The organism is Streptomyces sp. XY006 (assembly GCF_002237655.1).
GTDB lineage: Bacteria > Actinomycetota > Actinomycetes > Streptomycetales > Streptomycetaceae > Streptomyces > Streptomyces levis.
Genome location: NZ_NOKT01000029.1, coordinates 1 through 57,151, shown reverse-complemented (window position 1 = coordinate 57,151; position 57,151 = coordinate 1). Strand labels below are relative to the sequence as shown.

Below are 57,151 nucleotides of genomic sequence, written 5' to 3'. Positions count from 1 at the left end.
CCGAGCGGCTTCCTGCTGACCACCGTCGAGCAGGCCGCGGGCTGGGTGCGCAAGGCGTCGGTCTTCCCCGCCACGTTCGGCCTCGCCTGTTGCGCCATCGAGATGATGACCACCGGCGCCGGCCGCTACGACCTGGCGCGCTTCGGCATGGAGGTCTTCCGGGGCTCGCCGCGCCAGGCGGACCTGATGATCGTCGCCGGCCGGGTCAGCCAGAAGATGGCGCCGGTGCTGCGGCAGGTCTACGACCAGATGCCGAACCCCAAGTGGGTGATCTCCATGGGGGTCTGTGCCTCCTCCGGCGGCATGTTCAACAACTACGCGATCGTCCAGGGCGTCGACCACATCGTGCCGGTCGACATCTACCTCCCCGGCTGCCCGCCACGGCCGGAGATGCTCATGGACGCCATCCTCAAGCTCCACCAGAAGATCCAGTCCTCCAAGCTCGGCGTGAACGCCGAGGAGGCGGCCCGCGAGGCGGAGGAGGCGGCGCTCAAGGCCCTGCCCACGATCGAGATGAAGGGGCTGCTGCGATGAGCGACGCGAACGGCAACGGTGTCAATCCCGAGAAGGACCTCTCCGCGGAGAACCTCCCGGGCCAGCGCGGCCAGGGCGGCGAGGAGATCCGCGTCCAGCGCGGCATGTTCGGCGCGAACAACGGCGGCGACACCTCCGGCTACGGCGGCCTGGTCCGCTCGGTCCGGCTCCCGGGACCGGCGACCCGCCCCTACGGCGGCTGGTTCGACGAGGTCGCCGACGAACTGGAGGGGGCTCTGGAGGAGCAGGGCCTGCTCCCGGACAACGCCATCGAGAAGACGGTCGTCGACCGCGACGAGCTGACCTTCCACATCGAGCGCGAGCACCTCGTCCGCGTCGCCCGCACCCTGCGCGACGACCCGGCCCTGCGCTTCGAGCTGTGCACCGGCGTCAGCGGCGTGCACTACCCGCACGACAAGGGCCGCGAGCTGCACGCCGTCTACCACCTGCGCTCGATCACCCACAACCGGGTGATCCGCCTGGAGGTCAGCGCCCCCGACGGCGACCCGCACATCCCGTCCCTGTTCGAGGTCTATCCGACCAACGACTGGCACGAGCGCGAGACCTACGACTTCTTCGGGATCGTCTTCGACGGCCACCCGGCCCTGACGCGGATCATGATGCCGGACGACTGGCAGGGCTTCCCGCAGCGCAAGGACTACCCCCTCGGCGGCATCCCCGTCGAGTACAAGGGCGCCCAGATCCCGGCTCCGGACCAGCGGAGGTCGTACTCATGAGCACTTCGCACGCCTCCCCTCGGGAGACCACCGAAGGCACCGTCTACACGGTCACCGGCGGCGACTGGGACGAGGTCGTCCAGTCCGCGGCCCGCGCCGACGACGAGCGCATCGTCGTCAACATGGGCCCGCAGCACCCGTCCACGCACGGCGTGCTCCGCCTGATCCTGGAGATCGAGGGCGAGACCGTCACCGAGGCCCGCTGCGGAATCGGTTATCTGCACACCGGCATCGAGAAGAACCTCGAGTACCGCACGTGGACGCAGGGCACCACGTTCGTGACGCGCATGGACTACCTGACGCCGTTCTTCAACGAGACGGCGTACTGCCTCGGCGTCGAGAAGCTGCTCGGCATCGAGGACCAGATCCCCGACCGCGCCTCCATCATCCGCGTGCTCCTGATGGAGCTGAACCGCCTGTCCTCGCACCTGGTGTGCATCGCCACCGGCGGCATGGAACTCGGCGCCACGACGATCATGATCTACGGATTCCGTGATCGTGAACTCATTCTCGACATCTACGAGCTGATCACCGGCCTGCGGATGAACCACGCGTACATCCGCCCCGGCGGCCTCGCCCAGGACCTGCCGCCCGGCGCCGTGGACCAGATCCGCGAGTTCGTGAAGAAGATGAAGAAGAACCTCCCGGAGTACGACAAGCTCGCCACCGGGAACCCCATCTTCAAGGCCCGCATGCAGGACATCGGCTACCTCGACCTGGCCGGCTGCATGGCCCTCGGCGCCACGGGTCCGATCCTGCGCTCCACCGGCCTGCCGCACGACCTGCGCAAGGCCCAGCCGTACTGCGGCTACGAGACGTACGACTTCGACGTCCCGACCGCCGACACCTGCGACGCCTACGGCCGCTTCCTGATCCGCCTGGAGGAGATGCGCCAGTCGCTGAGGATCGTCGAGCAGTGCCTGGACCGGCTGCAGCCCGGCCCGGTCATGGTCGCCGACAAGAAGATCGCCTGGCCCGCCCAGCTCGCCCTGGGCCCCGACGGGCTCGGCAACTCCCTCGACCACATCAAGAAGATCATGGGCACCTCCATGGAGGCCCTGATCCACCACTTCAAGCTGGTCACCGAGGGCTTCCGCGTCCCGCCGGGACAGGCCTACGCGGCGGTCGAGTCGCCCAAGGGCGAGCTCGGGGTGCACGTCGTCTCCGACGGCGGCACCCGCCCCTACCGGGTCCACTTCCGCGACCCGTCCTTCACCAACCTTCAGGCGATGGCGGCGATGTGCGAAGGCGGCCAGGTCGCCGACGTCATCGTCGCCGTCGCGTCCATCGACCCCGTGATGGGAGGCGTCGACCGGTGACCACCTCTTCTTCCGAGCGGGGCGTCAGCCTGGGCATGCCCGAACTGCCCGCACCCGCCTACCCGGACGACGTCCGGGCCCGGCTGGAGACCGACGCGCGCGAGATCATCGCCCGCTACCCGGACTCCCGCTCCGCCCTCCTGCCGCTGCTGCACCTCGTGCAGTCGGAGGAGGGCCACGTCACGCGCACCGGCATGCGGTTCTGCGCGGACGTGCTCGGCCTGACCACGGCCGAGGTCACCGCCGTCGCGACCTTCTACACCATGTACCGGCGCCGTCCCAGCGGGGACTACCAGGTCGGGGTGTGCACCAACACCCTGTGCGCCGTCATGGGCGGGGACGCCATCTTCGAGGAGCTCCAGGAGCACCTCGGCGTCGGCAACGGCGAGACCACCGACGACGGCAAGGTCACGCTGGAGCACATCGAGTGCAACGCGGCCTGCGACTTCGCGCCGGTCGTGATGGTCAACTGGGAGTTCTTCGACAACCAGACCCCCTCCAGCGCCAAGCGTCTCGTCGACGACCTGCGCGCGGGCCGCCCGGTCACGCCCACGCGCGGGGCGCCGCTGTGCACCTTCAAGGACACCGCCCGGATCCTGGCCGGCTTCCCCGACGAGCGGGACGGCGCCGTGGAGTCCGGGGGCAGCGCCGGACCGGCCTCCCTGGTCGGCCTCAAGCTCGCCAAGGGCGAGGCGTCCGCCGCGCGCGTGGTGCACCCGCGCGGCGAGGCGGCCCGCACCGGGGCACCGCACGACCCGTCACCGACGGAGCACTTGAGCTCGCACGACGCGCCGCAGGACACGTCGGCCTCCGACCCGGCCCACCCGGCCGGGCCCGCAGCCGAGGAGGGGGAGTGATGACCTTGGCACCCGAGCTGAAAGACATGAGCCCCGAGAAGCTGCTCGCACCGGTGCTGTCGGCCTTCTGGGACGAGGACGAGTCCTGGACGCTGGACGTGTACCGGCGGCACGACGGATACGAGGGGCTGCGTAAGGCGCTCGCCATGTCGCCGGACGACGTGATCGCCTACGTCAAGGAGTCCGGTCTGCGCGGACGCGGCGGCGCGGGATTCCCCACCGGGATGAAGTGGCAGTTCATTCCCCAGGGGGACGGCAAGCCGCACTATCTCGTTGTCAACGCCGACGAGTCGGAGCCCGGGACGTGCAAGGACATCCCGCTCCTCTTCGCGAACCCGCACAGCCTCATCGAGGGCATGATCATCGCGTGCTACGCCATCAGGTCCTCGCACGCCTTCATCTATCTCCGTGGTGAAGTCGTCCCCGTGCTGCGGCGGTTGCACTCGGCCGTACGCGAGGCGTACGCGGCGGGCTTCCTCGGCGAGAACATCCTGGACAGCGGACTCGACCTCGACATCACCGTGCACGCCGGGGCGGGCGCGTACATCTGCGGTGAGGAGACCGCACTGCTCGACTCGCTCGAAGGCCGCCGGGGTCAACCGCGGCTCCGTCCCCCCTTCCCCGCCGTCGCGGGCCTCTACGCGTGCCCGACTGTGGTGAACAACGTCGAATCGATCGCGTCGGTTCCCGCGATCATGAACCGGGGCAAGGACTGGTTCCGGTCGATGGGCAGCGAGAAGTCGCCCGGCTTCACCCTGTACTCCCTCTCCGGCCACGTCGCCAGCCCCGGTCAGTACGAGGCGCCGCTCGGGATCACGCTCCGCCAGCTCCTCGACATGAGCGGCGGCATGCGCCCCGGGCACCGCCTGAAGTTCTGGACGCCGGGCGGCTCCTCGACCCCGATGTTCACCGACGAGCACCTCGACGTCCCCCTTGACTACGAAGGAGTGGGCGCCGCGGGTTCCATGCTCGGCACGAAAGCCCTCCAGTGCTTCGACGAGACGACCTGCGTGGTCCGTGCCGTCACGCGCTGGACCGAGTTCTACGCCCACGAGTCCTGCGGCAAGTGCACGCCCTGCCGTGAGGGGACCTACTGGCTCGTGCAGCTGCTGCGCGACATCGAGGCCGGCAAGGGACAGATGTCCGACCTCGACAAGCTGAACGACATCGCCGACAACATCAACGGCAAGTCCTTCTGCGCCCTCGGCGACGGCGCCGCCTCGCCGATCTTCTCCTCGCTCAAGTACTTCCGCGAGGAGTACGAGCAGCACATCACGGGCCGGGGCTGCCCCTTCGACCCGGCCAAGTCGACGGCCTGGGCCGACCGCACGGAGGTGAACGCATGACCGTGACCACCAGCTCTCCCTCCGGCGGGGGAGAGGCGGCGGTCCCGCCGGAGAACCTCGTGTCGCTGACGATCGACGGCGCCGAGATCAGCGTGCCCAAGGGCACCCTGGTCATCCGGGCCGCCGAACAGCTCGGCATCGAGATCCCCCGGTTCTGCGACCACCCCCTCCTGGACCCGGCCGGCGCCTGCCGCCAGTGCATCGTCGAGGTCGAGGGCCAGCGCAAGCCGATGGCCTCCTGCACCATCACCTGCACCGACGGCATGGTCGTCAAGACCCAGCTCAGCTCCCCGGTCGCGGAGAAGGCCCAGAAGGGTGTGATGGAGCTCCTGCTCATCAACCACCCGCTGGACTGCCCGGTCTGCGACAAGGGCGGCGAGTGCCCGCTGCAGAACCAGGCCATGTCGCACGGTGACGCCGAGTCCCGCTTCGACGGCCGCAAGCGGACCTACGAGAAGCCCGTCCCGATCTCCACGCAGGTGCTGCTCGACCGCGAGCGGTGCGTGCTGTGCGCCCGCTGCACCCGGTTCTCCAACCAGGTCGCGGGCGACCCGATGATCGAGCTGATCGAGCGGGGCGCGCTCCAGCAGGTCGGCACCGGCGAGGGCGACCCGTTCGAGTCGTACTTCTCCGGCAACACCATCCAGATCTGCCCCGTGGGAGCGCTGACCTCGGCGGCGTACCGATTCCGCTCCCGCCCCTTCGACCTGGTCTCCTCCCCGTCGGTGTGCGAGCACTGCTCCGGCGGCTGCGCCACGCGCACCGACCACCGGCGCGGCAAGGTCATGCGGCGGCTCGCGGCGAACGACCCCGAGGTCAACGAGGAGTGGATCTGCGACAAGGGGCGGTTCGCCTTCCGGTACGCCCAGCAGCGTGACCGGCTGCAGACGCCCCTGGTGCGCAACGCCGAGGGCGAGCTGGAACCGGCCTCCTGGCCGGAGGCCGTGCAGATCGCGGCCCAGGGGCTGCTCGCCTCCCGGGGCCGCACCGGCGTCCTGACCGGCGGCCGCCTCACCGTCGAGGACGCCTACGCGTACAGCAAGTTCGCGCGCGTGGCGCTCGACACCAACGACATCGACTTCCGCGCGCGCGTGCACAGCAGTGAGGAGGCCGACTTCCTCGCCGCGCAGATCGCCGGGCGCGGCCGGGACCTCGACGGCACGGGCGTCACCTACACCGCGCTGGAGAAGGCCCCGGCGGTCCTGCTGGTCGGCTTCGAGGCGGAGGAGGAGGCGCCCGGCGTCTTCCTGCGGCTGCGCAAGGCCTGGCGCAAGCACGGGCAGAAGACCTTCTCGCTCGCCACGCACACCACGCGCGGCCTGGAGAAGGCCGGCGGCACCCTGCTCCCGGCGGCGCCCGGCACCGAGACCGAGTGGCTGGACGCGCTCGCGAGCGGTGTCGGCCTGGCGGACGAGGGTGCCCGCGCCGCCGAGGCGCTGCGCGCCGAGGGCGCGGTGATCGTCGTCGGCGAGCGGCTGGCCGCGGTGGCCGGCGGTCTGACGGCCGCCGTGCGCACCGCCGCCGCGACCGGAGCCCGGCTGGTGTGGATCCCGCGCCGGGCCGGGGAGCGCGGCGCGGTCGAGGCGGGCGCGCTGCCCTCGCTGCTGCCGGGCGGGCGCCCGGCCACCGACCCGCGCGCGCGGGACGAGGTCGCCGCCGTCTGGGGCGTCGCCGGCCTGCCGCACCGCTACGGCCGCGACACCGGCGAGATCGTCGAGGCCGCCGCGACCGGAGAGCTCCAGGCCCTCCTCGTGGCGGGCGTGGAGATCGCCGACCTGCCCGACCCGGCACGCGCGCGTGCCGCGCTCGACGAGGTGGGCTTCCTGGTCTCGCTGGAGCTGCGGCCCAGCGAGGTCTCCCGCAAGGCCGACGTGGTCCTGCCGGTCGCCGCGGTCGCCGAGAAGGCCGGCACCTTCCTCAACTGGGAAGGCCGGGTCCGCTTCTTCGAGGCCGCGCTCAAGCCCGACCAGATGACCCGCACCCTCGCGCCCACCGACGCGCGCGTGCTGCAGATGCTCGCCGACGCCATGGACGTCCACCTCGGACTGCCCGATCTGCGCACCGTGCGCGCGGAGATCGACCGGCTCGGCCCCTGGGACGGCCCGCGGGCCACCGAGCCCCTGGAGAGGGCGGGCGCGCTGCCCCGCCCGGCCGCCGGGGAGGCCGTGCTCGCCGGGCACCGGCTCCTGCTCGACCAGGGCGTGCTGCAGCAGGGCGACGAGGCCCTGGCCGGAACGCGGCACGCCGCACGCGCGCGCGTGTCGGCCGCCACGGCCGCCGAGGCGGGCGTCAAGGACGGCGACCTCCTGTCGGTCACCGGCCCCGAGGGCGCCGTCGCATTCCCGCTGCAGATCAGCGACATGCCCGACCGGGTGGTGTGGCTCCCGCTGAACTCCGCCGGCGGCGGCGTCGCCTCCGACACCGGGGCGCGGCCCGGCTCCCTCGTCCGCATCGGCCCGGCGACCCTCGCCGGCGAGGCCCCCAAGGAGGTGGAGGCATGAGCCCGTCGTACTTCGCCGCTGAAGACCTCTCGATGTTCGGCACCGACCCCTGGTGGCTGGTCGTCATCAAGGCGGTGTTCTGCTTCGCCTTCCTGATGGTGACCGTGCTGGTCTCCATCGTCATGGAGCGCAAGGTCGTCGCCTGGATGCAGCTGCGCATCGGCCCCAACCGGCACGGCCCCTGGGGCATGCTCCAGTCGCTCGCCGACGGCATCAAGCTGATGCTGAAGGAAGACGTGATCGTCAAGCGGGCGGACAAGGCGGTGTACGTCCTCGCGCCGGTCATCGCGGCCATCCCGGCCTTCATGGCGATCGCGGTGATCCCCTTCGGCCCGGCCGGCAACGAGATCTCGATCTTCGGCCAGCGCACCACGATGCAGCTCACCGACCTGCCGATCGCGATGCTCTACATCCTCGCGGTCGCCTCGGTCGGCATCTACGGCATCGTCCTGGCGGGCTGGAGCTCCGGCTCGACCTACCCGCTGCTGGGCGGCCTGCGCTCCTGCGCGCAGATGATCTCCTACGAGATCGCGATGGGCGCCGCCTTCGCCTCCGTGTTCCTCTACTCGGGGTCGATGTCGACGTCGACGATCGTCGAGGGGCAGACCGACCGCTGGTACGTCCTGCTGCTGCCGGTCTCCTTCATCCTCTACATCGTCACCATGGTCGGCGAGACCAACCGCGCCCCCTTCGACATGCCGGAGTCCGAGGGCGACCTGGTCGGCGGCTTCAACACCGAGTACTCGTCGATCAAGTTCGCGATGTTCATGCTCGCCGAGTACGTCAACATGGTCACCGTCTCGGCCGTCGCCACCACGCTCTTCCTCGGCGGCTGGCGGGCCCCCTGGCCCATCAGCACCTTCTGGGAGGGCGCCAACCACGGCTGGTGGCCGCTGCTGTGGTTCACCGTCAAGGTCCAGCTGCTGCTGTTCATGTTCATCTGGATCCGCGGCACCCTCCCGCGCGTCCGCTACGACCAGCTGATGAAGCTCGGCTGGAAGGTCCTCATCCCGGTCTCGCTGGTCTGGCTGATGCTCGTCGCCAGTGTCCGGGCCCTGCGCAACGAGGGCTACGACTTCGCCGACATCGCCCTCTACGTCGGCGGCGCCGTCCTCGCCCTGCTGCTGCTCTCCTTCGTGGCCGACATGTTCCGCGAGAAGACCAAGCAGGCCGAGCAGCCGGCCGAGGCCCCGGCCGCCTTCGACCCGATGGCGGGCGGATTCCCCGTACCGCCCCTGCCCGGACAGGAACTTCCGCCGGTTCCGCGACGGCCCTCGCGCCGTGAGCGGGAGTTGATTGTCAGTGGTGGGCCCGATACTCACAGTGACGGATCTCTGGGCGGATCTACGGATGGAAAGGAGGCGTCCGATGGCTGAGGAAATCGAGCGTTCGCAGGCCGAGGAACCGAAGGACACCAAGCCCGGTTTCATGAACCCGGTGGCCGGCTTCGGCGTGACCTTCAAGGCCATGTTCAAGAAGCGGCTGACCGAGCAGTACCCCGAGCAGCCGAAGACCACGGCCCCGCGCTTCCACGGACGGCACCAGCTCAACCGCCATCCGGACGGCCTGGAGAAGTGCGTCGGCTGTGAACTGTGCGCCTGGGCCTGCCCCGCCGACGCGATCTACGTCGAGGGCGCGGACAACACGGACGAGGAGCGCTACTCGCCCGGCGAGCGGTACGGCCGCGTCTACCAGATCAACTACGCCCGCTGCATCCTGTGCGGCCTGTGCATCGAGGCCTGCCCCACGCGCGCGCTGACCATGACCAACGAGTTCGAGCTGGCCGACTCCAGCCGCGCCAACCTCATCTACACCAAGGAGCAGCTGCTCGCGGGCCTGGAGGAGGGCATGGTCGACACCCCCCACGCCATCTACCCGGGCACGGACGAACAGGACTACTACCGCGGCCTGGTGACGGAGGCCGCGCCCGGCACCGAGCGGCAGGTCGCCCACTCCAAGGGCGAAGTCGTGCAGGAGGCCGACTCGACCTTCGGCGGGACGGAACCGGCGTCGGAGAAGGTGATCGGCCGATGACCGCCCAGCTCGCCGCCTACTCCACCTCCACCGGAGAGGCCGTCCAGTTCTGGATCCTCGGCACGGTCGCGGTGATCGGCGCCCTGTGCACCATCCTGATGAGGCGGGCCGTGCACAGCGCGCTCTGTCTCGCCGGGACCATGATCATCCTGGCGGTGTTCTACCTCGCCAACGGCGCCTACTTCCTGGGCGTCGTGCAGATCGTCGTCTACACCGGCGCGATCATGATGCTGTTCCTGTTCGTGGTGATGCTCGTCGGCGTCACCGCGGCGGACTCCCTGAAGGAGACCATCAAGGGCCAGCGCTGGCTGGCCCTGCTGTGCGGACTCGGGTTCGGCGTGCTGCTGATCGGCGGGATCGGCAACGCCTCCCTGACGGAGTTCAACGGCATCGGCCAGGCGAACGCCGGGGGCAACGTGGAGGGCATCGCCGCCCTCATCTTCACCAAGTACGTCTTCGCGTTCGAGATCACCGGCGCCCTGCTCATCACGGCCGCCGTCGGCGCCATGGTGCTCACCCACCGCGAGCGCACCGAGCGGGCCAAGACGCAGCGGGAGCTCGCCGTGGAGCGCGTCCGGTCGGGCAAGCAGCTGCCGCCCCTGCCGGCACCGGGTGTGTACGCCCGGCACAACGCGGTCGACATCGCGGGTCTGCTGCCCGACGGCACCCCCTCCGACCTCACCGTCAGCAAGACGCTGCGCGAGCGCGGCCAGATCCGGGACGTGTCGCAGGAGGCGCTCAACGACCTCAAGGCCCTGGAGCAGCGGGCCGAGGAGCGCCTGGAGCGGAAGGCCGTCGAACCGGCCACGTTCAAGCGGCCCGAGGAGGCATCGAAGTGAACCCGGTCAACTACCTCTATCTCGCGGCCCTGCTGTTCACGATCGGCGCCACCGGCGTGCTGATCAGGCGCAACGCGATCGTGGTGTTCATGTGCATCGAGCTCATGCTCAACGCCTGCAACCTCGCGTTCGTCGCCTTCTCCCGGATGCACGGCAACCTCGACGGCCAGATCATCGCCTTCTTCACGATGGTCGTCGCCGCCGCGGAGGTCGTGGTGGGGCTCGCGATCATCGTGTCCCTGTTCCGTGCCCGCCACTCGGCCTCGGTCGACGACGCCAGCCTGATGAAGCTGTAAGGGGTCGGGAGAATCGTGGAGAACCTGATTGCGCTGCTGGTGGCGGCGCCCCTGCTCGGAGCGGCGGTCCTGCTGTGCGGCGGACGCCGGCTGGACGCCGTCGGCCACTGGCTCGGCACGCTGCTCGCGGCCGTCTCCTTCGTGCTCGGCCTGGTGCTGTTCAGCGACATGCTCGCCCGGGACGCCGAGAACCGCGTCATGAGCCAGCACCTGTTCAGCTGGATCCCGGTCGAGGGCTTCCAGGCGGACGTCGCCTTCCAGCTCGACCAGCTGTCCATGACGTTCGTCCTGCTGATCACGGGCGTCGGATCGCTGATCCACCTGTACTCCGTCGGGTACATGGAGCACGACGAGCGGCGCCGCCGCTTCTTCGGCTATCTGAACCTGTTCCTCGCGGCGATGCTGATCCTCGTCCTCGCCGACAACTACCTGCTGCTGTACGTCGGCTGGGAGGGCGTCGGTCTCGCCTCCTACCTGCTGATCGGCTTCTGGCAGCACAAGCCCAGCGCCGCCACGGCCGCGAAGAAGGCCTTCCTGGTCAACCGCGTCGGCGACATGGGCCTGTCCATCGCGATCATGCTGATGTTCCTGTGGTTCGGCACCTTCGCCTTCGGGCCGGTGCTCGGCGACCACGGGGAGGCCGGACTCGCCGGTGCCGCCGGTGAGGACAAGCTGACCGCGATCGCCCTGATGCTGCTGCTCGCCGCCTGCGGCAAGTCCGCCCAGGTGCCGCTGCAGTCCTGGCTCGGGGACGCCATGGAGGGCCCGACCCCGGTCTCGGCCCTCATCCACGCCGCGACGATGGTGACGGCGGGCGTCTACCTGATCGTCCGCTCCGCGGCCGTCTTCAACGGCGCCCCGGACGCACAGCTGGTAGTCACGATCGTCGGCGCGGTCACGCTCCTGTTCGGTGCGATCGTCGGTTGCGCGAAGGACGACATCAAGAAGGCCCTGGCCGGCTCGACCATGTCGCAGATCGGCTACATGATCCTCGCCGCGGGCCTCGGCCCCATCGGCTACGTCTTCGCGATCATGCACCTGGTGACGCACGGCTTCTTCAAGGCCGGTCTCTTCCTCGGCGCCGGTTCGGTCATGCACGGCATGAACGACGAGGTCGACATGAGGAGGTACGGCGGCCTGCGGAAGTACATGCCGGTCACGTTCATCACCTTCGGCCTCGGCTATCTGGCGATCATCGGCTTCCCGGGCCTGTCCGGCTTCTTCTCCAAGGACAAGATCATCGAGGCCGCGTTCGCCAAGGGCGGCACCGAGGGCTGGATCCTCGGCGCCTGCGCCCTGCTCGGCGCGGCCATCACCGCGTTCTACATGACGCGCGTGATGCTGATGACGTTCTTCGGCGAGGAGCGCTGGCGCCACGCCCCGACGCCGTCCCCGGCCGAGCCGGACGTGGAACCCGCGGCCGAGACGGGCGGCGAGTACACCCCGCCGCACCCGCACGAGTCGCCCAGGATCATGACGATCCCCATGATCGTGCTGGCCGTCGGCTCGGTGTTCGGCGGTGCGTTCTTCAGCATCGGCGACCGGTTCGTGCACTGGCTGGAGCCGATCACCGGACACGACCACGGCAACCCGCCGGTCAGCGCCCTCACGGTCACGCTGTCCACGGTCGCCGTGATGGTCATCGGCGTGGCCCTCGCCTGGGCGCAGTACGGCCGCCGCCCGGTCCCGGCCGTCGCCCCGCGCGGCTCGCTGCTCACCCGGGCCGCCCGCCGCGACCTGCTTCAGGACGACTTCAACCACGTCGTCCTGGTCCGCGGCGGCGAGCACCTCACGCGGTCCCTGGTCTACGTCGACCACACCCTGGTCGACGGCGTCGTCAACGGCACGGCGGCCTCGGTCGGCGGCCTCTCCGGGCGGATGCGCAAGCTGCAGAACGGCTTCGCCCGCTCCTACGCGGTCTCGATGTTCGGCGGCGCGGCGGTCATCGTCGCCGCGACCCTGCTGATGAGGGCGGTCTGATACCGATGTCCTTTCCTCTGCTGACAGCGACAGCGGCGCTCCCGGCGATCGGGGCGATCGCCACGGCCGCCGTCCCGGCCGCGAAGCGCACCGCCGCCAAGTGGCTGGCGCTGCTCTTCTCGCTCGCCACGCTCGTCCTGGCGATCGTCGTCCTGGTCCGCTTCGACCCGGGCGGCGACCGCTACCAGCTCACCGAGTCCCACGCCTGGATCGCCGACTTCGGCGTCCGCTACGAACTGGGCGTGGACGGCATCGGCGTGGCGCTCATCGCGCTGACCGCCCTGCTCATCCCCTTCATCATCCTCGCGGGCTGGCACGACGCCGACCCCCTGGAGACCGGCAGCAGCCGGTGGCGGCCGACGCAGGGCTTCTTCGCCCTGATCCTGGCCGTCGAGGCGATGGTGATCCTCTCCTTCGAGGCCACCGACGTCTTCCTCTTCTACATCTTCTTCGAAGCCATGCTCATCCCGATGTACTTCCTCATCGGCGGCTTCGGGGACCGTGCCCACGAGCACGGCGAGAAGGCGGCGGCGACACAACGCTCGTACGCCGCGGTGAAGTTCCTCCTTTACAACCTGGCCGGCGGTCTGATCATGCTGGCCGCGGTGATCGGCCTGTACGTGGTCGCCGGGAACTTCTCGCTGCAGGAGATCGCCGAGGCCCGGGCCAACGGCACGCTCGACATGGCGACCGGCACCGAGCGCTGGCTGTTCCTCGGCTTCTTCTTCGCCTTCGCGGTGAAGGCGCCGCTGTGGCCGCTGCACACCTGGCTGCCCAACGCCATGCAGGAGTCGACGGCCCCGGTCGCGGTCCTCATCACGGCGGTCGTCGACAAGGTCGGCACCTTCGCGATGCTCCGCTTCTGCCTCCAGCTCTTCCCGGAGGCCAGCAAGTGGGCCACACCCGCGATCCTCGTCCTGGCGCTGATCAGCATCATCTACGGGGCGCTGCTCGCGGTCGGCCAGCGGGACATCAAGCGGCTGGTGGCCTACGCGTCGATCTCCCACTTCGGCTTCATCATCATGGGCATCTTCGCGATGACCAGCCAGGGCCAGTCCGGCGCGACGCTGTACATGATCAACCACGGCATCTCGACGGCCGCGCTGATGCTGGTCGCGGGCTTCCTGATCTCCCGGCGCGGCTCGCGGCTCATCGCCGACTACGGCGGCGTGCAGAAGGTCGCTCCGGTGCTCGCCGGCACGTTCCTGATCGGCAGCCTCGCGACGCTGTCGCTGCCGGGCCTGGCGCCGTTCGTCAGTGAGTTCCTGGTCCTGGTCGGCACGTTCACGCGCTATCCGGTGATCGGCATCATTGCCACCTTCGGCATCGTCCTCGCCGCGCTCTACACCCTCGTCCTCTACCAGCGGACGATGACGGGCCCGGTGAAACCGGAGGTCAGCGCCATGCCCGACCTGAGGGTGCGGGAGCTCGTGGTGGTCGCCCCGCTGGTCGGGCTGCTGATCTTCCTGGGCGTCTACCCGAAGCCCGTCACGGACATCGTCAACCCCGCGGTGGAGCAGACCATGTCCGACGTTCAGAAGAAGGACCCCCAGCCCGAGGTGGAGGCGGCCAAGTGAGCGCATCAGCCGTCCACAGCCTGTGGACAATCGCGGCCGACCCGATCACCAAGATCGACGCGCCGAAGTTCGAGTACGGACAACTGGCGCCCACCCTGATCGTCGTGGGAGCGGCGATCGTCGGGATCCTGGTCGAGGCGTTCGTCCCGCGCAAATCCCGCTATTACGTCCAGATGTTCGTCTCCGTCGTGGCCCTCGCGGCCGCCTTCGCCGCGGTCGTCGCCCTGGCGGCCGACGGCTACGGCACGACCAAGGCGCGCATCGCGGCGATGGGCGCGATCGCCGTCGACGGACCCGCCCTGTTCCTGCAGGGCACGATCCTGCTGGCGGCCCTGGTCGGGCTGTTCACCTTCGCCGAGCGGCGTCTGGACCCGGTGGCGCACGGCAACCGGGTGGACTCCTTCGCCGCGCAGGCCGCGTCCGTGCCGGGCAGCGAGAGCGAGAAGGCCGCGGTCAAGGCCGGGTTCACCACCACCGAGGTGTTCCCGCTGCTGATGTTCGCCGTGGCCGGCATGCTGATCTTCCCGGCGGCCAACGACCTGCTGACGCTGTTCGTGGCCCTGGAGGTCTTCTCCCTGCCGCTGTACCTGCTGTGCGCCCTGGCCCGCCGCAAGCGGCTCATGTCGCAGGAGGCTGCGGTCAAGTACTTCCTGCTCGGCGCGTTCGCCTCCGCGTTCACCCTGTTCGGCATCGCGCTGCTCTACGGCTACGCGGGCTCGATGTCGTACGCGACGATCGCGCAGGTCGTCGACGGCACCGTCCAGGACGTCAACCCGGCGCTCGCCGACACCATGGGCAACGACGCGCTGCTGCTGGTCGGCGCCGCGCTGCTGGTGATGGGCCTGCTGTTCAAGGTGGGCGCGGTGCCCTTCCACATGTGGACACCGGACGTCTACCAGGGCGCGCCGACCCCGGTGACCGGCTTCATGGCGGCGGCGACCAAGGTGGCGGCCTTCGGCGCGCTCCTGCGGGTGCTGTACGTCGTACTGCCCGGCCTGCGCTGGGACTGGCGGCCGGTGATGTGGGCCGTGGCGATCGTCACCATGCTGGGCGGAGCGATCGTCGCGATCACGCAGACCGACATCAAGCGCCTGCTGGCGTACTCGTCGATCGCACACGCCGGGTTCATCCTCGCGGGTGTCATCGCGACCACGCCGGACGGCGTCTCGTCCGTCCTGTTCTACCTGGCCGCGTACTCGTTCGTGACGATCGGCGCCTTCGCGGTGGTCACGCTGGTGCGCGACGCGGGCGGTGAGGCGACGCACCTGTCCAAGTGGGCGGGGCTGGGTCGGCGTTCGCCGCTGGTGGCGGCTGTGTTCGCGGTGTTCCTGCTGGCCTTCGCCGGCATTCCGCTGACGTCCGGCTTCTCCGGGAAGTTCGCCGTGTTCAAGGCGGCGGCGGAGGGCGGGGCCGCCCCGCTCGTCGTCATCGGTGTGATCTCCTCGGCGATCGCGGCGTTCTTCTACATCCGGGTCATCGTGCTGATGTTCTTCAGCGAGCCGCGGCCCGAGGGTCCGACGGTGGCCGTGCCGTCGCCGCTGACCATGACGGCGATCGGCGTCGGTGTGGCGGTCACGCTGGTGCTCGGTGTGGCCCCGCAGTACTTCCTGGACCTGGCGGGACAGGCGGGCGTGTTCGTCCGCTGAGCGTCTCCGTGAGCATGGGGCCCGGCTTCCGCGGGGAGCCGGGCTCCTTCGCGTGCCTGGGGCAGGCCCCTTCGCGTGTCCGGGGCGGGCCCTTTCGCGCGTGTCCGGGGTGAGCCCTCTCCGCATATTCGAACGGGAGTGTGGGTCGCTGTCTCCATCGGGCGGGACCTGTGGACAACTCCGGGACTGTCGGTACGGGCGCCTATGGTGGACGCAGTGGTCGAGGCGCGACGCACGGGGGACGCAACGATGGGCGCGACGGGCGGGACGGGTGTGATGACGGAACGGGACACGGTGACCGGTGCCGATGCCGGGACGGGCGGCGGGTCCGCCACCGGCGACGGTCCGGCCGGGCCGCTCGGTGCCGACGCGAGCGAGGCGCTGACCGCCCTGCACCGGGTCTTCGGCTACGGCGCCTTCCGCGGCGAGCAGGAAGCGGTCATCGAGCACGTGGTCGCCGGCGGCGACGCCGTCGTGCTCATGCCCACCGGCGGCGGCAAGTCGCTGTGCTACCAGATCCCGTCCCTGGTCAGGCCGGGCACGGGCGTGGTCGTCTCGCCGCTCATCGCCCTGATGCAGGACCAGGTGGACGCGCTGCGGGCCCTGGGCGTGCGGGCCGGGTTCATGAACTCCACGCAGGACTTCGACGAGCGCCGGATGGTGGAGGCCGAGTTCCTCGCCGGCGAGCTGGACCTGCTGTATCTGGCGCCGGAGCGGCTGCGGCTGGAGAGCACCCTCGATCTGCTCTCCCGCGGCAAGATCTCCCTCTTCGCCATCGACGAGGCGCACTGCGTCTCCCAGTGGGGCCACGACTTCCGGCCCGACTACCTGGCGCTGTCGCTGCTCGGCGAGCGCTGGCCTGACGTACCACGGATCGCGCTCACGGCCACGGCCACGCGGGCCACCCACCGGGAGATCACCGAGCGGCTGAACATGCCGTCGGCCCGCCACTTCGTGGCCAGCTTCGACCGGCCCAACATCCAGTACCGGATCGTGCCCAAGGCCGACCCGAAGAAGCAGCTGCTGGCGTTCCTGCGCGAGGAGCACGCGGGCGACGCGGGCATCGTCTACTGCCTGTCACGCAACTCGGTGGAGAAGACCGCCGAGTTCCTCAGCCGCAACGGCATCGAGGCCGTGCCCTACCACGCGGGCCTGGACGCGGGGACGCGCGCGGCCCACCAGTCCCGCTTCCTGCGTGAGGACGGCCTGGTCGTGGTGGCGACCATCGCCTTCGGCATGGGCATCGACAAGCCGGACGTCCGTTTCGTCGCCCACCTCGACTTGCCCAAGTCGGTCGAGGGCTACTACCAGGAGACGGGCCGGGCCGGCCGCGACGGACTGCCGTCGACGGCGTGGATGGCCTACGGGCTCAACGACGTCATCCAGCAGCGCAAGCTGATCCAGTCCGGCGAGGGCGACGAGGCCTTCCGGCGGCGGGCCCAGGCCCACCTCGACTCGATGCTGGCGCTGTGCGAGACGGCCCAGTGCCGCCGGAGCCAGCTCCTGGCCTACTTCGGCCAGGACCCGGACCCGGCCGGCTGCGGCAACTGCGACACGTGCCTGGCCCCGCCGGAGACCTGGGACGGCACGGTCGCCGCCCAGAAGGTGCTCTCGACGGTGGTGCGGCTGCAGCGGGAGCGGGGGCAGAAGTTCGGCGCAGTGCAGATCGTCGACATCCTGCTGGGCAAGCGCACCGCCAAGGTCATCCAGTTCGACCACGACCAGCTGTCGGTGTTCGGCATCGGGGAAGACCTCACCGAGGGCGAATGGCGGGGCGTGATACGGCAGTTGCTCGCCCAGGGACTGCTCGCGGTGGAGGGCGACTACGGCACGCTGGTGCTGACCGAGGCCAGCGGGGCGGTGCTGCGGCGGGAGCGGGAGGTGCCGCTGCGCAAGGAGCCGAAGAAGCCGGTGTCCTCCCGGTCGGGGTCCTCCTCCACTGGCTCCGGGCGGGGCGATCGCAAGGGCAAGGCCGTCGCCGCCGAGCTGCCCGAGGAACTGCTGCCGGCGTTCGAGGCCCTGCGCGCCTGGCGGGCCGAGCAGGCGCGTGAGCAGGGCGTCCCGGCGTACGTCATCTTCCACGACGCGACGCTGCGGGAGATCGCCCTGGCGTGGCCGGCGTCGGTGCGGGAGCTCGGCGGGATCAGCGGGGTGGGCGAGAAGAAGCTCGCGACCTACGGCGAAGGGGTGCTCGGGGTGCTCGCGTCGCTGAGCGCGCCGCCCGGAGCGGCCCCGGCGACCGACGCGCCCTCGCCGGCCCCGTCTCGGGCCTCCGGCCCGGGCAACGAGGAGCCGGACGACTGGCCCGAGATGGACGCGGAGCCGGAGCCCGAGGACTGGATATAGGACGACGGGCCAGGGCCAGGGCCGGGGGCCGTCGTCCGGCTCGACCTCGGCTGGACCGGTGTGGCTCATGACTCCGGCCGGACCGTCATAGTGCGCGGGACGCGTATGCCCTGACGTCGGCGTCGGAGTCCGTCGTTGCCGTGGCCAGGGCCGCTCGCGCCTCCGTCGAGGACCGGTGCCGGGTCAAGGCCAGGACGGCGGCCTTGCGGACATCGGCGTTGGAGTCCGCGAGGGTCTTGGCCAGCGCGGGGACGGCGACGTCGGGCTCGGCGACGGACAGGGCCGTCGCCGCACCGGCCCGCACCTGCCAGGCCGGCTCCGCCAGGGCGGCGACGGCGCGTGCGGTCAGGGGCGCCGGGCAACCGGTCGTGCCCAGTGCTCCGTAAGCCGCCGCTCGCACCAGGGCGTCGGGGTCGTCGAGCAGCCCGGTGAGCGCCTGGGCGACCGGGTCGGACCCGACGGCGTCGCCCTCGCCCGGCAGTGCCGCGGCGGACAGCCGTTCCGCCCCCACGGTGGCCAGGCCCTTGGCGATCGCCACCCGGACCTCACGGGACGGGTCGGTGGCCGCCGCGCCCGCCAGTGCGTCGGCGGCGTCGACCGACACCAGGGCGCGCACGGCCTCGATCCGGACGGACAGGTCCGAGTCGCTCAGGGAGGCCGCGAACAGGCCGCTGTCCCCGAGGCGCAGGGCGCGCAGGACGTCCAGCGCGGCGGCGCGGACCACCGGGTCCGGCTCGTCCAGGGCGGCGGCGAGGCCGTCGCGCAGGCCGGGCTCGGGCGGGAGCGTCTCGACGAGCTCCCGCAGGGACGCGGCCGCGGCGGCACGGACCTCGGCGGCGGTGTCCCGCAGGGCCGCGGCGAGGGCGGGACCCGTCCCCGGCGGCAGGGTCTCGGTGAGCACGGCGACCGCCTCGCGCCGGACGGCGGGCGCGGGGTCGGTCAGGTAGGGCCGGAGGGCGTCGAGCTCGGGCTCCTCGTCGGCGAGGGCGACGAGTTCGAGGAGGCGGGCGGAGGACCGCTCACCCGCGGGGGCGGTGGGTGAGAGGGGCGCGGTGGCGGCCGGCTCCGGCTCCGCGCCGGTGGCGGCCCCGGCCAGGGCCGCCACCGGCGCCACATCGCGCGACCCCGCCGTCGCGACGTCCTCGGCGTGCACCTCGCCGATGTACCGGGACGCGCCGCCGACCGGATCGAAACCGTCGACCGGAACGAGATAGGGAGCCACGGGACGAGCCGTGAACTCCATCGCACCAGAGGGGGACTTGTGCAGATCGAGGTGGTGGAACCAGGACGCGTCGTCGCGCCGGGGGTGGTCGAGCCGGTCGTGGTAGAGACCCCAGCGGGACTCCGTGCGGGCCAGGGAGGAGCGCGCGGCCATCTCCGCGCAGTCGCGGATGAAGGTGACCTCGGCGCAGCGCATCAGCTCGTGCGGGGTGCGGGCGCCCATCTCCGCGATGTCGTCCCGCATCCGCTCGAACGCCTCCAGGGCCAGCGACAGCCGGGCACCGGACTTGGGCGGGGCGACGTAGTCGTTCACGAAACGGCGCAGCTTGTACTCGACCTGGGGCTGGGGCGGGCCGTCGGGGTTGCGCAGCGGGCGGTAGATCAACTCGTGCGCCTCGCGCAACTGGTCGGCCGGCAGCGTTCCCTCGTAGGCGGTGTACTGCGCCGCGTCCGCGCCCGCCAGGTCGCCGAAGACGAACGCGCCGATCATGTAGTTGTGCGGCACGCACGCGAGGTCGCCGGCCGCGTACAGGCGGGGCACGGTGGTGCGGGCGTGGTCGTCCACACGGACACCGGAGGCGGAGTGGCCGCCGCACAGGCCGATCTCGGAGATGTGCATCTCGACGTCGTGCGTGCGGTAGTCGTGGCCGCGGCCGGAGTGGAAGGTGCCGCGGGTGGGGCGTTCGGTGGAGTGCAGGATCGTCTCCAGCGCCGAGACGGACTCCTCCGGGAGGTGGCTCAGCTTGAGGTAGACCGGGCCCCGGTCGGACGCCACCTCCGCCGCGAACTCGGCCATCATCTGGCCCGACCAGTAGTCGGAGTCGACGAAGCGCTCGCCGTGCCGGTTGACCTGGTAGCCGCCGAAGGGGTTGGCGACATAGGCGCAGGCCGGACCGTTGTAGTCCTTGATCAGCGGGTTGATCTGGAAGCACTCGATGCCGGTGAGCTCGGCCCCGGCGTGGTAGGCCATGGCGTAGCCGTCGCCGGCGTTGGTGGGGTTCTCGTAGGTGCCGTAGAGGTAGCCGGAGGCGGGCAGGCCCAGGCGGCCGCAGGCACCGGTGGCGAGGATGACCGCGCCCGCGCGGACCTGGACGAACCGCCCGGTGCGGGTGTTGAAGCCGGCCGCCCCGACGGCGCGTCCCTGCGCTGTGAGGACACGCACCGGCATCACCCGGTTCTCGATGCGGATGCGCTCCCGCATCTCCCGCCGCCGCAGCTGCCGGTAGAGGACCTTCTTGACGTCCTTGCCCTCCGGCATGGGCAGGACGTAGGAGCCGGAGCGGTGCACCTGGCGGACCGCGTAGTCGCCGTGCTCGTCCTTCTCGAACTTCACGCCGTAGGACTCCAGCCGCTGCACCATCGCGAAGCCGCGGGTGGCGGTCTGGCGGACGGTGGACTGGTCGACGATGCCGTCGTTGGCACGGGTGATCTCGGCGACGTAGTCGTCGGGTTCGGCGCGGCCCGGGACGACCGCGTTGTTGACGCCGTCCATGCCCATGGCGAGCGCGCCGGAGTGACGGACGTGCGCCTTCTCCAGCAGCAGCACGTTCGCCCCGTGCTCGGCGGCGGTCAGGGCCGCCATGGTGCCGGCGGTGCCGCCGCCGACGACGAGGACGTCGCAGGTCAGTTCCTCGGCGTCGGCGAGGGCCGGGACGGCGAGGGACGGGACGGCGCGGGGGGTGTCCGCGGGGGAGTTCACGGAGGTGGTGGTCACCGGGGTGCCTTTCACGTGCCGAGCGAGGTGAGGACGTCGCGCCGCAGGGCCAGGCGCGCGGGGTCGTCGTGCGCGCCCCGGTCGCGCGGGCGGGGCACGTCCCGGACGGCGGCGACACCGCCCGCGGCGAGCAGGGCCACGCGGTCGCCGAGGAACAGCGCCTCGTCCACGTCGTGGGTGACGAAGACGACGGTGGCGCCCGTGCCCCGGAGCACCTCCACCAGGAGGTCCTGCATGCCGGCGCGGGTCTGCGCGTCGAGCGCTCCGAACGGCTCGTCCATCAGCACGGCGCGGGGGCGTGCGGCCAGGGCGCGGGCCAGCTGGGCGCGCTGGCGCTGTCCGCCGGAGACCCGGTGCGGCAACTGCCCCGCCTGCGCGCCGAGTCCGACCCGCTCCAGCCAGGCGTGGGCCTGGGCCCGGCGTTCGGCGCGGGACACGCCCCGGACGGCGAGGGGCAGTTCGACGTTGGCGCGCAGCGTGCGCCAGGGGAGCAGGGCGTCTTCCTGGAAGATCAGGGCGCGGTCGGCGGCGGGGCCGGACAGCGGCCGGCCGTCCTGGGTGATCTCTCCGGCCAGCGGCGCCAGCAGCCCGGCCAGGGTGCGCAGCAGGGTCGACTTGCCGCAGCCGGAGGGGCCGACGACGGTGAGGATCTCGCCGGGCGCGACATCGAGGTCGACGCCGTCCAGGGCGGGTGCGCCGGGGCGGCCGAGCCGGGCGCCGGCGAGGGCGAGCCGGGTGCCGCGTCCCGTCGTCCCCGCGGTGGGGGCGTCCGGCTCGGGCGACGTGCCCGGGACGGTCCCCGGCTCCGGGGAAACGCCCGGGACGGTCTCAGACGAGGTGCTCATCGCGTGCCTCCTCGGATCGGGCCCCGGCGGGCCGGACGGCGGGCGCGGGCGGCGCGGGCTGCCCGGACCCGGCGGGCCGTGCGGGCCGGGGCGCCCGGGCAGCGGGGTCGTAGGCGGTGCGGGGCAGCCAGCGGGTGAGGCGGCGGCCCAGCAGTTCCACGGCCGTGGAGGTGAGCCAGCCGAGCACGCCGATGGTGGCCATGCCGACGAAGACACCCGGGTAGTCGACGACGGTGTAGTCCTGCCAGGTGCGGTAGCCGACGCCGTACTGGCCGGAGATCATCTCGGCGGAGATCACACAGATCCACGAGACGCCGATGCCGACGGACAGACCGCCGAAGACCCCGGGCAGGGCACCCGGCAGGACGACCGAGCCGAGGATCCGCCACCGTCCGCCGCCCATGGTGAGCACCGCCTCCTCCCACACGGGGGTCAGCGCGCGCACGGCGTGCCGGGTGGAGACCAGGACCGGGAAGAAGGCGGCGGTGCAGGTGATGAAGACGATGCCCTGCTCGTTGGAGGGGAACAGCAGGATCGCGACCGGGACCAGGGCGATGGCCGGGACCGGGCGGATCACCTCCAGCACGGGTCCGAGCAGGTCCTCGGCGAGACGCGAGCGCGCCACGAGCACGCCCGTGGCCACGCCCAGGACGGCGGCCAGCAGGAAGCCGGTGAGGATCCGGGTGAGGCTGTCGGTGAGGTCCGTCCAGTAGTCCGGCCCGGTCAGCCGTTCGGCGAAGGCGCGGGCCACGTCGGTGACCGTCGGGAACTGCGAGAACCGCAGCCACAGGTCGACGTCGAGACTGGTCAGCGCCTGCCACAGACCGAGGGCGCCGGCCAGCGAGAGCAGACGGAGCGCGTACCGCCTCATGACGCCCGCTCCAGGGCGTCGGCATAGGAGACGGTCCGCGCCCCGGCGTGCCCGGCGATGTACGCCCGCGCGGTGTCGGGGGTGACGAAGGGCAGCAGCTCGCCGCCGTCGGCCACCCACACGGCCTTGTCGGCGAACCAGAGGGTGCCGGTGGTGGTGTCGGGGACGGAGGCGGCGCGCAGGGTGTCGCGGTGTCCGGCGACGTAACGCAACAGCTTGGAGGGGGAGTCGAACGTGACGGTCTTCGAGGCGCCCTTGGGCCAGGCCTCGCTCGCGGCGGGCGCGGGCTTCGTGGCGAGACGCTTCGCGTACGCCGCCGGTCCCAGGGCCTTCTTCACGTACCGGTCGTCGACGAACGCGTCGACGTCCACATCGCCGGTGAGCTTGGCCGACTTCAGGACCGCCACGTCCTGCTTCAGCGCGGAGACCAGCTGGGGCTTGATGGCCGGGTCGAAGGTGGCGATGCCGTGATCGCCGTTGTAGAGGTAGACGACCTCGGCGGGCAGGCCGGTCGCCTTCGCGACCTTCTCGGCGGCGTCCACCGGGTGCTCGTTCAGGTAGTCGGTCGCCTCCGCCTGCGCCTTCAGGAACGCCTCCAGCACGGCCGGGCGCTCCTGCGCGAACTCCTCGCGGGCGGTGACGCCGTGGAAGGTGGGGAGGTTCAGCCGGGCGCCGTCGTAGATCGCCTTCGCCTTGCCCTGGAAGGCGAGCAGGCCGGGCCAGGCGACGAACTGGGAGAGCGCGTCCGTGCTGCCCGCCGTGAGGGCGGAGGCGCCGACCGCGGGCTGCTGGTTGAGCTTCTCGATGTCGCCGGCCGGGTCGATGCCGGCGCGCTGCAGGGCCCGTACGAGCGTGCCGTCGGCGGCGGATCCGACGCTGGTGGAGACCTTCCTGCCCTTCAGGTCCTTCAGGGAGGCCAGCCGGGAACCGGGCGCGGTGACGATGGTGTTGAGGCCGCCGCGCAGGTTGTAGCCGGTGACCGACACGAGCCGGGTGGGGCGGTCGAGCTGCTTGCCGCGGGCCGCGTTGATGAGCAGCGGGAAGTCGCCCATCGAGCCGATGTCTATCTTCCCGGCGGTCATCTGGGCGGTGATCGGGGCGCCGGTGGCGTAGTCCTGCCAGCTCACCTTGTAGCGGACGCCGTCGTTCAGGGCGTTGAGCTGCTTCTCGAAGGAGCCGAGGGAGCGCAGCAGGGTGCCCGCGGTGACGGTGTTGATCGTCCGGGACTGGTAGCCGACGGTGACGGTCACCGTGGAGCCGCTGCCGGCCTCGGCGTCACCGCCGCAGGCGCTGAGCGGGAGCAGGAGGACGGCGGCGGACGTGGCGACGACTGTGCGTTTCATGATGGTTCGGGCCTCTCACCGGAGCAGATAGGGCATGTTGACGGTGACGGCTCCGGTGGGGCAGCGCGCCGCGCACGGGCCGCAGTACCAGCACTCGTCGACGTGCATGTAGGCCTTGCCGTTGCGTTCGTCGATGGCGAGGGAGTCCAGCGGGCACATGTCCACACAGAGCGTGCAGCCGTCGATGCACTTCGACTCGTCGATCGTCACGGGCACGTCGGCCCGCTGGGGCACCAAGGGCATGGCTGTCTCCGCGAGTGTGCGCGAGCGGGTGGTGGGTCAGACGGACCGGTGCAGCAGACCGCTCATGGCGATGCGGTCGCCGCGGAACCGGATGAACTCCAGGTCGACCGGGCGGCCGTCCGCGAGGTGGGTGAGGCGTTCCAGCATGAGGACGGCGGCGCCGCGCGGGGCCTCCAGCACGGCGGCGGAGTGGGTGTCCGCGCTGACCGCCTCCAGGGTGATCTCGGCGTGGCCGAGGCGCCGGCCGGTGACGGCTTCCAGCAGACGGAAGACGTCGGTGTTCTCGAGGTCGGCGCCGAGCAGTCCCGTGCCGATGTCGAGGGGGATGTAGGTGAGGTCGAGGGACAGGGGAAGGCCGTTGAGGCGGCGCAGGCGTTCGATGTAGAGGACGTCGGTGCCGGGCGCCAGGCCGAGGCGTGCGGCGACGGGCACGGGTGCCGGGGCGGGGCCCATGGTGCGGACCTCGTTGGTGACGTGGCCGTGCTCGCGCAGGGTCTCCGCGAGGCCCATCAGGCGGTCGAGGCCGTGGGGGTACTTGTGGGCCACGACCACGGTGCCGACACCCGGCTGGCGTTCCACCAGCCCCTCGGCCCGCAGCAGGTCCAGGGCCTCGCGGACCGTGTTGCGGCTGGCGCGGTAGTCGGCGGCGAGTGCCGACTCGTGGGGCAGGACGCCCTCGCCGAAGTCGCCGGTGAGCAGCTGCCGGCGGAGCAGGTCCGCCAGTTGCCGGGCCCGGTCGGCGCGCAGCCGTCGCCGCGCGCGGTGGGCGGCGACGGTGGTCGCGGCGCCCTGTCCGGCGTGGTCTCGGATACGGTCGGTCGGCATGGATCGGACCATACCTATCCGGTCGGAAAAGTGGTGTTGCGGGAATGTTGCGCCACCGGGAGGGCGACCGGTTCCCCGCGTGACCTGCGTGTTCGCGGCGTCGGCGGGCAGATCCGCCACCGGCCGCCGAACCGGTGCGGCTACGACAGCGCCGTCAGGCCCGGGGCGAAGGCGATCAGCAGCGGCAGCAGCGGGACGAGCGCGGCCGTGGTGGTCGTCAGGGCGCGGTGCCTGCGGCCCAGCCGGGGCGGCGGTTCGAGCAGCCGGTCGACCCGCTCGCCCAGCAGCCGGTGGCTGGAGGCGCAGGACAGCACGCCGCGGTGCTGGTTGAGCTCGATCAGGGCCAGGGCGGTGGTCAGGTGGCCGCAGCGGCGGGAGGCGGTGTCGTCGGCGGCCAGTTCGACCAGGCGGTGGGTCTGGTCGCAGAAGTGGGCGAACAGCGGGATGCGGGGGAAGCCGGTGGCGAGGGCGGTCGACAGGTGGAGCAGCCAGTCGTGGCGGGCCCGGGCGTGGCCGCGCTCGTGGGTGAGGACGGCGTCCAGCTGGTGTTCCGTCAGGCGGTGCAGGGCGCCCGTGGTGACGATCAGCTGGGGCGGGCTGCCGGGCATCCACCAGGCGTCGGGGTACTCGTCCTCCAGGACCAGCACCGGACCCTTGGCGGCGGGCAGGCCGGCTGGCAGGTCGGGGGCGCGCTCGCGCAGATGGGCGCGGGCCCGGGCGCGGCGCCGGCGCGCCTCGACGAGCTCCCGCGCGAGCATCGCGGTCGTCCAGGCGGCGCCGCAGGCCAGCAGCACGGTGAGGGCGGCGGCCCAGGGCGGAGCGGTGGACAGGTCGTACGCGGCGGTCACTGCGGGCGGCGCCGGGGCGAAGAGCTGCGCGCGGACCGTGCCGAACACGGCGGCCGCGCCCAGCGCGAGCGCCGTCACGCAGCACAGCAGGACGGTGGCGACCAGGCACTGCCACACCCACAGCGCGACCACCGGTTCCCGCTCCGGCCACGAGGCCCGGGTCAGCGCCCGGGGTACGGGGACGGCGGCCGCCACGGCGACGACGCTCAGCAGGAGCAGGCAGACGGTCATGGCCACGGGCTCCGGTTCCTGGTCGGAAAAGGGGCGGCTACGGGTCGTGCGGGGCAGGGCGGTCGCCGTGCGCGGGTGCCGCGGCCGTGAGCGCACCGGTGACGTGGTCGCCGTGCCCGCCGGGGTTCCGGCTGCCGTGCGCCCGCGTGACCGCGACGAGCCCCCGGCCGGCGTGCCGTGCACCGCGCGGGTACGGGCACACCGCCCGCCGCCCAGTATGACGGGCCGGGGCGGTACGCGTCAGGCACCGGACGTCAACGGACGGGCCGCGAGGGGCGATCGGCCCCCCGGCCCCGGGTCGCCCGTGCCGCCCATGCCGCGTGGCCTGGGCCTGCCCGGGCCTCCCCGGGGTCGGTCCGGGCCCTCGGGGTCGGTCCGCGCCCCCCGCCCCACAGCGATCAGTCCGGGACCACCCGTCCCGTCACCTCTCCCAGCCCCACCCGGACACCGTCGGGCCCGGGCGCCCACGCCGAGAGGGTCACGACGTCGCCGTCCTCCAGGAACGTCCGCTTGCCGTCCGGGAGTTCCAGCGGGTCGCGGCCGTTCCAGGTCAGCTCCAGCAGCGAGCCGCGCTCGCGCTCCGACGGCCCGCTGACCGTCCCGGAGCCGTACAGGTCGCCCGTGCGCAGGGAGGCACCGTTGACGGTCATGTGGGCCAGCTGCTGCGCGGCCGTCCAGTACATGGTGGAGAAGGGCGGCTCGGAGACGACGTGGCCGTTGACGGCGACGCTGATCCGCAGGTCGTAGCCGCCGGGCTCCTCGTCGCTGTCGTCCAGGTACGGCAGCAGCCGGTGCGTCCGGGCCGGAGGCGCCACGAGAGCCTCCTCCAGGGCGTCCAGCGGGGTGATCCACGCCGAGACCGAGGTGGCGAAGGACTTGCCGAGGAACGGGCCGAGCGGCACGTACTCCCAGGCCTGGAGGTCGCGCGCGGACCAGTCGTTCAGCAGGCACAGGCCGAAGACGTGCTCGCGGAAGTCGCCGAGCGCCACGGGCCGGCCCATGCGGGAGGGGACGCCGACGACGAAGCCGACCTCGGCCTCGATGTCCAGCCGGACGGACGGGCCGAAGACGGGGGCGGCGTCGGTGGGCGCCTTGCGCTGGCCCGAGGGGCGTACGACGTCCGTGCCGGAGACGACGACCGTGCCGGAGCGGCCGTGGTAGCCGATCGGCAGGTGCTTCCAGTTGGGGGTGAGGGAGTCCTCGGCGTCGGGCCGGAACATCTGCCCGACGTTTCGCGCGTGGTTCTCGGAGGCGTAGAAGTCGACGTAGTCCGCGACCTCGAAGGGCAGGTGCAGGGTCACCGAGGACAGCGGGTGGAACAGCTTCTCGACCGTCTCGCGGTGGGAGGGCACGGTCACCCAGGCCGTCAGCGCCCGGCGGACGTCCGACCAGGCCGTGCGGCCCGCCGCCAGCAGCGGGTTGAGGCTCGGCTGCGCGAGCAGGGAGGCGTACGGGGAGCCGAGCGCGTGGGCCGCCGCGCCCGCGTCCAGCACATGGTCGCCGAGCCGGACGCCCACCGTGCGGTGGTCGGAGCCGGGAAGGGAGAACACGCCGTACGGCAGGTTGTGCGGACCGAAGGGGTCGCCCTCGGGGACATCGAAGGGGGGCATCGGGTGCTGCCTCGCTTTCGGGTGCGCCATGTCGTCGCCACGTGTCCGTGGTCGTGCCACACGTTACGGGTGACGCACCGGTCCTGGGCAGTGTCCGAGGAGGCGAGCGGGAAGAACGGGGCAGGTGGGCCCGGGTGCGACCGGACGAACTCGCCGGCGGTGACCTGCGCGGCGTACGGGACCGCACATGTGTACGTGCCGGAAGTTATCCACAGGACGCGGCGCAATCTTGACGGAGCGGTGCGAACGGGGCGACTCTGGGCGGGTGCCGGAAGGCCTCGGGGAGGGGGCGTTCCGACGGCACACCAGGGGGGCGGATGGCCATTGGGGAGGCCGGTCCGGGCTCGGTGCGGCATGGTTCACGGCCGAAGCGGCTGGAAGAGACCATGCGCCTGCGGCTCGGCCGGGAATGTGTGTATGTACCGTCGTGCCGTTTCGGGCTGTACGTGGCGCTGCGCCACTGGTGCCCGCCCGGCGGACGGGTGCTGATGTCGCCGGTCAACGACGACGTGATCTTCTTCGTGGTGCTCGCCGCCGGGCTGCGCCCGGTGCAGGCGCCCCTGAACCCGTTCGACGCGTCCATCGACGTCGATGCCGTGCCGGACGAGGTGTGGAGCTCGGTGTCGGCCGTGCTCACCACGAACCTGTACGGGAACCCCGACCCGGCGCCGCGCCTCAGGAGCAGGTGCGACGCGCTGGGCATCCCGCTGTTCGAGGACGCGGCCCATGCCATCGGCAGCCGGGTGGGGGACCGGCCGGTCGGGGCGTGGGGCGAGGCCTCGGTGTTCAGTCTGTCCAAGCACGTCGGCGCCAAGGCCGGCGGCATGCTGTCCCTCGCCGACCCGGACCTGCGCCGGGCCGTGGAGGAAACCCGGGCGGGGCTGCTCACCCGGGGCCGGATCAGTTCCGAACTGGCCTTCGCGGTGCGGCCGTACGCGGAGGCGGCCGTGCGCGGACTGCGGCTGCGGCGGGCCGCCTGGGCCGCGATCCGGCTGCTCGGGCTGGACGACCGCGAGGAGATCCGGATGCCCCTGCGCCCGGACGAACTCGCCCTGGCGGCCGGCCGGGCGCCCGGGCTCGACGCCCACCACCCGTGGCTGCGCGTCGACATGCACGACTACCGCCTGGAGTCGGGCCGGCTGCGGCTGGGCCGCATCGGACGCAAGCTCGGCCGGCTGGACGACGTGCTGGACGCCTGCCGGGCGGGCACGGAGCTGCTGCTGGCCACGCCCTGGGCCAAGCCGCGCGACACGCACGGGACGCAACCGCTGTTCCGGGTACCGCTGTTCGTCGAGGACCGGGACGCGGCGATCGCGGCCCTGGCGGACCGGGGCGTCGTTGTCGGCTACCTCTACGACCCGCCGCTGGACGACTACGCGGGCGCGCGGTTCACCGACCTCTCACCGGCCCCCGAGGCGGCCCGCTGGTTCGCCCGGCACGCGCTGCCCGTCGACCCGCTGCGGGCGCGCACGGTCGTGGAGGTGCTGGAGCGGTCCGGGGCACGACCGGTCGACGTCCCGGGACGGCTGTCCCGGAGCGGACCGACACCGGGAGGGCTGGGGTAGTCCCGTGGCTGAGATCCAGGTGCACGAGCCCGCCACCGCGCGCGCCGGCGGCGGGCCGCGGCCTGCCGACGGCGAGCACACGCACGACTCGCTGTTCAAGAACGCCTACTTCCTCATGCTCAGCACCGGCGTCTCGGCCGTGCTGGGCCTGGGATTCTGGCTGGTGGCGGCCCGCTACTACACGGAGGAGGCGGTCGGCCAGGGCTCCGCGGCCATCGCCGCGATGCGCCTGCTGGCCAGCATCACGGCGACGACGATGATCGGCGCCGTCGTCCGCTTCGTCCCGCGCGCGGGACGCGAGACCGGACGCCTGGTGTGGGGCACGTACGTGGCCAGTTCGCTGATCGTGGCGCTCGCCGCGGCCGTCTTCCTGCTCACGCTCGACGCGTGGGGTGCGTCGTACGCGCCGCTGGGCACGCCCGTGGCGGGCGCGGTGTTCGTCGCCGCGTGCGTGGCCTGGGCGCTGCTCACGCTCCAGGACGGGGTGCTCACCGGTCTGCGCAAGGCGGAGTGGGTGCCGGCCGGCAACGCGGTGTTCTCGGTCGGGAAGCTCGCCCTGCTGGCCGCCTTCGCCGGCACGCTGCCCGTCCTCGGCATCTTCGTCTCCTGGGCGGTGGCGATCGCCTTCTCCACGCTGCCGCTGGGCTGGCTGATCTTCCGCAGGCTCATCCCGCGCCAGGCCGAGGCCGACCGCGACAAGGAGCCCCCGAAGATCAGGGACATGGGCCGCTTCCTGGCCGGTGACTCGCTGGGCGCGCTGTTCAGCCTGGCGATGATCAACCTGCTGCCGGTGATGGTCGCGGTCCGCTTCAGCGCCGCGGAGAACGGCTACTTCTACGTCGCCTACACCGTCGGCGGCACGATGGAGTTCATGGCCATCAACATGGCCTCCTCCCTCACCGCGCACGCCTCGCACGACCCGCGCCAGCTCGCGGACGGCGTCCGGGGCGCCCTGCGGCGCATGACGCTGCTGCTCGTTCCGGTCGTGCTGGTCCTCGTCCTGTTCGCCCCGTACATCCTCACGCCCTTCAGCCCGGACTACGCCGAGCACGGCTCGACCGTGCTGCGGCTGCTCGCGCTCGGCGCGCTGCCCCGGGTCGTGGTGGAGCTCTACATCGGCGTCCTGCGCGTGCAGGGGCGCACCGGCGTGCTCGCCGCGCTCCAAGGCGCCATGTGCGCCCTGGTGCTGGGCAGCGCGGCCGTGCTGTTCACACCGGCCGGGATCGCCGGAGCGGGCTGGGCCGTGCTGCTCAGCATGACCCTGATCGCCGTCGTCTCCACGGCCGGACTGCGCGCGGCCCTGCGCCCCGACGACCGCGCACCCGCCGTCCGCGCACCGGCCGACCCCTCCTACGGCACCCGCTGGGCGAAACTCAACGCCACCGCCGGGTACGGCACGACCTGGGCCCGCAAGGCCGCCTACCAGCCCACGGACGGCGACCAGGACACGGTCACGCTGTTCATCGGGCGCCCCGGCTACGAACGCGAGGCGCTGCAGGCGGACACGCTCGCCCTGATCGTGCGCAAGGAGGGCCCCACCCGCGAACCGCCGCACGAGTCCGCTCAGCCGCCCCCGGACCAGGAGTTGTGGGAGCGGCGGCTGCGGGGTGCCCTGTGGAGCCTGCTCGGGGTGGCCGCGGTGTTCTTCTGCGCGCCGCTGCGGGACCTGCCCTGGCCGGACCGGGCGTCCGACGCGGCGCTGAGCGGGCGTCAGCTGCTGGCGGGACTGCCGTTGCCGTCGCTCGCCGCGGGGGGCCTGCTGCTGGTGGTGTTCGTGGCCGCTGTGACGCTGTGCGCCCGGCGCGACCCGTGGCTGCCCGGGACGGCGCTGGCCGCCGCCCTGCTCGCCCTGTACACCGCACCGGTCGCCCTCGGACGGGAACCGCGGCCGGTGGACGGGGCGTTGTACGAGAAGACGGCCGGCTTCCTCGCGGACGCGCTGGGGCTCGACGGGCCCGAGCCGCTGCTGCGCTGGGCGCCGCCGGTCTGCCTGCTGCTGTGCCTCGTCCCCCTGTGGCTGCTGCTCGCGAGCGCGGGCGGACGGCTGACCTGGCCGGGGCGCTGGGGGGTCCTGTATCTCCTCGCGGTCGCCGGCTGGGTGTGGCGTGAGGCGCTCGTCCCCGTCGCGCCGCCCCTGCTCGCCGTCCTCTGCGTCCTCGCCCTGCTCCTGACCCTGGGCCGCCGCGCCGCCTCGGCCCGGCGACGCCCGGCCCGCTTCACCCGCACGACTGCCGCGACTGCCACGACCGCCACGACCGCCGCGACCGCAGGCCCCGAGGCCGACCGGATCGTCGACCGTCCCGCCGAGCACAGAGCCGAGCGGCCGCCCGAGCGCCCGTCCGAGCGGCCGCCCGAGCACACGGCCGACAGACGGCCCAGCGACTGAACCGAACCGAGAGCCGAACCGGCCGAACAGGGCCGCGAAGAGCCGAACCGCCAGGGGGGAACCACCGTGCGTCCGCCAGTAACGCCAAAGGAGAGATCCACGCCTGAACCCACACCGGCACGCGACGGTGCGAACACCCCCGGTGGCACCCCCGAGACCGCCAGCCAGTCCTCCAGCCCGTCGTCCTCGGAGTCGTCGAGCGCGGCTCACGAGCCGGTGACGGACCTGTCCGACCTGAGCCCGGTCCGCCCGGGGCGCAGCGCGCTCGCCTGGCCCGGCCTTCCGCTGCTCGCCGCGCTCGCGCTGTGGGTGTACGCGGTACGGCACACGGACGTCTCACGGCTCGACGACTACGGTCTGGTCACCGCGCTGCACCCGACGTTCTGGGCCGGACTCGTGGTGCTCACGGCCGGCTTCTGGTGCACGGTCCGCGATCCGCGCCGGCCGGGCGCCTGGGCGGCGGCGTACGTCCTCGGCCTGCTGGTCATGGAGCGGGCCACCCAGGCCGTGCTCTACCCGACCCCGCTCTACGCCTGGGCGTGGAAGCACGACGCGGTCATCGACCACCTGCTGACGGCCGGCGGCCTGCAGACGGCCGACCAGGTCGGCGACATGGCGGTCTACGACCAGTGGCCGGGGTTCTTCGCCGCCCAGGCCGCGCTGGTGCGGCTGCTCGGGGTGGAGTCGTCGGCGATGTTCATGGCGTGGTGGCCGCTGGTCTCCAGTCTGATGCTGCTGCTCCCGCTGCTGCTGATCTACCGCACCTTCACCGAGGACCGGCGGCTGATCTGGACCGCGGTGTGGCTGTTCTACGTCGCCAACTGGGTCGGGCAGGACTACTTCTCCCCCCAGTCCGTGGCCTACGCGCTGCACGTCGCGGTCCTCGCCGTCGTCCTGCGCCGCTTCGGCCGGACCGCCGTACGGTGCGGGCGGCCGCGGCAGGCGGTGTGGACGGTGGTGATCACGCTCCTGATCACGGCGATCGTCATCTCCCACCAGCTCACCCCGGGGATGCTGGTCGTCTGCCTGGTCGCCCTGTGCCTCAGCCGCCGCTACCGCGACTGGGTCCCGGTGGTCACGACCGTGGTGATCTTCCTGGCCTGGTGCCTGACGGCCGCGCTGCCCTTCCTGTCCGCCGCGATGCCCGACATGATCCGCTCCGTGGGGGACGTCGGCGCCAACGTCGAGACCGGCTACGGCGCCACGCCGACCGGCACCGGCGCCATCGCGACCTCCTGGGCGGCCCGGCTGCTGTCCGGCTCGGTCCTGCTGCTCGCGGCCGCCGGGGTGCTGCGCCAGCGGGTGCTGCGCCACCGGGCCCGGCCGCTGCTGCTGATCGCCGCGGCCCCGCTGCCGATGTTCGCGGCGAGCAGCTACGGCAGCGAGATGATCTTCCGGGTGCTGCTGTTCATGTTGCCCGGAGCCGCCTTCTTCGCCGCCGCGGCGCTCCTGCCGAAGGTGCGCACGCTCGACGCCGACGCCGCCGACGCCGCCGACGCCGCCGACGCCGCCGCGCAGGCGGGGGCCGGCCGGCCGGCCGTGCCCGCCCGGCACGGCCTCCGGCGGTTCGCCGCCTGGGTGCCGCCGGCCGCGCTGCTCGCCGGCACGCTGGCGTTCGTCCCGGCCTACTCCGGCAAGGACCGGATCAACTACTTCCCGCCGCAGGAAGTCGCCCTCGTACGGCAGCTGTTCGACCAGGCACCCGAGGGTTCGCTCGTCGTGGCCGCCAACCGCAACTACCCGCTCGCCTACGACTCCTACTGGAGCGTCGACCACTACTGGTTCCTGGACGACGCCCGCAGCCATGTGGACCGGATCGTGCGGGACCCGGCCGCCACGCTCGCCACCGACATGGCCGGGGTGGACCGGCCGGCCCGGGCCTACTTCCTGCTCACCCAGGGGCAGTTGGCCAACTCCGAGATGAACGGCCAGCTCACGAGGGAGCAGCTGGACCGGATCCAGGACTCGGTCGCCGCCTCGCCGCGGTTCCAGCTCGTCGCGGAGAACGGCGCCGGATGGCTCTACGTACTGAAGCAGACGGGGGGAGCGGAGCGATGACACCGCAGGAGCTCGTGGTCCGGATGCTGCCGCCGTTCGGCGGCTGGCTGGCGCTCGCCGCGCTCGCCCTGCCCGGCGGATCGCCGCTGCGGGGCGCCGCGGTCGCGCTCTTCCTCGCGGCGGGCCCGGGCGCGGCCCTGGTCAGAGTCTGCGTCCCCGCGTTCGCGGCGCGGCCCGCCGAAGGGCCCGTGGAGCGCCGCGACCCCGACTTCGCCCGCCACTCCGACCTGCTGGAACGGCTGATGCTGACGCTGTTCCTGAGCATCGGCGCCGTGATGCTCGCGGCGACCGTGCTGATCGCCACGCACACCTTCAGCGCGCAGCGGGTGCTGCTGACGCTGACGCTGCTGACCACACTCGCCGCGTTCTGTCCGCCGCTGCGCGCCTCCCCGCCGGCGCGGACGACACCGAGGACACCGAAGGGTTCCGCTCCGTGAGGTTCAACCGTCCCCACCGTCCCTTTCGCCGCGGGCCGCATCCGGCCGGACAGCACCGCAGGCCACCGCGGGAGGAGCCGCGGGCGTCCGGCCCGTTCGCGTCGAGCCGGCGCCGTCTGCTGATCACGTCGGCGACGGTCGTCAGCGCGGTCCTGGTCGCGGTCCTGGCCCTGCGGGACGCCTCCGGGCCGCAGGACCAGGGAGCAGCCGGTGCCAGGGCGGACTGCCGCCCCACGGAACTGCTGGAACCGCCCTGTGGCGCCTGGTTCGGCGCGTTCGTGCCGCACGAGCGGGACGACCTGCCGGAGAAGGTGCGCGCCTACGAGAAGCGCGTGGGCCGCCCGCTCGACATCGTGTACACGTACCACGACATGTCCCTGCCCGAGGGCACCCGCCGCGAGGGACAGCTGCTCACGCCGGAGGAGCAGCGCGTCGGCGAGGACCACCTGCTGCTGCTGTCCTGGGAGAGCAAGTGGTGGGGCGGCACGAAACGGCAGCAGCCGACGTGGAAGCAGATCGCCGACGGCGAGCTGGACGAGACGGTCATCGACGTCCAGGCCCGGCGCATCAAGGACTACGGCAGGAAGGTGTTCCTCTCCTTCGACCTGGAGATGGACACCCGCACCCCGGCCAACGGCACGCCCGCCGAGTACGTGAAGGCGTACCGGCACATCCACGACCGGTTCCGTGAACTGGGCGTCGACAACGTGGTGTGGACGTGGATCACCACGGGCTATCTCGACCACGCCGACGTGATCAGGAAGATGTACCCGGGCGACGAGTACGTCGACTGGGTCGGCTACAACCAGTACAACTACTACCGCTGCCACAACACCGGCTGGCTCACCTTCGCGCAGACGCAGGACGCCACGCACGAGTGGATCCGGAAGAACATCTCCGACGACAAGCCGCTGATGCTCTCCGAGTTCGGCACGGCGGCGGACTCGGCCCGCCCGCAGCGGCAGGCCGAGTGGTACGCGCAGATGCCCGGGGTGCTGAAGGGCCTGAAGGGCGTGAAGGCGGCCCTGCAGTGGAACTACCGCGACCCCGGACCGCACTGCAACCTCGCCCTGGCCAACGACGCGGCCTGGGACAGTCTGCGCGAGGCGGTCGCCGACCCGTATCTCAACCAGCCGCTGAAGTAGCCGGGGAGACCCGCGTCAGCCGGCGAACTCGGGCCCGCGCACCAGTGCGCGGGTCCGCCGGTACCACCGCCAGGCGATCGTCTTCGGCCCGTCCCGGTACGGCGCGACCCGCGCGCCCGTCCCGGCCAGCCAGCCCTCGACGTCGGCGACGGTGTGGCCGCGCCGGACGATGAGCCGGGCGATGCGGTAGCGCTCGTCGTGGTCGGAGCTGAGGGCGTGGCGGACGGCGGTCGCGGTCTCGTAGCCGGCCCGGGCCGACATGGCGCGCACCCGGGGGCTGTTGTAGCCGTGCGGGTACGCGAGATGCCGGACCTCGTGCCCGAGGGCGTCCTCCAGGACGGCCTTGGAGGCGCGCAGCTCGTACGCCAGGGCCTTCGCGGACAGCGTGTCGAGCTGCGCGTGCGTGACCGTGTGACTGCCGATCTCCATGCCGGAACGTTCCAGCTCCGCCACGCCGGCCAGTTTCATCATCGGGGCGGGCGGCAGCAGGCTGCGGCCGCCCGGGGCGAGGGCGCCGGTGGTGAGGTAGGCGGTGGCGGGCAGCCCTCGCTCGGCCAGCGCCTCGGCGGTGGGGCCGGGCAGGTCGGCGAACCCGTCGTCGAAGGTGAGCAGCACCGGCCGGGGCGGCAGGGGTGCGCGCCCGGCCAGATGATCGGCGACGGCACTGATCGTCACGGGCGTACGCCCGCTGCGCACGACGGCGTCGAGATGCGCCGCGAACTGCTCCGGCGTGACGGTGAACTCGGCGATCCACCCGGGAGGGTCGTCCATGACGGAGTGGTAGAGAAAGACGGGGACGACCGGCGACGGTCCGGCATCACCCACACCCGGCGGGGCCGGGGAGGGGACAGCGCGGCCCGCACCCTGCGGGGCCGGGGAGCGGACAGGGCCGGCTACGTCCTGCGCCTCCTGCCCCGCGCCGACCACGTCGCGCCGGGCCTGGACCGAGCCGGCCACGTCGTGCCGCGCCTGGACCGCGCGGGTCACGCCGTGCCGGGCCCGGACGGCGCCTTCCGGAGCCGCGCCCTCGGGCCGCCCGCCGGGGTCCGCGGCTGTCGGTGCCGTGCTCTCGGGCTGCCCGCCGGTGTCCGCCGGGGCTGTCGGTTCCTCGTCCTCGGGCCGGACGCCGGTGCCCGGGGGTATCGGTCCCTCTCCGTCCCGCGTGGGCCCGGCCGGCCGGCCTCTGCCGTCACCCTGGTCCTCGCCGTGCGTACTCGCCGGTGTCCTCATCTCGCCTCCCGGACACTCGCGCGCAGCGCACGCCGCGCCTTCAGATAGCCGACCGGTCCGTAGACCATCCCTCTGCGCTGCAGGCGGGACAGGCGCCGCGGCCAGGGGTGGGTGCGGGTGTCGTGGTCACCCGGCATGCCGCCGGCCGCCTCCTCCGTCTCGCGGACGGCCGTCAGCGACCGGGCGTGTGCCAGGCCGCGCGGCAGCCGCGCCAGGAACGCCGGCAGCAGCGCGGGCCGGTTGACCAGCACCGCCGTGAGGTACGCGGTGAGCCCGGCGCCGTAGCCGTACGCCTGCGTCTCCAGGTCCCGCCAGGTCTCCCGGTGGTGGTGCCAGACCAGGGCGTACGGCGTGTAACGCAGCCGGTGGCCCTCGGCCAGGACCCGGACGAAGCCGTAGAGGTCGTCACCGCCCCGGGCGGCCGTCCCCGCACCGGTCGCCGGGTCGAAACCGCCGACGGAGCGCAGCACCTCCGTGCGGAACGCCATGTTCGCGCCCGAGCCGAACCGCCCGGCGGTGAACGGGAACAGCGGCTCGTCGCCCGGCGGGTCCGCCGGGTCGTACGTCCTTGGAGTGAAGCCCTTCGCGAAGCCGCCGTGGCTCTCCAGCAGCACCTGGGCCGGTGTCGTCAGCCGCGCGGGCAGGATCAGCCCGGTGCCACAGCCCAGCCGGGCGTCGGCGGCGAACGGCGCGGTCAGCTCGGTGAGCCAGCGTGGGTCGGCCACCACGTCGTCGTCCGTGAAAGCGACCACCTCGCCGCGCACGGCCGCCAGCCCCGCGTTGTGCGCCGCCGCGAGGCCCGGCACCGGCTCGCACACGTACCGCACGCGCTCGGCGTACTTCCGCTCGACCAGCTCCCGCGTCTCGCTCGTCACGGGCGCGTTGTCGACCACGACGACCTCGAACCGCGGGTGGTCCTGGGCCAGCAGCGAGTCCAGCGCCCGGGCCAGCTGCCCGGCACGCTCCCGGGTGGCCACGACGACACTGGCGTACGGCAACTCCACCGCCCCACCGGCATCCGCCCCGCCCGCATCCACCCCGGCGTACTCCGCCCGCGCACGCGCCCCCAGCACCGCTCGCGGGTCGGTCCCTTCCGGTACCCGTGCCAGCAGCGTGCCGACCGGACGGCCACGCCGTCTGACCAGGACGAAGACCTCACCCGGCGTCACCGGCGGGCTGCCCGGGCCGGGTCTGAGCACCGCCTCCTCGCCGTCCAGATCCAGCTCGGCGACCTGCACCGGCCCGATGGCCAGGAACCGCCGTATCTCCTCCTGCGCACGCGCCGAACGGGCCATGCGCCCTCCCCCCTCGTCGTCAGGTACGGCGCAGCCGGGCCGCGCCCTTCAGGGTCCGCGAGGCCAGCGCCGCGAGCCGCGGCCGGCCGCGGACGAAGCTGTGCGCGCGGCGCGCGGGCTCGCGGCTCAGCCAGTGCAGCGCCGCGCCCGCCCCCGGCCGCGTCACCGCACCCTCGTACACCGGCAGTTCGCCCGTCTTCAGCGCGTCCTTGTACTCGGCCGCGCCCCGCCCCAGATCGAGCGTGCCGATGCCCGCCGCGGCCGCCGCCTCGGCCATGCGCAGGTGCAGCACCAGCCCGGGCGAGTACTTGGCGAACTCCGGCTCGTAGGCCGGGAACCAGCAGGCCAGCACCGAGGCCGAGCGCAGCCCGAAGTGCGCGGCGACGGGCGTCCCACCGGCGTACAGCACGGACAGGGTGCCGCTGCACTCCGGTGCCCGGGTGCGGGCCAGGTGCCCGACGAGCCGGGTGATCCACTCCTGCGCGAACCGGTCCCGGCGGCCGGTCCTGCGGTACTGCGCCGACTTCCACTCCATGAGCGTGCGCAGCGCGGCCGGATCGCGCTCGTCGAACACGAACCGCACCTCGCCGACCTGGCGGCCCAGCCTGCGCTCCTTGGCCAGCGTCGTCTTCAGGAACTTCGGCGACTGGGCCCGCAGCACCGACTCGTACGTCTCGTAGCCCTTCTCCACGTCGACCACGTACGTGGCGTGCTCCTCCGCCGCGTGCGGGACGAACAGCCGCTGCTCGGCCTCCAGGTTGTCGAAGGCGAAGGCGGACAGCGAGCAGGCCCGCAGCAGTTCGCCCGTCTCCAGGTCCAGACCGGGGCGCAGGATCGCGCCCTGCGCGTCCGACACCCCGAGCCCGATGGCCCGGCCCTGCCCCAACGGCCCGCGTTCATACGGCAGGAAGCCCACCGGCTCCCGGCCCTCGTGGATCACCGCGACCCGGGCCCCCGGCCTCACCAGACCGACGGCCTCGGTGAACTCCGGTTCCATGAAAGGGTTGCGCGGTGCCTCCGAGGCGGCGCGCAGCGCACGCCAGCGCTCCCTCTCGTTTTCGCCGAGCTCCCCGGGCCCGGCCACGCGAATGCGCCCACTGCTCAACCCGACCCCCCGATCAAGTCCCCCCTGGACACTTGGAAGGTACCGCCCGATGCGGCCTCTCGGGTAGGTAGCGGACCATGTTGTTGCCAACCGGTGCAGAGGGCTTCAACCGGGCAATCGCCGTGCGCCGCGCGATGAAACGAACGGGCGCGTTGTCCGTATTCTCTGATCATGGCCGCACCCATCGCATATTCACTCATCGCCACCGACCTGGACGGGACGCTGCTGCGCGGCGACGACACCCTGTCCGACCGGTCCCTCACCGCACTCGCGCGGGTGGCGGACGCCGGTGCCCAGCACCTCGTGGTGACGGGCCGCCCGGCACCGAGAGTGCGGCCGCTCCTGGACGATCTGGGGTGCGGGGGGCTCGCGGTGTGCGGGCAGGGCGCGCAGGTGTACGACGCCGGCGCGAACCGGCTGCTGTGGTCCGTCACGCTCGACCGCGAGCTGGCCGAGACGGCCCTCGGGAAGATCGAGGCCGAGGTGGGGGAGGTGTACGCGGCGGTCGACCAGGACGGGGTCGACGGGCTCACGCTCATCGAGCCGGGCTACCTCATGCCGCATCCGACGCTGCCCGCGGTGCGGGTCGACCGGCGCGACGAGCTGTGGGGCGAGCCGATCAGCAAGGTGCTGCTGCGCCACCCCTACCTGTCGGACGACGAGCTGGCGGCGACGGCCCGCTCGGTGGTGGGTTCACTGGCGACGGTGACGATGTCCGGGCCGGGCACGGTCGAGCTCCAGCCGTGCGGTGTCACCAAGGCGACGGGCCTGGCACTGGCCGCCGAGCACCTGGGCCTGCGGCCCGCGGACACCATCGCCTTCGGTGACATGCCCAACGACATCCCGATGTTCGACTGGGCGGCGCACGGCGTGGCGATGGCCAACGGCCATCCCGAACTCAAGGCCGTGGCCGACGAGATCACGCTGTCGAACGAGGACGACGGCATCGCCGTCGTCCTCGAACGACTGCTGGGCGGGACGGATCAGTACGGGCCGTTGACGTTGTCGATCGAGCCGTAGCGGTCGGCCGCGTAGTTGCAGGCCGCCGTGATGTTGGCGACCGGGTCGTACGGGTCGTAGGGGGTGCCGGACACGTGGTAGGCGGCGAAGGTCGGGTCGATGACCTGGAGCAGACCCTTGGACGGGGTGCCCTTGGCGGCGTTCGAGTCCCAGTTGTTGATCGCCTGCGGGTTGCCGGACGACTCACGCATCACGTTGCGGTAGATGCCGTCGTACGAGCCCGGGATGCCCTTCTGGGCCATGATGTCCAGCGCCTCGCGGATCCATCCGTCGAGGTTGTTCGCATAGGTCTTCGCGGCGGCCGGGGTGGCCCGGGTCACGCCACCGGCCGGCTTGGCCGGGGCGGACGACTCGGTCGCCTTCTTCGCGGCGGCGGCCTTGGCCGTCTCGACCTTGAGCTTCAGACCCGCGTGGATCACCCGCGGGTCGTCGCCGACGGTGGCGCGGTTGGCCTTGTACAGCTGCTTCCAGCCGCCGGAGACGTCGTACTTCTCCGCGATGCCGTACAGGGTGTCGCCCTTGGTCACGGTGTACGTGAGCGACTTGGCGGGCTGGGCGGCCTGCCGCACGGTCTGCGCGGCGGGCGCGCTCTGGGGCTCGGCGGCGTTCGCGTACGTGGCGCCGAGGAGCGGGAGGGTCAGTGCCGCTCCGCCGGTGCCGGCGGCGACGACACCACGGGTGATCGGGTTCCTTCTGGGGCGACGGTGCTTACCTCGTCCGGGCATGGCGATGTTCCTCTCCGGCGCCTGCGAGGTGAGCTGTCGGGTTCGGGCCGGGAGGTGCCCGGCCGCACACGGCGTGGTGCTGTCGTGCGCGGCTTCACCCCGAGCCGGTCCTTGTCGAGGACCGGCGACTTACCTGGGTCCCCCGCTCCTGCCCTGCGTGAGTGAGTCGGTGTGTGTGGGGAGTCCGGGCGGCGGCAGGATTCGGCGGTCCGCCGGACTGGGCGGGAACGTATGCGAGAGCACACGTCGGGAACAAGCACCGGAGTCACATATGGCGCTGGATGACCTTGGTCGGGGGGTAACGGGAGGCTTGATCCTTTGCATGAGCCAAGCCTCAACTCGCTTTTGCCTTACGGCGGTACCGCCCGGTGTCCGGGTGGAGCGGCACAGGGGCCGAAGTGATTCAATTCACTGACCACGACCCGGGGTGCAAGGTCCCACAAGAGGGATTTGCTCCACCAATGGCGCAAATCCCGCATAGGCCGCGGATTCCCGGAAAGTCGGAACATGTCTGTTCTTATGAGCTGATCGAAAACATAGCGGTCGTGATCGGATACCACCCGGCCTGTAACCATGGGCGCTGGCGGTGATCGAAACGTGACCGGATACGCTGATCCGAGTGATGGCAGCGACCTATCGACAATCCGCGTAAGCACCGGCAGACACCAGCAGACAGGAGACCCCTCGTGACCGACGTCGGGCCGTTCGGGCTGAGCGTGCGGGACCAGGCTCTGGAAGCCGATGTCCAGGCCGGACTGACGGCTGTCGAGGAAGGCTTGCTCGAGGCCACCAAGAGTGAGGTGCCCTTCATCACGGAGGCCGCCCAGCACCTGGTGCGGGCCGGGGGCAAGCGGTTCCGGCCGCTGCTCGTGATGCTGGCCGCCCAGTTCGGCGACCGGCACGCACCCGGGATCGTGCCGTCGGCCGTCGTCGTGGAGCTGACCCACCTGGCCACGCTGTACCACGACGACGTGATGGACGAGGCCACCGTCCGCCGCGGGGTGGACAGCGCCAACACCCGCTGGGGCAACTCCGTAGCGGTCCTCACCGGCGACTTCCTCTTCGCCCGCGCCTCGCACATCCTGGCCGACCTCGGCCCGGAGGCGGTGCGGGTGCAGGCCGAGGCCTTCGAGCGGCTGGTCACCGGCCAGATCCTGGAGACGGCCGGACCGCAGGACGGCCGCGACCCCATCGAGCACTACCTGGACGTGCTGGGCGGCAAGACCGGCTCGCTGGTGGCGGTCTCGTGCCGGTTCGGCGCGATGATGTCCGGCGCCGAGGAGACGGTCGTGGACGTGCTGACCCAGTACGGCGAGCGGCTCGGCGTCGCCTTCCAGCTCGCCGACGACGTCCTGGACATCGCCTCCGACTCGCACGAGTCCGGCAAGACCCCCGGCACCGACCTGCGCGAGGGCATCGCCACCCTGCCGGTGCTGCGGCTGCGCGAGCGGGCGGCCCGGCTCGGGCTCGCCGAGGACCTCGCCCTGTGCGAGCTGCTGGACTCCGACCTCACCGACGACACGCGGCACGCCGAGGCCCTGCGCCTGCTGCGTGCCCACCCGGCGCTGGAACAGGCCCGCCGGGACACCGTCCGCTACGCCGAGGACGCCCGCTCGGCGCTGGCGCCGCTGCCCGAATGCGCCGCGAAGACGGCGCTCGTGGAGCTGTGCGACGCGGTGGTGCACCGGGCCGGCTGAGCCGGTAGTGCACCGGGCCGGCTGACCGCCCGCCGCCCCCGACCCCTACGGGTCGGGGGAGAAGCCGCCGCTCCGTGTCATACCCCAGCAGTACGCGGAGTTGAGTCCGGGGTCTGACGTATCTCCCTGGCCGATTTGGTCAGATGGAGACCACGGAAAACACCACTCCTCACCTGTTCGGGTGAGAATGGCGGCTCAGGGAGAGTGCGTGGACGACACGGACAGCCGCCGCCGACCACGGAGGTAGGGCACACATGGCACCGTACGCATCCGACGACAGCACGACCGGCGGGGAGGTCGACGAGCAGCACTCCCGCCGGCGCAAGGCCGCGCGGTACGTCGTCCCGGTCACGGTGGTGGGGGTGGCGGCCGCGACGATCGGCCTGGTCCCCGCGCTCGCCGACTCCGGTGACCCCGACCTTCCGAAGATCACCGCGCAGCAGCTCATCCAGAAGATCGCCGAGTCGGACGTCGAACAGCTCTCCGGCACGGTGAAGGTCAGCACCGACCTCGGCCTGCCGAACCTCGGCGGCCTGGAGTCCGGCCTGATGTCCGGCGCCGCGGGCGGGGGCGAGAGCGGCTCCTCCGCCGACCCGACGGCCAAGCTCACCGAACTGGCCACCGGCACGCACACCCTGCGCGTCGCCGCCGACGGCCCCGACCGGCAGAAGCTGTCGCTGCTGGAGAACGCCGCCGAGTACAGCCTCATCCACAACGGCAAGGACGTCTGGGCCTACGACAGCAAGTCCAACGAGGTCTACCACGGCACCGCCTCGGACAGCCCGGAGCGCGGGAAGGACCGGCAGCCGCCGGCCACGCCGAAGGACTTCGCCGAGGAGGCCCTGAAGGCCGTCGACGACACGACCTCGGTGACCGTGGACGGCACCGCCCAGGTCGCCGGCCGGGACGCCTACAAGCTGCTGGTCGAGCCCCGGCAGTCCGGCTCGACCGTCGGCGCGATCACCGTCGCGGTGGACGCGGAGACGGGCACGCCGCTGAAGTTCACCCTCACCCCGGCGAGCGGCGGCGCCGCCGTCGTCGACGTGGGCTTCACCCAGGTCAGCTTCGCCCGGCCGGCCGCCTCGACCTTCGACTTCACCCCGCCCAAGGGCGCGAAGGTCACCGAGGAGAAGGACGCTGGCAAGGACTTCGGCAAGGACTTCGGCAAGGACTTCGACAAGGCCGGCAAGGGCGAGGCCCGCCGGCACGCGCCCGAAGCCGGGAAGGACCTCGGCGAGGGCCCCGACGGCATGAAGACCATCGGCGAGGGCTGGAACGCCATCGCCACCTTCGACACCGGCGGCGAGGGCGTGCCCTCGGGCGAGGCGGCCGGCCAGTTCGGCGGCTTCCTCGACTCGCTCGGCGACAAGGTCACCGGCAAGTTCGGCTCGGGCACGGTCTTCTCGACCCGCCTGATCAACGCCCTGGTCACCGACGACGGCAAGGTCTACGTCGGCGCCGTCACCAAGGACGCGCTCGTGAAGGCGGCCGACGCCGGGAAGTGAGCCCCCCGCGGGGCGCGGGCCCCACGCGGGACGCCGAGAGAACGAGGGAGCCGATGGGCGAACCGTCCGCCACGGAGCCGGAGCAGCCGGGCGAGCGCGAGGCCGGGGAACCGGTCATCGCCACCCGCGCGCTCACCAAGCGCTACCGCGGCGGACAGCTCGCCGTCGACGGTCTGGACCTGACCGTCCCGGCGGGCAGCGTCTTCGGCTTCCTCGGCCCCAACGGCTCCGGCAAGACCACCACCATCCGCATGCTGATGGGCCTGATCGAGCCCACCTCCGGCACGGCGCGGATCCTCGGGCGGCCCATGCCCGGGGCCACCCGCGCCGTGCTCCCGCACGTCGGCGCCCTCATCGAGGGCCCGGCCCTCTACGGCTTCCTCTCCGGCCGCGACAACCTCCTGCGCCACGACTGCGCCGACCCGGCCGCCGATCCGCGCACCCGGCGGGCCCGGGTCGCCGCCGCCCTGGACCGGGTGGGGCTGACGGCCGCTGCGGGCAAGAAGGCCAAGGCGTACTCGCTCGGCATGAAACAGCGCCTGGGCCTCGCCGCCGCCCTGCTCCAGCCGCGCCGGCTGCTGGTCCTCGACGAGCCGACCAACGGCCTGGACCCGCAGGGCATGCGCGAGATCCGCACGCTGATCCGCGAACTCGCCTCGGACGGCACGACCGTCTTCCTCTCCTCGCACCTCCTCGACGAGATCGAGCAGGTCTGCACGCACGCGGCCGTGATGGCCCAGGGCCGGCTCCTCACCCAGGGGCCGGTCGCCGATCTGGCCGCCGGGGCGCGCGGCCGGCTCGTGGTGACCACACCGGACCCGGCGGAGGCCGCCCGCGTCCTGAAGGAACAGGGCGTGGGCGATCTCGCCGTCACCGGCGACCGGGTGACCGGCGAGGTCCCCGACCGCGACCTGGCCGAGGTGAACGCCGCGCTGGTCGCGGCCGGAGTGCGGGTGCGCGGCTTCACGGTGGAACGGGCCTCACTGGAGGACGCGTTCGTGGCGCTGACCGGGGAGGGCTTCGATGTCGCGGGCTGAAGCGGCGCCGACCGTAAGGCCGGTGAGCCCGTGGTGGACCCTCGGGCTGCTGCGCAACGAGCTCACCACCACCTTCCGCCGCTGGCGCACCCTCGCGCTGCTGGCGGTCCTGGCGGGTGTGCCGATCCTGGTCGGCATCGCCGTCAGGATCGAGACGGGCGACGGTTCCCCGCCCGGCGGCGGGGGCGGCGAAGGGCCGGCGTTCATCGCGCAGATCACCAACAACGGCCTGTTCCTGGTCTTCACCGCCCTGGCCGCGACCCTGCCGTTCTTCCTGCCGATGGCGGTCGGTGTCGTCGCGGGCGACGCGATCGCGGGCGAGGCCGGCGCCGGCACGCTGCGCTACCTCCTGGTCGCCCCGGCCGGCCGCACGCGCCTGCTGCTCACCAAGTACGCGACGGTCGTCCTGTTCTGCCTGGCGGCCACGCTGGTGGTCGCCGTCTCGGCCCTGGCGGTCGGCGCGCTGCTCTTCCCGCTCGGCGACCTGACGACCATCTCCGGTACGCGGATCGGCTTCGCCGAGGGCCTGGGCAGAGCCCTGCTGATCGCCCTGGCCGTCGCTGCGTCACTGACCGGTGTCGCCGCCCTCGGCCTGTTCGTGTCGACGCTGACCAACAGCGGCATCGCGGCGATGGCGACGACGGTGGGCCTGCTGATCACGGTCCAGATCCTCGACCAGATCCCGCAACTGCACGCCCTCCAGCCGTACCTCTTCTCGCACTACTGGCTGTCCTTCGCCGACCTCATGCGCGAGCCGGTGTACTGGGACGAGCTGAGGAAGAACCTCGGGCTGCAGGCCCTGTACGCGGCGGTGTTCGGCACGGCGGCCTGGGCGCGCTTCACGACGAAGGACATCACGGCCTAGGCGGGTTGGACCTCGGCGTCGTACAGGAACCGGGCGAGCGGGGCCTCCTGCGCGAAGAAGGTCTTGGCCCGGGCCAGGGCCCCGGTGTCGTTCAGCACGTCCCCGGGCTTGCTGCCGTTGCCGAGCAGCACCCCGCCGAAGCGCATGCCCATGTAGGCCGCGGAGTTGCTGAGCGTGCCGATCAGCGGGTCGGCGACGACCTCCTCCTCGTGCGCCAGGGCGGTGACGCCCCACAGGGTGCGTCCGGCCAGGGTGTCCTTGAAGTCGAGGCCGGGCGTGCGCAGCCAGCCTGACCAGTGGTCCAGGTAGCGCTTGGTCTGCGCGGAGACCGAGTACCAGTACAGCGGCGAGGCGATCACGATGTCCGTCGCGGCGAGCGTGGCGTCGAGGAGCAGGGCCGTGCTGCCCTCGGTCGGGCGGGCGTGGTCGCTGTCGTGCCGCAGGTCCTCGAAGTCGGGGAGCGGGTGCTCGGTGAGGTCGATCCACTGCTGTTCGACGCCCGGCGGCAGCTGCTCGGCGGCCCGGCGGGCCAGCAGTTCGGTGTTGCCGTCGGCGCGGGCGCTGCCCAGGACGAAAAGGAAGCGGCGGGTCATGGCGGTCCCCTTTGAATACTCGGCGCACAGCAATTATGCGCGCATGCATCATATGCGCGCGCAAGTAAATCTGCCAAGGGTGCCTGCACGGGTCCCCGGGGGGAGAGGATCCGTCAGTCGCCGAGGCGCCGCTCCGCCTCCCGTGCGACGGCCGGCAGCAGCGCGTCCTGCCCGTGCGGGGCCACGAGCTGGAGTCCGGCCGGGCAGCCGTCGCGGCCGAAGCCGGCGGGCAGGCTCAGCGCCGGGTGTCCGCTGAGGTTGAACGCCCAGGTCAGCGAGGTGGAGTAGCGGTCACCCGGCCCCTCGTGGCCGTGCGGGGCGGTCGGGGCCGTCGGCGTCAGCAGCAGGGAGACCTCGGTGAACAGCCCGGCCAGCCGCCGGTCGTTGCCGGCCCGGATCCGGTGAGCGGCGGCGAGGCCGGGCCCGGGTTCCGACGCGCTCCCGGCCGGGCCGGCACCGGCCGCGCGCAGGGCGAGCCACGCGGGCCCGGGGTCCAGAAGCCGCAACGCCTCCCGCGGTCGCACGAGCCGTACGACACCCGCCGCCGCGAGCCGCTCGGCCATCGCCCGGGCCAGCGCGACGGGCTCCGGGTCCGGCCCGGCGAAACCGAGGTCGGGCGACCAGACGGCGGTGAGGGGGAGGGCCGGACGGGCGGCCGGGGGCTCACCCGACACCGCCTGCCACCACGCCGCCGCGTCCGACGCGGAGTGGGCGAGGACGCCGGGTGCGGCCAGGCCCGTGCGGTCGGTGGAGGGGAGCCGTCCGTTCGTGGTCTTCAGCCCGAGCACCCCGCACCAGGCCGCCGGAATGCGCACCGACCCGGCCCCGTCGCCGCCGGTCGCCAGCGGCACCAGCCCGGCCGCCACGGCGACCGCGGCCCCGGCCGACGAGCCGCCCGGCGTCCGGTCGGCCCGCCAGGGGTTGACGGTCCGGCCCCGGGCCCCGAGCCCCCAGGTCTGCCACGGCGTCCCCGGCCCGGGCACCGAGGTGGCCCCGACGGCGACGGCCCCGGCGGCCAACAGCGGACCCACCGCGCGCAGCCCGTACCGCCCCTTCACAGCAACCGGCACACCGGCCAACACCAGCGCCCGGCCCTGGCCGGAGCGATCGGCCCCGGCCGCGGACGGTAGCGCCCTGCCCTGGTTGGAGCGGTCGGTGCCGGCCGTGTCCGGCAGTGTCCTGCCCTGGTCGGCGCCGGCCGCGTCCGGCAGCGTCCCGGCCCGGTCGGAGTCGTCGGCCCCGCCCACGTTCCGCAGGCCCCGGCCCCCATCGGAGTCGTCGGCCCCGGCCGCGTCCAGGCGCGCGTCCACCTCCGCCGCGCGGCGCAGGGCCTCCTCGTGCCATACCTCGACGAACGCGCACAGCTCCGGGTCGGCCCGGTCGATGCGTTCCAGCGCCGCCGCGACGACGTCGACCGCGCGCAGTTCCCGGGCGCGGACGCCCGCGGCGATGTCCCCGGCCGACAGCCCTACGGCCGTCAGCGCACCGCTCCCGTCAGGCGGGCCAGGGCCTCCGTCTCGCGCGGCGGGCGGCCGAGCTCACCCAGGCGCCACGCCGGCACCCACGGCACGCGGTACACGTCGATGACCGACTCCAGCGCCTTCACCCGCTGGGCGAGCGGACGCGGCAGCCGGCCGGGGGCGTCCGCCACCAGCACGACGGCGTCGAGGTCCAGCTCCGGGGGCGCCTGGCCGCGCCGGAAGACCTCCACCGCGCCGGCGAGCGTGTCCAGACCGGCCGCGTGCGTCCGGGCGACCAGCAGCACCGAGGGCGGGGCACCGGCCCCGGGCCAGGCTCGGCCGCTGTCATGACCGCCGTAGACCGCCGCGAGCGTGGAGACGCCCGCCCCGCCGTGCGTGCCGACCCAGGAGAAACGCCGTGCCGCGGCACGGTCGTGCGCGGGTTCCGCACTGCCGGGATCCGTGCCCGTCACCGGGGGCCGGAGCCAGATCTCCGGTCCCTGTCGCATGCCTGTGTGCATGCCCTTCTCCTCCCTCGCGCACCCGGCCCTCATGCCCTGCGGAACGCCCCATTCCGGGCGCACGGGGCTTGGGACGAGCCTGTGACACCCCGGTGACGTGAGAAACGAGGCCGAGCGGACACACTCGACACTAGGTGTACGACGCCCAGTGAGGGGACGATGTCGCGACTCAGCCGCGAGAAGAAGCGGGAACAGAAGCAGGCCGCACACGCGGCGAGCCCGGCGGCGCCGATCGACGTCCACGTCCCCGGGCCCGGGACGGACACGGGGACGGGCGGGACCCCGGAGGGCGCCTCGGTCGGCGGTGTCCGTGTCTTCGCGGCCCCCGGCGAGGAGATCCAGCAGGCCGTGCTCGGCCGTCTCCACCACATCGCCCTGGCCACGGGCCATCCCGTCCTCGCCACGGTGCACGACGAACGGATCGGCTACGTCGTCCCGCTCCGGGTCGACGTGGACGGCTCCAGCCACTTCACGTCCGAGCCACTGCGCACGCCTCCGGCGGGACCGGTGCACACGCCTCCGGCCGGATCGCCGCAGGTGCCTCCGGCGGGGGATGCGCAGGTGCCCTCGGCAGGACCGGCGCAGGTGCCTTCGGCGGGGCCGGTGGCGACGCCTCCCGCGGGGCCGGTGCCGATGCCCCCTGCCGGCCCGGTGCCGATGCCTCCCGCGGGGCCGGTGCACGCGGGAGCCACCGCCGAGTCGTCCCGTCCGGCCTTCGACGAGCCCTCGCGCCAGGAGCGTGCCGAGACAGCGCCCCCGGTCCCGGCCGGGCCGGAGCGGCCCGAGGGGGATCGGGCCACGCACGTCCTGCGTCCCGTACCGGAACCGGCGCGCGGCACGACCCCGACGTTCCCGCTGCGGGCGGTGCCCGAGCCGCAGCCGGCGGACGAGCCCGTACCGACGTTCGAACTACGCGCCGTTCAGGAGCCCACCCCGCAGGACGCGCCCCCGGCCACGCCGCACAACGCGCCCACGCCACCTGGCACCGTCGCACCGCCCACCGGCGCCTTCGGCCCGCCACCGCCCATGGACGCGCGGCCGCTCCCGGGGCCCGAGGCCGGTCACCCGCCCGTGGACGCGCGGCCGCTCCCGGGGCCCGAGGCCGGTCACCCGCCCGTGGACGCGCGGCCGCTCCCGGGATCCGAGGCCGGTCACCCGCCCGTGGACGCGCGGCCCTTGCCGGTTCCCGGGAGTGGGGCCGGGGTGCGGTCCGAACCGGTTCCGGATGCCGCGCTGCTCGCCGCCGATCCCGACCCCAAGCCCACCCCCGCCCGCGGCTTCGACGCCGTCGCGGAGGCCGTGCTCGGGGACGAACCCCTCGGCGCCCCGGGCGACTCCGCCGCACCCGCGCTCCTCGCGGAGCCGGTCGCGCGGATCAACGAGGCCGTGAAGGAGGGCCGGATCGACGCGGCGGCCGAGCTGGCGGACCAGACCGTCGCACACGCCTCGGCGACGCTGGGACCGGAGCACCCGGAGGTGCTCCGGCTGCGCGAACTGACCGCCTACATCGCCTACTTGGCCGGTGACCCACTCCGCGCCTTCCACCTCTCGCTCGACCTGGCCGGTGCCCGCCGCCGCGCCGGTGACGCCGAGGGCGCCTACGGCAACGTGCGCAGCGCGGCCACCGCCTGGCGTGCCGTGCGCGATCCGGCCCTCGGGCTGGAGCTGGGGCGCGGCCTGGTCGGCCTGTGGACCGAGCTGGCCTCAGAAGGCGGGCCCGCCGCCGAGGAGATCGAGGAGCTGGAGTCGGCTCGCGCCCGCATGGGCCGTCTGACCGCACGCGCCGGCCGGCAGTAGGCGAGCCGGGAGGCTACTCCGACAGCTCCCACACCGCGTACGCGAGGGCGTCGCTGTTGCGGTTCAGGGCGGTGTCGTTGATGTTGGCGGTGGTGTCGCAGGAGGAGTGGTAGCAGCGGTCGAAGGCCTGCCCCGCCGTACCGCCCCACTTGGCCGCCTGCGCCGCCGTCTTCGCCCGGCTGGCCCCGGTGAACAGGCCGCCCACCGGTACGCCCGCGCTCTTGAAGGGCGCGTGGTCGGAGCGGCCGTCGCCCTCGGTCTCGATCTCCGTCGGGACGCCGATGCCGGTGAAGTAGTCCTTGAAGGTCTTCTCGATCGCCGGGTCGTCGTCGTAGACGAAGTAGCCCGGGTTCGGGGAGCCGATCATGTCGAAGTTCAGGTAGGCGCTGATGCGTGAACGGTCGCCGGTGGCCAGCCGGTTGACGTAGTAGCGGGAACCGACCAGGCCGAGCTCCTCGGCGCCCCACCAGGCGAACCGCAGGTGCTTGGTGGGCCGGTACTGCGCCCGGGACACGGCGAGGGCGGTCTCCAGGACGGCGGACGAGCCGGACCCGTTGTCGTTGATGCCGGGCCCGGAGGCGACGCTGTCGAGGTGCGAGCCGGCCATCACGACCTGGTTCGCGTCACCGCCGGGCCAGTCGGCGATCAGGTTGTAGCCGGTGCGGCCGGAGGCGGTGAACTGCTGGACGGTGGTGGTGTACCCGGCGGCGTCGAGCCTGGCCTTGATGTAGTCGAGCGAGGCCTTGTAGCCGGCGCGGCCGTGGGCGCGGTTGCCGCCGTTGGCGGTGGCTATGGACTGCAGCTGGGACAGGTGGGCCTTGACACTCGCCAGGGGTATGTCCGGCGCGGCGGCCGCTCTGGAGGGTGCGGAGGACGCGGCGTCGGCCACGGCACCGCCGGTCAGCAGCATGGCGGTCGCCATGCCGGCCGCCGCGGCGGCGCGCGCGGAAACGGAGAGCTTCATGTGGGGGCTCCGGATTCCCTTGGGGCCGCCCAGGGGGTGTCCGCGGGCAGCCCACAGTGAATGGGGTGCCTGGATGGTGAAGCTGGTACTGACTCTCCGTCAAGATGCGTATCCGGCCACGGCGTTGCCGCGCACGCCCGGCCCGTCGGCCGTCACTGCACGCAGAACTCGTTGCCCTCCGGGTCCGCCATCACGAGCCATTCGCCGCCCTGCTCCCGCACCCGCCGCAGCACCCGCGCGCCGAGCGCCTCCAGCCGGGCGGCCTCCTCCTTGCGCCGCCCCTCGCCCGGGTGCAGGTCGAGGTGGAGCCGGTTCTTGCCCGTCTTGGCCTCCGGGACCCGCTGGAACAGCAGCCGTCTGCCCAGCCCGGTCCCGCTCTCCGGGTCGACGGGGTCCTCGGGGTGCCGTACGGCGATCAGGTCCCGGAAGGCACGGCGGCCGTGGAACTCGACCGTGGCCTGCTCGGGCAGGGCGCCGAGGCCGAGCAGCCTGTCGATCAGGGCGCTGTTGTCCTCGACCTCGTACCGCAGCGCCGCGGCCCAGAAGTCGGCCTGCGCGTGCGGGTCGCCGGCGTCGATGACGACCTTCCAGTGCACGGGGGTGGGCGGTGCCGGTGTCTGCGTCATGCGCCCACTTGTACCGCACCGGCGGAAGGGGCCTTCGCTTGCGGGGCCGGCCCGTGTCGGAGGAGGGTTGAAGCATGGGCACGCGTGCCTGGGCGTTGCTGCTCGTCCTGTGCGGGACGATCTTCCTGGAGGGCGCCGACGTCGCGATGATGGCGGTGGCCATTCCGGCCATCCGCTCCGATCTGGGCCTTGCCACCGGCACGGCGGCCTGGGTGCTGAGCGCCTACGTGCTCGGGTACGCCGGCTTCACCCTCCTCGGCGGCCGCGCCGCCGACCTGCTCGGCCGGCGGCGGATGTTCCTGCTCTGGCTGACCGTCTTCCTCGCCTTCTCCGGACTCGGCGGTCTGGCGACGGACGGCTGGATGCTGATCGTCGCCCGGTTCGTCACCGGCGTCGCCGCCGCGTTCATGACCCCGGCCGCGCTCTCCCTGATCACCACCAGCTACGAGGAGGGGCCGAAGCGCAACAAGGCCCTGCTGGTCTTCGCCGGGACCGGCGCGGCCGGCTTCTCCCTCGGCCTGGTCATCGGCGGCCTGCTCACCGAGCTGGGCTGGCGCTGGGTGTTCTTCGCGCCCGTGCTGCTGACCGCCGCCCTGCTCGTCACGGCTACGCGGCTGGTGCCCCGGCGGGACGCCCCGCCCGTGCGGGGGCGCACCTTCGACCTGCCCGGCGCGATCACCGCCGCCGGCGCCATGCTGCTGGCCGCCTATACCGTCGTACGCCTGGAGCACGGCCTGCGCGACTGGCCGCTCACCCTGGCGTCGGGGCTGGCGGCCCTGCTGACGGCCGGTGCCTTCGTCGTGTTCGAGCGGCGCTGCCCGGACCCGCTGGTGCGCCTGGGGATCCTGCGCCGGGGCCCGGTCGTCCGCGCCGACCTGGGAGCGCTGCTCTTCCTCGGCGCCTTCTTCGGCTTCCAGTTCGTCGTCACGCTGTACCTGCAGGAACTGCGCGGCTGGTCGTCCCTCCAGACGGCCGTCGCCCTGGTCGTCATGGGCGTCGACGCGGTCCTCGCGCCGACCCTCACCCCGAGACTGGTCACCCGCTTCGGCAACGCCCGGGTCATCCTCGGCGGATTCCTCCTGGGGGTGGCCGCCTACGCCCTGTTCCTGCCGGTCGGCATGGACTGGTCCTACGCGATGATGTTCCCGACGCTGCTGCTGTCCGGCCTCGCGTTCGCCCTGGCCTACGGGCCGCTGACCATCGCGGCGACGGACGGCGTCGACGAGTCGGAGCAGGGCCTGGCCGGCGGGCTGCTGACCACGGCGACGCAGTTCGGTTCCGCGATCGGCATCTCCGCGGTGACCGCCGTCTACGGCCTCGCGTCCACCGGCCCCGGCCCCGAGGCCACGCTGTCGGCGTTCCGCGCGGCGCTGGTCGTGCCGGTCGTCCTGGTGGTGCTGGGCGCGCTGATCTCCGTGGTCAGCGTGCGCGAGGCCCGGCGGGCGGTGCGCAACGCGTCCCCGGTGAGCAGCGCCAGCGCCAGCCACACCAGCGCGAAGCCGGCCCAGCGCTCCGGCGGCATCTCCTCGTGGAAGTAGAAGACGCCGAGCAGGAACTGGAAGACGGGCGTGAGGTACTGCAGCAGGCCGATCGTGGACAGGGGCACGCGGATGGCGGCCGCGCCGAAGCAGACCAGGGGGAGCGCGGTGACGATCCCGGCCGAGGCGAGCAGGAACGCGTGCCCCGCGCCCTCGGCGGCGAAGGTGGCCTCCCCCCGCGCGCTCAGCCACACCAGGAAGCCGAGCGCCGGCAGGAACTGGATGGCGGTCTCGGCGGCCAGCGACTCGACGCCGCCGAGGTTCACCTTCTTCTTCACCAGCCCGTACGTGGCGAAGGAGAAGGCCAGACAGAGGGAGATCCACGGCAGCCGGCCGTAGCCGATGGTCAGCACCACGACCGCGGCGCAGCCCGTGCCGACCGCCGCCCACTGGGCCGGCCGCAACCGCTCCTTCAGCAGCAGCACGCCCATCGCGATGGTGACCAGCGGGTTGATGAAGTACCCGAGCGAGGCCTCGACGACGTGCCCGGAGTTCACGGCCCAGATGTACAGACCCCAGTTGACGGTGATCACCGTCGCGGCGACCGTGATCAGGCCCAGCTTGCGCGGCTGCCGCAGCAGCTCGCCCGCCCAGGCCCAGCGGCGCAGCACCAGCAGGGCGGCACCGACGAAGACCAGCGACCACACCATCCGGTGGGCCAGGATCTCCGTCGCCCCGGCCGGCTTCAGCAGGGGCCAGTACAGGGGGACCAGGCCCCACATGCCGTAGGCCGCGAAGCCGTTCAGCAGTCCTATGTGCCGCTCACCCCTCGGCTTGCGCGCCACCGGCCCCTCCTTCGCACGTTCGTTCCGCGTGCTCGACGGTAACGCCGGGCGGCCCCGGCTGTCATGCCCGTATCGGCATACGGTCATGACAGGCGGGGTCGGGGGCTCTCGTGCTGCCGGGGGCGTCAGCCCCGTCAGCCCTTGAGGGCGGCGGCGACGGCCTCGGAGAGCGGGGTGGTCGGGCGGCCGGCCAGCCGGGACAGGTCGCCGGTGGAGACGACGAGCTCGCCCTTCTCGATGGCGGCGTCGACGCCCGCGAGGGTCTGCGCGAACGGCTCCGGCAGCCCCGCGCCGGTCAGGATGGAGACCAGGGCCTCGGGGGAGACGGGCTGGTAGGCGATCTCCCTGCCGGTCTGCCGGCTCAGCTCGGCCGCGTACTCGGCGAAGCTCCAGGGGGTGTCGCCGCCCAGCTCGTACGTCGTGTTCTCGTGGCCCTCGCCGGTCAGCACGGCGACGGCGGCAGCGGCGTAGTCGGCCCGGGAGGCGGAGGAGACCCTGCCCTCGCCGGCCGCGGCGACGACCGCGTTGTGCTCCAGCACCGGGGCGAGGTTCTCGGTGTAGTTCTCGTGGTACCAGCCGTTGCGCAGCAGCGAGTAGGGCACGCCGGAGTCCAGCAGGAGCTCCTCGGTGCCGCGGTGGTCGTCGGCGAGCGCGGCGGTCAGGGTGCCCGGGGCGCTGGTGTAGGCGAGCAGGGCGACACCGGCGGCCTTGGCCGCGTCGATGACGACCTTGTGCTGCTGTACGCGGCCCTTGTCGAACTCGTTGCCGGAGATCAGCAGCACCTTGTCGCCGGCGGAGAAGAGGCCGTCGTAGGAGGCGGGGTCGTTGTAGTCGGCGAGGGCGATCTTCACGCCGCGGTCCGCGAAGTCGGCGGCCTTCTCGGCGTTGCGGACGACCGCGGTGATCTGCCCGGCGGGGACCTTCTCCAGCAGCTGCTCCACGACGTGACGGCCGAGGTGTCCGGTGGCTCCGGTGACGACGATGCTCATGGTGAGGACTCTCCTTGTGGGGTGCGACGTCACTAACCCTAGGACATGCGCTTACTCTGGGAAAGTACCCACTTTGAAGTAAGGTACGGGCATGGCAGTAAGTGACTTCGAGGCGCTGTGCCCGTACCGGCTCGTCCTGGAGCACGTCACCAGCCGCTGGGGCGTGCTCGTGCTGATCGAGCTCCTGGAGCGCCCGCACCGCTTCAGCGAGCTGCGCCGGGCGATCGGCGCGTACGGGGGCCGCGGCGTGAGCGAGAAGATGCTCACCCAGACCCTGCAGACCCTGGAGCGCGACGGCCTGGTCCACCGCGAGGCCCGGCCCGTGATCCCGCCCCGCGTCGACTACTCCCTCACCGGCCTCGGCCGCGAGGCCGCCGAGCAGGTCCGGGCCCTCGCCGAGTGGACCCGCCACCGCATGGACGACGTGGAACAGGCGCGCCGGGCGTACGACGAGGCCCGGGCCGCTTCCTAGCGCGCCGTAGGCACGACGAGGCCCGGGCCGCTTTCCAGCGGTCCCGGGCCCCTCGGCTCGTGCGGCCGGTCAGCCGACGACGGTCCAGGTGTCGCCGCCCGCCAGCAGCGCGGACAGATCGCCCTTGCCGTGCTGCTCGATCGCCTGGTCCAGCTGGTCGGCCATCTGCGTGTCGTAGACGGGCCGGTCGACCGAGCGGAAGACGCCGATCGGGGTGTGGTGCAGGGTGTCCGGGTCGGCGAGCCGGGACAGCGCGAACGCCGTGGTCGGCGACGGGGAGTGCGCGTCGTGGACGAGGATCCGCCCCTCGTTCTCCGGCGTCACGGCGACCACCTTCAGGTCCCCGGTCAGCTCGTCGCGCACGACACCCTTGGCCTGGTCGGCGCCGAAGCGGATCGGCTTGCCGTGCTCCAGGCGGATCACGGCCTCCTCGGCCTGCTGCTTGTCCTTCAGGGCGTCGAAGGCGCCGTCGTTGAAGATGTTGCAGTTCTGGTAGATCTCGATCAGCGCGGTGCCCTGGTGGGCGGAGGCCTGGCGCAGCACCTCGGTCAGGTGCTTGCGGTCGGAGTCCACCGTCCGCGCGACGAACGACGCCTCCGCGCCGATCGCCAGCGAGACGGGGTTGAACGGCGCGTCCAGCGAGCCCATCGGCGTCGACTTGGTGATCTTCCCGACCTCGGAGGTCGGGGAGTACTGGCCCTTGGTCAGGCCGTAGATGCGGTTGTTGAACAGCAGGATCTTGAGGTTGACGTTGCGGCGCAGCGCGTGGATGAGGTGGTTGCCGCCGATGGACAGTGCGTCGCCGTCGCCGGTGACGACCCACACCGACAGATCGCGGCGCGAGCTCGCCAGCCCCGTGGCGATGGCCGGGGCGCGGCCGTGGATGGAGTGCATCCCGTAGGTGTTCATGTAGTAGGGGAAGCGCGAGGAGCAGCCGATGCCGGAGACGAAGACGATGTTCTCCTTCGCCAGTCCCAGCTCCGGCATGAAGCCCTGCACCGCGGCGAGGATGGCGTAGTCGCCGCAGCCCGGGCACCAGCGCACCTCCTGATCGGACTTGAAGTCCTTCATCGACTGCCGGCCCTCGGCCTTGGGGACCAGGGACAGCGCTTCGACGGTGCCGGTGCCTTGCGTGGACGTCTCAGCCATCGATGGCCTCCTTCAGAGCCGCGGCGAGCTGCTCCGCCTTGAACGGCATGCCGTTGACCTGGTTGTACGAGTGGGCGTCGACCAGGTACTTCGCCCGGATGAGCGTGGCGAGCTGCCCGAGGTTCATCTCGGGGATCACCACCTTGTCGTAACGCTCCAGCACGGAGCCCAGATTCCGCGGGAAGGGGTTGAGGTGGCGCAGGTGCGCCTGGGCGATCGACTCCCCGGCCCTGCGCAGCCGGCGTACGGCGGCGGTGATCGGTCCGTAGGTGGAGCCCCAGCCGAGGACCAGGGTCCGGGCGCCGTCCGGGTCGTCCACCGTCAGGTCGGGGACGTCGATGCCGTCGATCTTCGCCTGCCGGGTGCGCACCATGAAGTCGTGGTTGGCCGGGGCGTAGGAGATGTTGCCCGTGCCGTCTTCCTT

At 72.5% G+C, this 57,151-nt stretch carries 46 protein-coding genes, 2 pseudogenes and 1 riboswitch (1 of these 49 cut by a window edge); of the genes and pseudogenes, 27 read left to right on the top strand and 21 right to left on the bottom strand.

Features of this window, described 5'->3' with window-relative positions:
• From CHR28_RS29030 to recQ, 14 genes are all read left to right on the top strand, one after another.
• A protein-coding gene (locus tag CHR28_RS29030) for a NuoB/complex I 20 kDa subunit family protein (protein WP_007383964.1) crosses the window boundary here: on the top strand, positions 1-534 show its 3' portion. Its footprint begins 21 nt before the window's first position; 534 of the gene's 555 nt are visible here — the last part of the coding sequence; its start codon lies beyond the left edge, outside the window; the stop codon is at positions 532-534.
• A complete protein-coding gene (locus CHR28_RS29025; RefSeq protein WP_094056669.1) occupies positions 531-1,271 on the top strand; it encodes an NADH-quinone oxidoreductase subunit C in 741 nt (246 codons plus the stop codon). The genes CHR28_RS29030 and CHR28_RS29025 overlap by 4 nt, the downstream gene beginning before the upstream one ends.
• Positions 1,268-2,590, top strand: a complete 1,323-nt coding sequence (locus tag CHR28_RS29020; protein WP_094056668.1) for an NADH-quinone oxidoreductase subunit D — start codon at positions 1,268-1,270, stop codon at positions 2,588-2,590. Before CHR28_RS29025 ends, CHR28_RS29020 begins: the two co-directional genes overlap by 4 nt.
• A complete protein-coding gene (gene nuoE, locus CHR28_RS29015; protein ID WP_094056667.1) occupies positions 2,587-3,447 on the top strand; it encodes an NADH-quinone oxidoreductase subunit NuoE in 861 nt (286 codons plus the stop codon). Before CHR28_RS29020 ends, nuoE begins: the two co-directional genes overlap by 4 nt.
• Complete coding sequence (gene nuoF, locus CHR28_RS29010) at positions 3,447-4,793, top strand: NADH-quinone oxidoreductase subunit NuoF (protein ID WP_094056666.1); 1,347 nt, start codon at positions 3,447-3,449, stop codon at positions 4,791-4,793. The genes nuoE and nuoF overlap by 1 nt, the downstream gene beginning before the upstream one ends.
• Positions 4,790-7,294 carry an NADH-quinone oxidoreductase subunit G gene (locus CHR28_RS29005; protein WP_094056665.1) on the top strand — a complete coding sequence of 835 codons (2,505 nt, stop codon included), beginning with the start codon at positions 4,790-4,792 and terminating at the stop codon, positions 7,292-7,294. Before nuoF ends, CHR28_RS29005 begins: the two co-directional genes overlap by 4 nt.
• Positions 7,291-8,670: an NADH-quinone oxidoreductase subunit NuoH gene (gene nuoH, locus CHR28_RS29000; protein ID WP_094056664.1), complete on the top strand. Its 1,380-nt coding sequence runs from the start codon at positions 7,291-7,293 to the stop codon at positions 8,668-8,670. The genes CHR28_RS29005 and nuoH overlap by 4 nt, the downstream gene beginning before the upstream one ends.
• A complete protein-coding gene (gene nuoI / locus CHR28_RS28995; protein ID WP_094056663.1) occupies positions 8,663-9,328 on the top strand; it encodes an NADH-quinone oxidoreductase subunit NuoI in 666 nt (221 codons plus the stop codon). The genes nuoH and nuoI overlap by 8 nt, the downstream gene beginning before the upstream one ends.
• Positions 9,325-10,167: an NADH-quinone oxidoreductase subunit J gene (locus CHR28_RS28990; protein WP_094056662.1), complete on the top strand. Its 843-nt coding sequence runs from the start codon at positions 9,325-9,327 to the stop codon at positions 10,165-10,167. The genes nuoI and CHR28_RS28990 overlap by 4 nt, the downstream gene beginning before the upstream one ends.
• A complete protein-coding gene (gene nuoK / locus CHR28_RS28985) occupies positions 10,164-10,463 on the top strand; it encodes an NADH-quinone oxidoreductase subunit NuoK (protein ID WP_003992252.1) in 300 nt (99 codons plus the stop codon). Before CHR28_RS28990 ends, nuoK begins: the two co-directional genes overlap by 4 nt.
• A gap of 15 nt (positions 10,464-10,478) precedes the next feature.
• The gene (gene nuoL / locus CHR28_RS28980; protein WP_094056661.1) at positions 10,479-12,443 is read left to right on the top strand and encodes an NADH-quinone oxidoreductase subunit L; all 1,965 of its coding nucleotides are present in this window, start codon (positions 10,479-10,481) and stop codon (positions 12,441-12,443) included.
• Between the two features lie 5 nt (positions 12,444-12,448).
• Positions 12,449-14,020 (top strand): NADH-quinone oxidoreductase subunit M, encoded by a 1,572-nt coding sequence (locus tag CHR28_RS28975; RefSeq protein ID WP_094056660.1) that lies wholly within the window; start codon positions 12,449-12,451, stop codon positions 14,018-14,020.
• Entirely contained in the window at positions 14,017-15,666 is a 1,650-nt protein-coding gene (gene nuoN / locus CHR28_RS28970; protein WP_094056659.1) for an NADH-quinone oxidoreductase subunit NuoN, read from the top strand. The genes CHR28_RS28975 and nuoN overlap by 4 nt, the downstream gene beginning before the upstream one ends.
• Positions 15,667-15,915: 249 nt before the next feature.
• A complete protein-coding gene (gene recQ / locus CHR28_RS28965; protein WP_094056658.1) occupies positions 15,916-18,012 on the top strand; it encodes a DNA helicase RecQ in 2,097 nt (698 codons plus the stop codon).
• 85 nt (positions 18,013-18,097) lie between these two features.
• Here recQ and CHR28_RS28960 read toward each other — a convergent pair whose 3' ends face one another.
• From CHR28_RS28960 to fahA, 8 genes are all read right to left on the bottom strand, one after another.
• The gene (locus CHR28_RS28960) at positions 18,098-20,947 is read right to left on the bottom strand and encodes a fumarate reductase/succinate dehydrogenase flavoprotein subunit (RefSeq protein ID WP_256984470.1); all 2,850 of its coding nucleotides are present in this window, start codon (positions 20,945-20,947) and stop codon (positions 18,098-18,100) included.
• Between the two features lie 11 nt (positions 20,948-20,958).
• The gene (locus CHR28_RS28955; RefSeq protein ID WP_094056657.1) at positions 20,959-21,792 is read right to left on the bottom strand and encodes an ABC transporter ATP-binding protein; all 834 of its coding nucleotides are present in this window, start codon (positions 21,790-21,792) and stop codon (positions 20,959-20,961) included.
• Positions 21,776-22,663 (bottom strand): ABC transporter permease, encoded by an 888-nt coding sequence (locus CHR28_RS28950; RefSeq protein ID WP_094056656.1) that lies wholly within the window; start codon positions 22,661-22,663, stop codon positions 21,776-21,778. The genes CHR28_RS28955 and CHR28_RS28950 overlap by 17 nt, the downstream gene beginning before the upstream one ends.
• Positions 22,660-24,006 (bottom strand): ABC transporter substrate-binding protein, encoded by a 1,347-nt coding sequence (locus tag CHR28_RS28945; protein WP_094056655.1) that lies wholly within the window; start codon positions 24,004-24,006, stop codon positions 22,660-22,662. The genes CHR28_RS28950 and CHR28_RS28945 overlap by 4 nt, the downstream gene beginning before the upstream one ends.
• Positions 24,007-24,021: 15 nt before the next feature.
• The gene (locus CHR28_RS28940; protein WP_043497678.1) at positions 24,022-24,249 is read right to left on the bottom strand and encodes a 4Fe-4S dicluster domain-containing protein; all 228 of its coding nucleotides are present in this window, start codon (positions 24,247-24,249) and stop codon (positions 24,022-24,024) included.
• A 36-nt stretch (positions 24,250-24,285) separates the two neighbouring features.
• Positions 24,286-25,086 carry a GntR family transcriptional regulator gene (locus CHR28_RS28935; RefSeq protein WP_094056654.1) on the bottom strand — a complete coding sequence of 267 codons (801 nt, stop codon included), beginning with the start codon at positions 25,084-25,086 and terminating at the stop codon, positions 24,286-24,288.
• Between the two features lie 128 nt (positions 25,087-25,214).
• Entirely contained in the window at positions 25,215-26,153 is a 939-nt protein-coding gene (locus tag CHR28_RS28930) for a M56 family metallopeptidase (RefSeq protein WP_094056712.1), read from the bottom strand.
• A 398-nt stretch (positions 26,154-26,551) separates the two neighbouring features.
• On the bottom strand, positions 26,552-27,763 hold the full coding sequence (gene fahA, locus CHR28_RS28925; RefSeq protein WP_094056653.1) for a fumarylacetoacetase: 1,212 nt from the start codon (positions 27,761-27,763) through the stop codon (positions 26,552-26,554).
• A 317-nt stretch (positions 27,764-28,080) separates the two neighbouring features.
• Here fahA and CHR28_RS28920 point away from each other — a divergent pair, with 317 nt between their 5' ends.
• From CHR28_RS28920 to CHR28_RS28900, 5 genes are all read left to right on the top strand, one after another.
• On the top strand, positions 28,081-29,328 hold the full coding sequence (locus tag CHR28_RS28920; protein WP_094056652.1) for a DegT/DnrJ/EryC1/StrS family aminotransferase: 1,248 nt from the start codon (positions 28,081-28,083) through the stop codon (positions 29,326-29,328).
• 4 nt (positions 29,329-29,332) lie between these two features.
• Positions 29,333-31,714: a lipopolysaccharide biosynthesis protein gene (locus tag CHR28_RS28915; RefSeq protein ID WP_256984469.1), complete on the top strand. Its 2,382-nt coding sequence runs from the start codon at positions 29,333-29,335 to the stop codon at positions 31,712-31,714.
• 216 nt (positions 31,715-31,930) lie between these two features.
• The gene (locus CHR28_RS28910) at positions 31,931-33,772 is read left to right on the top strand and encodes a glycosyltransferase (protein ID WP_094056651.1); all 1,842 of its coding nucleotides are present in this window, start codon (positions 31,931-31,933) and stop codon (positions 33,770-33,772) included.
• Positions 33,769-34,209 (top strand): hypothetical protein, encoded by a 441-nt coding sequence (locus CHR28_RS28905; protein ID WP_094056650.1) that lies wholly within the window; start codon positions 33,769-33,771, stop codon positions 34,207-34,209. The genes CHR28_RS28910 and CHR28_RS28905 overlap by 4 nt, the downstream gene beginning before the upstream one ends.
• On the top strand, positions 34,206-35,354 hold the full coding sequence (locus CHR28_RS28900; RefSeq protein WP_256984468.1) for a glycoside hydrolase family 26 protein: 1,149 nt from the start codon (positions 34,206-34,208) through the stop codon (positions 35,352-35,354). The genes CHR28_RS28905 and CHR28_RS28900 overlap by 4 nt, the downstream gene beginning before the upstream one ends.
• A 15-nt stretch (positions 35,355-35,369) precedes the next feature.
• Here the strand turns inward: CHR28_RS28900 and CHR28_RS28895 are convergent, their stop codons facing one another.
• The 3 genes from CHR28_RS28895 to CHR28_RS28885 form a co-directional block, all read right to left on the bottom strand.
• A complete protein-coding gene (locus tag CHR28_RS28895; RefSeq protein WP_094056710.1) occupies positions 35,370-36,125 on the bottom strand; it encodes a polysaccharide deacetylase family protein in 756 nt (251 codons plus the stop codon).
• Between the two features lie 455 nt (positions 36,126-36,580).
• Positions 36,581-37,879: a glycosyltransferase gene (locus CHR28_RS28890; RefSeq protein WP_094056649.1), complete on the bottom strand. Its 1,299-nt coding sequence runs from the start codon at positions 37,877-37,879 to the stop codon at positions 36,581-36,583.
• A gap of 19 nt (positions 37,880-37,898) precedes the next feature.
• Positions 37,899-38,984 (bottom strand): GNAT family N-acetyltransferase, encoded by a 1,086-nt coding sequence (locus tag CHR28_RS28885; protein ID WP_094056648.1) that lies wholly within the window; start codon positions 38,982-38,984, stop codon positions 37,899-37,901.
• A gap of 171 nt (positions 38,985-39,155) precedes the next feature.
• On the opposite strand from CHR28_RS28885, the gene CHR28_RS28880 reads away from it, so the two are divergent.
• Positions 39,156-40,004 carry an HAD family hydrolase gene (locus tag CHR28_RS28880; protein ID WP_094056647.1) on the top strand — a complete coding sequence of 283 codons (849 nt, stop codon included), beginning with the start codon at positions 39,156-39,158 and terminating at the stop codon, positions 40,002-40,004.
• Here CHR28_RS28880 and CHR28_RS28875 read toward each other — a convergent pair.
• Positions 39,968-40,729: a transglycosylase SLT domain-containing protein gene (locus tag CHR28_RS28875; protein ID WP_094056646.1), complete on the bottom strand. Its 762-nt coding sequence runs from the start codon at positions 40,727-40,729 to the stop codon at positions 39,968-39,970. The genes CHR28_RS28880 and CHR28_RS28875 overlap by 37 nt on opposite strands.
• A 3-nt stretch (positions 40,730-40,732) precedes the next feature.
• A riboswitch (cyclic di-AMP (ydaO/yuaA leader) is annotated at positions 40,733-40,911 on the bottom strand.
• A gap of 504 nt (positions 40,912-41,415) precedes the next feature.
• Between CHR28_RS28875 and CHR28_RS28870 the strand changes: the two genes are divergently transcribed.
• From CHR28_RS28870 to CHR28_RS28855, 4 genes are all read left to right on the top strand, one after another.
• A complete protein-coding gene (locus CHR28_RS28870; protein WP_094056645.1) occupies positions 41,416-42,426 on the top strand; it encodes a polyprenyl synthetase family protein in 1,011 nt (336 codons plus the stop codon).
• A gap of 254 nt (positions 42,427-42,680) precedes the next feature.
• On the top strand, positions 42,681-43,931 hold the full coding sequence (locus CHR28_RS28865; protein ID WP_094056644.1) for a LolA family protein: 1,251 nt from the start codon (positions 42,681-42,683) through the stop codon (positions 43,929-43,931).
• Between the two features lie 53 nt (positions 43,932-43,984).
• Positions 43,985-44,968, top strand: a complete 984-nt coding sequence (locus tag CHR28_RS28860) for an ABC transporter ATP-binding protein (protein WP_094056643.1) — start codon at positions 43,985-43,987, stop codon at positions 44,966-44,968.
• Entirely contained in the window at positions 44,955-45,833 is an 879-nt protein-coding gene (locus tag CHR28_RS28855; protein WP_094056642.1) for an ABC transporter permease, read from the top strand. The genes CHR28_RS28860 and CHR28_RS28855 overlap by 14 nt, the downstream gene beginning before the upstream one ends.
• On the opposite strand, the gene CHR28_RS28850 is transcribed toward CHR28_RS28855, so the two are convergent.
• The 3 genes from CHR28_RS28850 to CHR28_RS28840 all read right to left on the bottom strand — a co-directional run bounded on the left by CHR28_RS28850 (position 45,830) and on the right by CHR28_RS28840 (position 48,395).
• Positions 45,830-46,426: a flavodoxin family protein gene (locus tag CHR28_RS28850; protein ID WP_094056641.1), complete on the bottom strand. Its 597-nt coding sequence runs from the start codon at positions 46,424-46,426 to the stop codon at positions 45,830-45,832. The two genes, CHR28_RS28855 and CHR28_RS28850, sit on opposite strands and share 4 nt — an antisense overlap.
• Before the next feature lie 113 nt (positions 46,427-46,539).
• Positions 46,540-47,850 (bottom strand): amidase family protein, encoded by a 1,311-nt coding sequence (locus CHR28_RS28845; RefSeq protein ID WP_373453398.1) that lies wholly within the window; start codon positions 47,848-47,850, stop codon positions 46,540-46,542.
• A gap of 53 nt (positions 47,851-47,903) precedes the next feature.
• Positions 47,904-48,395, bottom strand: coding sequence for a DUF6668 family protein (locus CHR28_RS28840; RefSeq protein WP_256984464.1), 492 nt, complete (start codon positions 48,393-48,395; stop codon positions 47,904-47,906).
• 171 nt (positions 48,396-48,566) lie between these two features.
• Here CHR28_RS28840 and CHR28_RS28835 point away from each other — a divergent pair, with 171 nt between their 5' ends.
• Positions 48,567-50,204 (top strand): hypothetical protein, encoded by a 1,638-nt coding sequence (locus CHR28_RS28835; protein WP_094056639.1) that lies wholly within the window; start codon positions 48,567-48,569, stop codon positions 50,202-50,204.
• A gap of 13 nt (positions 50,205-50,217) precedes the next feature.
• On the opposite strand, the gene CHR28_RS28830 is transcribed toward CHR28_RS28835, so the two are convergent.
• Entirely contained in the window at positions 50,218-51,168 is a 951-nt protein-coding gene (locus CHR28_RS28830) for a M28 family metallopeptidase (protein WP_094056638.1), read from the bottom strand.
• 152 nt (positions 51,169-51,320) lie between these two features.
• Positions 51,321-51,794 carry a VOC family protein gene (locus CHR28_RS28825; protein WP_094056637.1) on the bottom strand — a complete coding sequence of 158 codons (474 nt, stop codon included), beginning with the start codon at positions 51,792-51,794 and terminating at the stop codon, positions 51,321-51,323.
• 74 nt (positions 51,795-51,868) lie between these two features.
• Here CHR28_RS28825 and CHR28_RS28820 point away from each other — a divergent pair.
• A pseudogene (locus CHR28_RS28820) lies at positions 51,869-53,023 on the top strand (MFS transporter); the annotation flags it as partial.
• 80 nt (positions 53,024-53,103) lie between these two features.
• Here CHR28_RS28820 and rarD read toward each other — a convergent pair.
• The gene (gene rarD / locus CHR28_RS28815; protein WP_306437583.1) at positions 53,104-54,054 is read right to left on the bottom strand and encodes an EamA family transporter RarD; all 951 of its coding nucleotides are present in this window, start codon (positions 54,052-54,054) and stop codon (positions 53,104-53,106) included.
• 197 nt (positions 54,055-54,251) lie between these two features.
• Positions 54,252-55,106, bottom strand: a complete 855-nt coding sequence (locus CHR28_RS28810; protein WP_094056636.1) for an SDR family oxidoreductase — start codon at positions 55,104-55,106, stop codon at positions 54,252-54,254.
• A 91-nt stretch (positions 55,107-55,197) separates the two neighbouring features.
• Between CHR28_RS28810 and CHR28_RS28805 the strand changes: the two genes are divergently transcribed.
• A complete protein-coding gene (locus tag CHR28_RS28805; RefSeq protein WP_094056635.1) occupies positions 55,198-55,578 on the top strand; it encodes a winged helix-turn-helix transcriptional regulator in 381 nt (126 codons plus the stop codon).
• 69 nt (positions 55,579-55,647) lie between these two features.
• On the opposite strand, the gene CHR28_RS28800 is transcribed toward CHR28_RS28805, so the two are convergent.
• Both CHR28_RS28800 and CHR28_RS28795 read right to left on the bottom strand, forming a co-directional pair.
• Positions 55,648-56,727, bottom strand: coding sequence for a 2-oxoacid:ferredoxin oxidoreductase subunit beta (locus tag CHR28_RS28800; protein ID WP_094056634.1), 1,080 nt, complete (start codon positions 56,725-56,727; stop codon positions 55,648-55,650).
• Positions 56,720-57,151 (bottom strand): annotated as a pseudogene (locus CHR28_RS28795) (2-oxoacid:acceptor oxidoreductase subunit alpha); the annotation flags it as partial. The pseudogene CHR28_RS28795 and the gene CHR28_RS28800, both read right to left, overlap by 8 nt.

Coding starts and splice junctions, on each gene's coding strand:
- CHR28_RS28975 (WP_094056660.1), top strand. CDS start 12,449: ATGTCCTTTCCTCTGCTGACAGCGACAGCGGCGCTCCCGGCGATCGGG.
- fahA (WP_094056653.1), bottom strand. CDS start 27,763: ATGCCCCCCTTCGATGTCCCCGAGGGCGACCCCTTCGGTCCGCACAAC.
- CHR28_RS28875 (WP_094056646.1), bottom strand. CDS start 40,729: ATGCCCGGACGAGGTAAGCACCGTCGCCCCAGAAGGAACCCGATCACC.
- nuoI (WP_094056663.1), top strand. CDS start 8,663: ATGGCTGAGGAAATCGAGCGTTCGCAGGCCGAGGAACCGAAGGACACC.
- CHR28_RS28850 (WP_094056641.1), bottom strand. CDS start 46,426: ATGACCCGCCGCTTCCTTTTCGTCCTGGGCAGCGCCCGCGCCGACGGC.
- rarD (WP_306437583.1), bottom strand. CDS start 54,054: ATGTGGGGCCTGGTCCCCCTGTACTGGCCCCTGCTGAAGCCGGCCGGG.
- CHR28_RS28920 (WP_094056652.1), top strand. CDS start 28,081: ATGGCCATTGGGGAGGCCGGTCCGGGCTCGGTGCGGCATGGTTCACGG.
- CHR28_RS28860 (WP_094056643.1), top strand. CDS start 43,985: ATGGGCGAACCGTCCGCCACGGAGCCGGAGCAGCCGGGCGAGCGCGAG.
- nuoH (WP_094056664.1), top strand. CDS start 7,291: ATGAGCCCGTCGTACTTCGCCGCTGAAGACCTCTCGATGTTCGGCACC.
- recQ (WP_094056658.1), top strand. CDS start 15,916: ATGGGCGCGACGGGCGGGACGGGTGTGATGACGGAACGGGACACGGTG.
- CHR28_RS28930 (WP_094056712.1), bottom strand. CDS start 26,153: ATGACCGTCTGCCTGCTCCTGCTGAGCGTCGTCGCCGTGGCGGCCGCC.
- CHR28_RS28800 (WP_094056634.1), bottom strand. CDS start 56,727: ATGGCTGAGACGTCCACGCAAGGCACCGGCACCGTCGAAGCGCTGTCC.
- CHR28_RS28935 (WP_094056654.1), bottom strand. CDS start 25,086: ATGGTCCGATCCATGCCGACCGACCGTATCCGAGACCACGCCGGACAG.
- CHR28_RS28940 (WP_043497678.1), bottom strand. CDS start 24,249: ATGCCCTTGGTGCCCCAGCGGGCCGACGTGCCCGTGACGATCGACGAG.
- CHR28_RS28810 (WP_094056636.1), bottom strand. CDS start 55,106: ATGAGCATCGTCGTCACCGGAGCCACCGGACACCTCGGCCGTCACGTC.
- CHR28_RS28895 (WP_094056710.1), bottom strand. CDS start 36,125: ATGGACGACCCTCCCGGGTGGATCGCCGAGTTCACCGTCACGCCGGAG.
- CHR28_RS28830 (WP_094056638.1), bottom strand. CDS start 51,168: ATGAAGCTCTCCGTTTCCGCGCGCGCCGCCGCGGCGGCCGGCATGGCG.
- CHR28_RS28880 (WP_094056647.1), top strand. CDS start 39,156: ATGGCCGCACCCATCGCATATTCACTCATCGCCACCGACCTGGACGGG.
- CHR28_RS29020 (WP_094056668.1), top strand. CDS start 1,268: ATGAGCACTTCGCACGCCTCCCCTCGGGAGACCACCGAAGGCACCGTC.
- CHR28_RS28805 (WP_094056635.1), top strand. CDS start 55,198: ATGGCAGTAAGTGACTTCGAGGCGCTGTGCCCGTACCGGCTCGTCCTG.
- CHR28_RS28905 (WP_094056650.1), top strand. CDS start 33,769: ATGACACCGCAGGAGCTCGTGGTCCGGATGCTGCCGCCGTTCGGCGGC.
- CHR28_RS29025 (WP_094056669.1), top strand. CDS start 531: ATGAGCGACGCGAACGGCAACGGTGTCAATCCCGAGAAGGACCTCTCC.
- CHR28_RS28945 (WP_094056655.1), bottom strand. CDS start 24,006: ATGAAACGCACAGTCGTCGCCACGTCCGCCGCCGTCCTCCTGCTCCCG.
- CHR28_RS28955 (WP_094056657.1), bottom strand. CDS start 21,792: ATGAGCACCTCGTCTGAGACCGTCCCGGGCGTTTCCCCGGAGCCGGGG.
- CHR28_RS28825 (WP_094056637.1), bottom strand. CDS start 51,794: ATGACGCAGACACCGGCACCGCCCACCCCCGTGCACTGGAAGGTCGTC.
- CHR28_RS28855 (WP_094056642.1), top strand. CDS start 44,955: ATGTCGCGGGCTGAAGCGGCGCCGACCGTAAGGCCGGTGAGCCCGTGG.
- CHR28_RS28840 (WP_256984464.1), bottom strand. CDS start 48,395: ATGCGACAGGGACCGGAGATCTGGCTCCGGCCCCCGGTGACGGGCACG.
- CHR28_RS28990 (WP_094056662.1), top strand. CDS start 9,325: ATGACCGCCCAGCTCGCCGCCTACTCCACCTCCACCGGAGAGGCCGTC.
- nuoF (WP_094056666.1), top strand. CDS start 3,447: ATGACCTTGGCACCCGAGCTGAAAGACATGAGCCCCGAGAAGCTGCTC.
- CHR28_RS29005 (WP_094056665.1), top strand. CDS start 4,790: ATGACCGTGACCACCAGCTCTCCCTCCGGCGGGGGAGAGGCGGCGGTC.
- CHR28_RS28835 (WP_094056639.1), top strand. CDS start 48,567: ATGTCGCGACTCAGCCGCGAGAAGAAGCGGGAACAGAAGCAGGCCGCA.
- CHR28_RS28890 (WP_094056649.1), bottom strand. CDS start 37,879: ATGGCCCGTTCGGCGCGTGCGCAGGAGGAGATACGGCGGTTCCTGGCC.
- CHR28_RS28950 (WP_094056656.1), bottom strand. CDS start 22,663: ATGAGGCGGTACGCGCTCCGTCTGCTCTCGCTGGCCGGCGCCCTCGGT.
- CHR28_RS28865 (WP_094056644.1), top strand. CDS start 42,681: ATGGCACCGTACGCATCCGACGACAGCACGACCGGCGGGGAGGTCGAC.